At 67.3% G+C, this 56,402-nt stretch carries 54 protein-coding genes and 2 tRNA genes (2 of these 56 running past the window's edge); 29 read left to right on the top strand and 27 right to left on the bottom strand.

Annotation, left to right across the window (positions count from 1 at the left end):
• Together ACFC14_RS14380 and ACFC14_RS14385 are read left to right on the top strand one after the other, a co-directional pair.
• Positions 1-761, top strand: partial view of an alpha-ketoacid dehydrogenase subunit beta gene (locus ACFC14_RS14380; protein ID WP_376105782.1) — the 3' portion only. It extends 250 nt beyond the left edge of the window; the window shows 761 of its 1,011 coding nt (coding positions 251-1,011); the start codon falls outside the window, past its left edge; it ends in the stop codon at positions 759-761.
• Complete coding sequence (locus ACFC14_RS14385; RefSeq protein ID WP_376105785.1) at positions 758-2,116, top strand: dihydrolipoamide acetyltransferase family protein; 1,359 nt, start codon at positions 758-760, stop codon at positions 2,114-2,116. The genes ACFC14_RS14380 and ACFC14_RS14385 overlap by 4 nt, the downstream gene beginning before the upstream one ends.
• Here the strand turns inward: ACFC14_RS14385 and ACFC14_RS14390 are convergent.
• A complete protein-coding gene (locus tag ACFC14_RS14390; protein ID WP_376105788.1) occupies positions 2,109-2,717 on the bottom strand; it encodes a TetR/AcrR family transcriptional regulator in 609 nt (202 codons plus the stop codon). The two genes, ACFC14_RS14385 and ACFC14_RS14390, sit on opposite strands and share 8 nt — an antisense overlap.
• Before the next feature lie 111 nt (positions 2,718-2,828).
• On the opposite strand from ACFC14_RS14390, the gene ACFC14_RS14395 reads away from it, so the two are divergent.
• From ACFC14_RS14395 to ACFC14_RS14415, 5 genes are read left to right on the top strand one after another with little or no spacing between them, the layout of a single operon-like run.
• On the top strand, positions 2,829-4,382 hold the full coding sequence (locus tag ACFC14_RS14395; protein WP_376105791.1) for a carboxyl transferase domain-containing protein: 1,554 nt from the start codon (positions 2,829-2,831) through the stop codon (positions 4,380-4,382).
• Between the two features lie 5 nt (positions 4,383-4,387).
• Positions 4,388-6,307, top strand: a complete 1,920-nt coding sequence (locus tag ACFC14_RS14400) for a biotin carboxylase N-terminal domain-containing protein (protein WP_376105793.1) — start codon at positions 4,388-4,390, stop codon at positions 6,305-6,307.
• A gap of 2 nt (positions 6,308-6,309) precedes the next feature.
• Positions 6,310-7,458, top strand: coding sequence for an acyl-CoA dehydrogenase family protein (locus tag ACFC14_RS14405; protein WP_376105796.1), 1,149 nt, complete (start codon positions 6,310-6,312; stop codon positions 7,456-7,458).
• Between the two features lie 9 nt (positions 7,459-7,467).
• Positions 7,468-7,956 (top strand): MaoC family dehydratase, encoded by a 489-nt coding sequence (locus ACFC14_RS14410; protein ID WP_376105799.1) that lies wholly within the window; start codon positions 7,468-7,470, stop codon positions 7,954-7,956.
• Positions 7,953-8,759, top strand: coding sequence for an HpcH/HpaI aldolase/citrate lyase family protein (locus ACFC14_RS14415; protein ID WP_376105802.1), 807 nt, complete (start codon positions 7,953-7,955; stop codon positions 8,757-8,759). Before ACFC14_RS14410 ends, ACFC14_RS14415 begins: the two co-directional genes overlap by 4 nt.
• Here the strand turns inward: ACFC14_RS14415 and ACFC14_RS14420 are convergent, their stop codons facing one another.
• Both ACFC14_RS14420 and ACFC14_RS14425 read right to left on the bottom strand, forming a co-directional pair.
• On the bottom strand, positions 8,760-9,347 hold the full coding sequence (locus ACFC14_RS14420) for a histidine phosphatase family protein (protein ID WP_376105805.1): 588 nt from the start codon (positions 9,345-9,347) through the stop codon (positions 8,760-8,762).
• Positions 9,344-10,183 (bottom strand): Sir2 family NAD-dependent protein deacetylase, encoded by an 840-nt coding sequence (locus ACFC14_RS14425; protein WP_376105808.1) that lies wholly within the window; start codon positions 10,181-10,183, stop codon positions 9,344-9,346. The genes ACFC14_RS14420 and ACFC14_RS14425 overlap by 4 nt, the downstream gene beginning before the upstream one ends.
• Positions 10,184-10,289: 106 nt before the next feature.
• Between ACFC14_RS14425 and ACFC14_RS14430 the strand changes: the two genes are divergently transcribed.
• Positions 10,290-11,090, top strand: a complete 801-nt coding sequence (locus tag ACFC14_RS14430; protein WP_376105811.1) for a TrmH family RNA methyltransferase — start codon at positions 10,290-10,292, stop codon at positions 11,088-11,090.
• A 7-nt stretch (positions 11,091-11,097) separates the two neighbouring features.
• On the opposite strand, the gene ACFC14_RS14435 is transcribed toward ACFC14_RS14430, so the two are convergent.
• Entirely contained in the window at positions 11,098-11,925 is an 828-nt protein-coding gene (locus tag ACFC14_RS14435) for an SGNH/GDSL hydrolase family protein (protein ID WP_376105814.1), read from the bottom strand.
• Between the two features lie 147 nt (positions 11,926-12,072).
• On the opposite strand from ACFC14_RS14435, the gene ACFC14_RS14440 reads away from it, so the two are divergent.
• Both ACFC14_RS14440 and ACFC14_RS14445 read left to right on the top strand, forming a co-directional pair.
• Positions 12,073-13,815, top strand: coding sequence for a DEAD/DEAH box helicase (locus tag ACFC14_RS14440; protein ID WP_136043897.1), 1,743 nt, complete (start codon positions 12,073-12,075; stop codon positions 13,813-13,815).
• Between the two features lie 144 nt (positions 13,816-13,959).
• Positions 13,960-15,057, top strand: a complete 1,098-nt coding sequence (locus ACFC14_RS14445; RefSeq protein ID WP_376105818.1) for a VIT1/CCC1 family protein — start codon at positions 13,960-13,962, stop codon at positions 15,055-15,057.
• Positions 15,058-15,164: 107 nt separating this feature from the next.
• Here ACFC14_RS14445 and ACFC14_RS14450 read toward each other — a convergent pair.
• Positions 15,165-15,247, bottom strand: a tRNA-Leu gene (locus ACFC14_RS14450).
• 112 nt (positions 15,248-15,359) lie between these two features.
• On the opposite strand from ACFC14_RS14450, the gene ACFC14_RS14455 reads away from it, so the two are divergent.
• Both ACFC14_RS14455 and ACFC14_RS14460 read left to right on the top strand, forming a co-directional pair.
• Positions 15,360-16,655, top strand: a complete 1,296-nt coding sequence (locus ACFC14_RS14455) for a M20/M25/M40 family metallo-hydrolase (RefSeq protein ID WP_376105821.1) — start codon at positions 15,360-15,362, stop codon at positions 16,653-16,655.
• A gap of 42 nt (positions 16,656-16,697) precedes the next feature.
• Positions 16,698-17,522, top strand: coding sequence for an undecaprenyl-diphosphate phosphatase (locus ACFC14_RS14460; protein WP_376105823.1), 825 nt, complete (start codon positions 16,698-16,700; stop codon positions 17,520-17,522).
• A 6-nt stretch (positions 17,523-17,528) separates the two neighbouring features.
• Here ACFC14_RS14460 and ACFC14_RS14465 read toward each other — a convergent pair whose 3' ends face one another.
• The gene (locus ACFC14_RS14465) at positions 17,529-18,377 is read right to left on the bottom strand and encodes a PAC2 family protein (protein WP_376105826.1); all 849 of its coding nucleotides are present in this window, start codon (positions 18,375-18,377) and stop codon (positions 17,529-17,531) included.
• Between the two features lie 81 nt (positions 18,378-18,458).
• On the opposite strand from ACFC14_RS14465, the gene ACFC14_RS14470 reads away from it, so the two are divergent.
• The 9 genes from ACFC14_RS14470 (at position 18,459) to lnt (ending at position 28,209) form a co-directional block, all read left to right on the top strand.
• Positions 18,459-19,148 carry an HAD family hydrolase gene (locus ACFC14_RS14470; protein ID WP_376105829.1) on the top strand — a complete coding sequence of 230 codons (690 nt, stop codon included), beginning with the start codon at positions 18,459-18,461 and terminating at the stop codon, positions 19,146-19,148.
• A complete protein-coding gene (locus ACFC14_RS14475) occupies positions 19,148-20,167 on the top strand; it encodes a tRNA (adenine-N1)-methyltransferase (protein WP_376105831.1) in 1,020 nt (339 codons plus the stop codon). The genes ACFC14_RS14470 and ACFC14_RS14475 overlap by 1 nt, the downstream gene beginning before the upstream one ends.
• A gap of 10 nt (positions 20,168-20,177) precedes the next feature.
• Positions 20,178-21,110: a hypothetical protein gene (locus tag ACFC14_RS14480; RefSeq protein WP_376105834.1), complete on the top strand. Its 933-nt coding sequence runs from the start codon at positions 20,178-20,180 to the stop codon at positions 21,108-21,110.
• A complete protein-coding gene (locus ACFC14_RS14485) occupies positions 21,110-22,102 on the top strand; it encodes a helix-turn-helix transcriptional regulator (protein WP_376105837.1) in 993 nt (330 codons plus the stop codon). The genes ACFC14_RS14480 and ACFC14_RS14485 overlap by 1 nt, the downstream gene beginning before the upstream one ends.
• A complete protein-coding gene (locus ACFC14_RS14490; protein ID WP_376105839.1) occupies positions 22,099-23,094 on the top strand; it encodes a helix-turn-helix transcriptional regulator in 996 nt (331 codons plus the stop codon). Before ACFC14_RS14485 ends, ACFC14_RS14490 begins: the two co-directional genes overlap by 4 nt.
• A 32-nt stretch (positions 23,095-23,126) precedes the next feature.
• Positions 23,127-23,363 carry a Sec-independent protein translocase subunit TatA gene (tatA, locus tag ACFC14_RS14495; protein WP_136043906.1) on the top strand — a complete coding sequence of 79 codons (237 nt, stop codon included), beginning with the start codon at positions 23,127-23,129 and terminating at the stop codon, positions 23,361-23,363.
• A gap of 57 nt (positions 23,364-23,420) precedes the next feature.
• Positions 23,421-24,179, top strand: coding sequence for a twin-arginine translocase subunit TatC (gene tatC / locus ACFC14_RS14500; protein ID WP_376107208.1), 759 nt, complete (start codon positions 23,421-23,423; stop codon positions 24,177-24,179).
• The gene (locus ACFC14_RS14505; protein ID WP_376105841.1) at positions 24,176-26,650 is read left to right on the top strand and encodes a DEAD/DEAH box helicase; all 2,475 of its coding nucleotides are present in this window, start codon (positions 24,176-24,178) and stop codon (positions 26,648-26,650) included. The genes tatC and ACFC14_RS14505 overlap by 4 nt, the downstream gene beginning before the upstream one ends.
• Positions 26,651-26,745: 95 nt before the next feature.
• Entirely contained in the window at positions 26,746-28,209 is a 1,464-nt protein-coding gene (lnt, locus tag ACFC14_RS14510) for an apolipoprotein N-acyltransferase (RefSeq protein WP_376105844.1), read from the top strand.
• Here lnt and ACFC14_RS14515 read toward each other — a convergent pair.
• The 4 genes from ACFC14_RS14515 to ACFC14_RS14530 form a co-directional block, all read right to left on the bottom strand.
• Positions 28,184-28,567 carry an RNA polymerase-binding protein RbpA gene (locus ACFC14_RS14515; RefSeq protein WP_029263398.1) on the bottom strand — a complete coding sequence of 128 codons (384 nt, stop codon included), beginning with the start codon at positions 28,565-28,567 and terminating at the stop codon, positions 28,184-28,186. The genes lnt and ACFC14_RS14515 overlap by 26 nt on opposite strands.
• 124 nt (positions 28,568-28,691) lie before the next feature.
• The gene (locus tag ACFC14_RS14520) at positions 28,692-29,468 is read right to left on the bottom strand and encodes a glycerophosphodiester phosphodiesterase family protein (protein ID WP_376105848.1); all 777 of its coding nucleotides are present in this window, start codon (positions 29,466-29,468) and stop codon (positions 28,692-28,694) included.
• Positions 29,465-30,394, bottom strand: coding sequence for an SPFH domain-containing protein (locus ACFC14_RS14525; RefSeq protein WP_051662450.1), 930 nt, complete (start codon positions 30,392-30,394; stop codon positions 29,465-29,467). The genes ACFC14_RS14520 and ACFC14_RS14525 overlap by 4 nt, the downstream gene beginning before the upstream one ends.
• A gap of 9 nt (positions 30,395-30,403) precedes the next feature.
• The gene (locus tag ACFC14_RS14530; protein ID WP_136043911.1) at positions 30,404-30,877 is read right to left on the bottom strand and encodes an NfeD family protein; all 474 of its coding nucleotides are present in this window, start codon (positions 30,875-30,877) and stop codon (positions 30,404-30,406) included.
• 122 nt (positions 30,878-30,999) lie between these two features.
• On the opposite strand from ACFC14_RS14530, the gene ACFC14_RS14535 reads away from it, so the two are divergent.
• On the top strand, positions 31,000-31,764 hold the full coding sequence (locus ACFC14_RS14535) for an SDR family oxidoreductase (RefSeq protein ID WP_376105851.1): 765 nt from the start codon (positions 31,000-31,002) through the stop codon (positions 31,762-31,764).
• A gap of 66 nt (positions 31,765-31,830) precedes the next feature.
• Here the strand turns inward: ACFC14_RS14535 and ACFC14_RS14540 are convergent, their stop codons facing one another.
• Complete coding sequence (locus ACFC14_RS14540) at positions 31,831-32,427, bottom strand: HdeD family acid-resistance protein (protein WP_376105854.1); 597 nt, start codon at positions 32,425-32,427, stop codon at positions 31,831-31,833.
• A gap of 182 nt (positions 32,428-32,609) precedes the next feature.
• Between ACFC14_RS14540 and ACFC14_RS14545 the strand changes: the two genes are divergently transcribed.
• Genes ACFC14_RS14545 through ACFC14_RS14555 form a run of 3 tightly spaced genes read left to right on the top strand, consistent with a single transcriptional unit; the run spans position 32,610 to position 35,809 of the window.
• A complete protein-coding gene (locus ACFC14_RS14545; protein ID WP_205820455.1) occupies positions 32,610-33,008 on the top strand; it encodes a helix-turn-helix transcriptional regulator in 399 nt (132 codons plus the stop codon).
• Between the two features lie 5 nt (positions 33,009-33,013).
• Positions 33,014-33,424 carry a VOC family protein gene (locus ACFC14_RS14550; RefSeq protein ID WP_136043915.1) on the top strand — a complete coding sequence of 137 codons (411 nt, stop codon included), beginning with the start codon at positions 33,014-33,016 and terminating at the stop codon, positions 33,422-33,424.
• Between the two features lie 27 nt (positions 33,425-33,451).
• The gene (locus tag ACFC14_RS14555; protein ID WP_376105857.1) at positions 33,452-35,809 is read left to right on the top strand and encodes an ATP-binding cassette domain-containing protein; all 2,358 of its coding nucleotides are present in this window, start codon (positions 33,452-33,454) and stop codon (positions 35,807-35,809) included.
• 56 nt (positions 35,810-35,865) lie between these two features.
• On the opposite strand, the gene ACFC14_RS14560 is transcribed toward ACFC14_RS14555, so the two are convergent.
• Complete coding sequence (locus ACFC14_RS14560) at positions 35,866-37,317, bottom strand: Ig-like domain-containing protein (protein WP_376105860.1); 1,452 nt, start codon at positions 37,315-37,317, stop codon at positions 35,866-35,868.
• A 496-nt stretch (positions 37,318-37,813) separates the two neighbouring features.
• Between ACFC14_RS14560 and ACFC14_RS14565 the strand changes: the two genes are divergently transcribed.
• Positions 37,814-38,536 (top strand): tyrosine-protein phosphatase, encoded by a 723-nt coding sequence (locus tag ACFC14_RS14565; RefSeq protein ID WP_376105862.1) that lies wholly within the window; start codon positions 37,814-37,816, stop codon positions 38,534-38,536.
• 40 nt (positions 38,537-38,576) lie between these two features.
• On the opposite strand, the gene ACFC14_RS14570 is transcribed toward ACFC14_RS14565, so the two are convergent.
• Positions 38,577-38,945, bottom strand: a complete 369-nt coding sequence (locus ACFC14_RS14570; RefSeq protein ID WP_376105865.1) for a VOC family protein — start codon at positions 38,943-38,945, stop codon at positions 38,577-38,579.
• 125 nt (positions 38,946-39,070) lie between these two features.
• Between ACFC14_RS14570 and ACFC14_RS14575 the strand changes: the two genes are divergently transcribed.
• Positions 39,071-40,345: a nitrate/nitrite transporter gene (locus ACFC14_RS14575; protein ID WP_240745191.1), complete on the top strand. Its 1,275-nt coding sequence runs from the start codon at positions 39,071-39,073 to the stop codon at positions 40,343-40,345.
• A gap of 27 nt (positions 40,346-40,372) precedes the next feature.
• Here ACFC14_RS14575 and ACFC14_RS14580 read toward each other — a convergent pair whose 3' ends face one another.
• The 7 genes from ACFC14_RS14580 to polA all read right to left on the bottom strand — a co-directional run bounded on the left by ACFC14_RS14580 (position 40,373) and on the right by polA (position 49,684).
• The gene (locus ACFC14_RS14580) at positions 40,373-41,185 is read right to left on the bottom strand and encodes an arginase family protein (protein ID WP_376105868.1); all 813 of its coding nucleotides are present in this window, start codon (positions 41,183-41,185) and stop codon (positions 40,373-40,375) included.
• A 90-nt stretch (positions 41,186-41,275) separates the two neighbouring features.
• A complete protein-coding gene (locus ACFC14_RS14585; RefSeq protein ID WP_376105871.1) occupies positions 41,276-42,022 on the bottom strand; it encodes a formylglycine-generating enzyme family protein in 747 nt (248 codons plus the stop codon).
• 28 nt (positions 42,023-42,050) lie between these two features.
• The gene (locus tag ACFC14_RS14590; RefSeq protein WP_376105874.1) at positions 42,051-42,806 is read right to left on the bottom strand and encodes an SGNH/GDSL hydrolase family protein; all 756 of its coding nucleotides are present in this window, start codon (positions 42,804-42,806) and stop codon (positions 42,051-42,053) included.
• Positions 42,807-42,841: 35 nt separating this feature from the next.
• Positions 42,842-44,194, bottom strand: a complete 1,353-nt coding sequence (locus ACFC14_RS14595) for an MFS transporter (protein WP_376105877.1) — start codon at positions 44,192-44,194, stop codon at positions 42,842-42,844.
• A gap of 49 nt (positions 44,195-44,243) precedes the next feature.
• Entirely contained in the window at positions 44,244-45,278 is a 1,035-nt protein-coding gene (locus ACFC14_RS14600; RefSeq protein ID WP_376105880.1) for an LLM class flavin-dependent oxidoreductase, read from the bottom strand.
• Between the two features lie 54 nt (positions 45,279-45,332).
• The gene (locus tag ACFC14_RS14605) at positions 45,333-47,009 is read right to left on the bottom strand and encodes a DUF885 domain-containing protein (RefSeq protein ID WP_376105883.1); all 1,677 of its coding nucleotides are present in this window, start codon (positions 47,007-47,009) and stop codon (positions 45,333-45,335) included.
• Between the two features lie 41 nt (positions 47,010-47,050).
• Positions 47,051-49,684 (bottom strand): DNA polymerase I, encoded by a 2,634-nt coding sequence (polA, locus tag ACFC14_RS14610; RefSeq protein WP_376105886.1) that lies wholly within the window; start codon positions 49,682-49,684, stop codon positions 47,051-47,053.
• Between the two features lie 45 nt (positions 49,685-49,729).
• Between polA and ACFC14_RS14615 the strand changes: the two genes are divergently transcribed.
• Positions 49,730-50,158 (top strand): hotdog fold thioesterase, encoded by a 429-nt coding sequence (locus ACFC14_RS14615; RefSeq protein ID WP_136043926.1) that lies wholly within the window; start codon positions 49,730-49,732, stop codon positions 50,156-50,158.
• Here ACFC14_RS14615 and ACFC14_RS14620 read toward each other — a convergent pair.
• Complete coding sequence (locus ACFC14_RS14620; RefSeq protein WP_376105890.1) at positions 50,133-50,708, bottom strand: GNAT family N-acetyltransferase; 576 nt, start codon at positions 50,706-50,708, stop codon at positions 50,133-50,135. The genes ACFC14_RS14615 and ACFC14_RS14620 overlap by 26 nt on opposite strands.
• A gap of 2 nt (positions 50,709-50,710) precedes the next feature.
• On the bottom strand, positions 50,711-51,331 hold the full coding sequence (locus ACFC14_RS14625; RefSeq protein WP_017830602.1) for an ANTAR domain-containing response regulator: 621 nt from the start codon (positions 51,329-51,331) through the stop codon (positions 50,711-50,713).
• Positions 51,332-51,430: 99 nt separating this feature from the next.
• On the opposite strand from ACFC14_RS14625, the gene ACFC14_RS14630 reads away from it, so the two are divergent.
• Positions 51,431-51,513 (top strand) — tRNA-Leu (locus tag ACFC14_RS14630).
• Positions 51,514-51,608: 95 nt separating this feature from the next.
• Here ACFC14_RS14630 and ACFC14_RS14635 read toward each other — a convergent pair.
• From ACFC14_RS14635 to gltB, 5 genes are all read right to left on the bottom strand, one after another.
• Positions 51,609-52,325, bottom strand: coding sequence for an esterase/lipase family protein (locus ACFC14_RS14635; protein WP_376105895.1), 717 nt, complete (start codon positions 52,323-52,325; stop codon positions 51,609-51,611).
• Complete coding sequence (locus ACFC14_RS14640; RefSeq protein ID WP_376105898.1) at positions 52,259-53,074, bottom strand: alpha/beta fold hydrolase; 816 nt, start codon at positions 53,072-53,074, stop codon at positions 52,259-52,261. Before ACFC14_RS14640 ends, ACFC14_RS14635 begins: the two co-directional genes overlap by 67 nt.
• A gap of 109 nt (positions 53,075-53,183) precedes the next feature.
• Entirely contained in the window at positions 53,184-54,632 is a 1,449-nt protein-coding gene (pyk, locus tag ACFC14_RS14645; RefSeq protein ID WP_376105901.1) for a pyruvate kinase, read from the bottom strand.
• A gap of 59 nt (positions 54,633-54,691) precedes the next feature.
• Positions 54,692-56,158: a glutamate synthase subunit beta gene (locus ACFC14_RS14650; RefSeq protein WP_376105904.1), complete on the bottom strand. Its 1,467-nt coding sequence runs from the start codon at positions 56,156-56,158 to the stop codon at positions 54,692-54,694.
• Positions 56,151-56,402, bottom strand: the end of a protein-coding gene (gene gltB / locus ACFC14_RS14655) for a glutamate synthase large subunit (protein WP_376107212.1). The gene runs 4,272 nt beyond the window's last position; the window shows 252 of its 4,524 coding nt (coding positions 4,273-4,524); the start codon falls outside the window, past its right edge; the stop codon is at positions 56,151-56,153. Before gltB ends, ACFC14_RS14650 begins: the two co-directional genes overlap by 8 nt.

Consider the following 56,402-nt stretch of genomic DNA (forward strand, 5'->3'; position numbering starts at 1 on the left):
ACGGCTTCGTCTACCCCGCCTTCGACCAGATCGTCGCTCAGGTGGCGAAGCTCCATTACCGGACGCAGGGGCGCGTCAAGATGCCGATCACGATTCGGATTCCCTGGGCAGGCGGCATCGGCGCCGCCGAGCATCACTCGGAATCGCCCGAGGCATACTTCGTGCACACGGCGGGCATCCGCGTGATCGCGGTGTCGAATCCCGAAGACGCCTACCGCAGCCTGCGTCAGGCGATCGCCTCCGATGATCCGGTGGTCTTCTTCGAGCCGAAGCGGCTGTACCACCACAAAGGCGAGGTCGATCTCGAGGCGCCACTCGCGGACGCGCCGCCGATGGGCCTGGCGCGTGTGGTGCGATCCGGGACGGACGCGACGTTGATCACGTACGGAGCGATGGTGTCCACCGCACTGCAGGCAGCGGAAGCCGCCGAAGACGAGGGCGTATCCCTGGAGGTCATCGATCTGCGGTCGCTCTCGCCCGTCGACTACGACTCGGTCGCCGCCTCGGTGCGCAAGACCGGACGGGTCGTCGTCGCCCACGAGGCATCCCGTGAGGCCGGCGTCGCTGCCGAAGTCATCGCGAGCATCACGGAGCGCTGCTTCGAGTATCTCGAGTCCGCACCATTGCGAGTCACCGGCCACGATGTGCCCTACCCGCCGGCGAAGCTCGAGAAGTATCACCTCCCGGATCTCGACCGGCTGCTCGACGCCGTCGATCGGGTGATGGATCGGCCGAACAGTCTGACGGGAGCAGAGGCATGATCGCGGAGTTCCGACTTCCGGACCTCGGAGAAGGGCTGGCCGAGGCTGAGGTCGTGCAATGGCTGGTCGCCCCGGGGGACTCGGTCGCCCTCAATCAGACCCTGGCCGAGGTGGAGACCGCGAAGGCGGTGGTCGAACTGCCGTCGCCGTACGAAGGCACCGTGGCGACTCTGCACGCGGAAGCCGGCGAGACCGTCGCCGTGGGGGCCGCACTGATCGACTTCGAGGTCGTCGGTGAGGAGACGACACCCGAGCCGATCCCGGAGGCAGCTGAGAAAGCCCAACCGAACCTCGTGGGATACGGGGCTGCCCCCACCTCGGCCGGTCGACCTGCTCGACGCGCGCGCCGTGCCGGAGCGACTCCGGCGATGGTCGACACAGCCGTGCTCGAGGCCGCGCCGCACGACGCCAGCCCGTCGGCCGCGGTCGAGCCCGTCGTGGAGCGACCGCGCTCCACGCCTCCCGTCCGTGCGCATGCGAAGCGTCTGGGGATCGACCTGGTCCTGGTGGCGGCAGAGGTCGGTGACCGGCTCATCACGCGCGCCGATGTCGACGCGTACGCCGAGAGGGTCGGCGCGCGTGGCGTGGAATCAGATGACGCGCGCGCAGTGGCCCCGGTGGTCCCACCGCGCTCCGCGACTCCCAGCAACGGGGCGCGCGAGACCCGCATACCGATCCGCGGGGTGCGCAAGCACACGGCCGCGGCGATGGTGCAGAGCGCTTTCACGGCTCCTCACGTGACGGTCTTCCATACAGTGGACGTGACGGCGACCATGGATCTGCTGGCGAGCCTTCGAGATGATCGTTCGCTCAGCGAGCATCGGATCGGACCGCTCGCGGTCGTGGCGAAGGCGGTGTGTCTCGGGCTCGGTCGCACTCCGGGACTCAACTCCCGCTGGGATGAGGCCGCCGGCGAGATCGTCCAACATCACTACGTCGACCTCGGGATCGCGGCTGCGACGGATCGTGGACTCATCGTCCCGATGATCCGCGACGCGGAGCAGTTGACACTGATCGAGCTGGCGGACGCCGTGAGAAATCTCGCCGAGGTCGCGCGCTCGGGGAAGACCTCGCCGGCTGAGCTCGCCGGAGGCACCTTCTCGATCTCGAACATCGGCGTGTTCGGTGTCGATGCCGGCACACCGATCCTGCCGCCGGGACAGTCCGGAATCCTCGCGGTCGGTGCCGTGCGTCGTCAGCCCTGGGAGTTCCGAGGAGAGATCGCCCTCCGTCAGGTGATGACGCTCAGCCTCTCGTTCGACCACCGGCTCGTCGACGGCGCAGAAGGGGCGCGCTTCCTGAAGGATGTCGCGGACATTCTCGAGGAGCCCGGTCGGGCGATGCTGCTCAGGTAGTCGCGCGCAACGCGGCTTCCGCCATCGCGGCCAGCACGGTCGCGGTGGCGGAGTGCCGTCGTGCCGCCGCGCGTGTGCTGTGCGGCGTGGAGTTGATGAGGCCGAAGCAGGCCTGGACGCGAAGGCGCAGCTCTTCCTGATCCGCCCCGCTCTCGCCCGCCGTGTGGAGGGGAGACAGGGTGTCCATCCACAGCTCGATGTAGGCGCGCTGCAGGCGGCGGACGGCGGCCCGATCCGCTTCGGACAGATGGGCGACGTCGCGGTCCTGCACCTGGATCACCTCGGCGTTCCCGAGGGCGAAGTCGACGTGGAAGGCGATCAGCCCGTGCATCCGCTCGTCCGGAGTCGGGGTGTTCTCCACCACCTGCCGCCCGCCGTTGATCAGCTCCTCGCTCACCTTGACCAGCACGGCGCCCAGCAATGCCTGCTTGCCGGCGAAGTGTCGGTAGACGGCCGGTCCGGACACGCCGACGGCGGCACCGATGTCTTCCAGGCTCACGCCGCTGTATCCGCGCGCGGCGAAGAGCCGGGCGGCGGCGTGCAGGATCGCATCGGACCGTTCGGCCTTGGCGCGGTCTCGGGCGGTGACCGGGCTTGTCATCTCAGTTAATCCTCGCTAACCTGAAGCAATCGGTTAGTGAACACTAACCGAATATGCCTGCACCGCGCCAGGGCATCGCCCGCGCGGACGTGAGTCGAGGAGGACATCACGATGCCCGCAACGCAGGAGTCCCTCGCGCACGAGCTGCGCGAGCGCCTCACGACCGCCGCGCGAGGCGGACCCACCGCGTCGCGCGAACGCCATGTGGCCCGCGGAAAGCTGCTGCCGCGAGACCGGGTCGCACGGGTGCTCGACGAGGGCAGCCCGTTCGTCGAGATCGCTCCGCTGGCCGCCGACGGCCTGTACGGGGGAGACGCTCCGGGAGCCGGAGTCATCGCCGGCATCGGACTCGTCCACGGTCGCCACGTCATGGTGATCTGCAACGACGCGACGGTGAAGGGGGGCACGTACTTCCCGCTCACGGTCAAGAAGCACCTGCGCGCACAGGAGATCGCGCTCGAGAACCGGCTGCCGTGCCTCTACCTGGTCGATTCGGGCGGTGCGTTCCTGCCGAAACAGGACGAGGTTTTCCCCGACCGCGACCACTTCGGACGGATCTTCTTCAACCAGGCGCGGATGTCGGCCGAGGGGATCCCGCAGCTGGCGGCCGTCCTCGGCTCCTGCACCGCGGGTGGCGCCTATGTGCCAGCCATGAGCGACGAGACGGTCATCGTGCGCGGCCAGGGAACCATCTTCCTCGGCGGGCCGCCCCTGGTGAAGGCGGCGATCGGCGAGATCGTGACCGCCGAAGAGCTGGGTGGGGGAGAACTGCACGCACGGCGGAGCGGTGTGGTCGACCATCTCGCGGAGGACGATGAGCACGCGCTCGAGATTCTGCGAGACATCGTCGCCACCCTTCCGCCGCCAGTGGCCCCGGCGTGGGAGATCGCGAGGACGCGACCGCCCTCCGAGACGACGTCGCTCTACGATGCGGTTCCGGTCGACGTGAACGCGTCATACGACGTGCACGAGGTCATCTCACGGCTCGTCGACGGCGACACGTTCTTCGAGTTCAAACCGGAGTACGGCACGACCCTGGTCACGGGGTTCGCCCGCCTGCACGGGCATCCGGTCGGCATCGTCGCGAACAACGGCGTCCTGTTCAGCGAGTCCGCGCTCAAGGGCGCGCACTTCATCGAGCTGTGCGATCAGCGCGGCATCCCCCTGCTGTTCCTGCAGAACATCACCGGCTTCATGGTGGGGTCGGACGCCGAAGCGGGCGGCATCGCGAAGGACGGGGCCAAGATGGTCACCGCAGTCGCGACGACGAGAGTGCCCAAACTGACGGTCATCATCGGCGGCTCCTTCGGAGCGGGAAACTACTCCATGTGCGGGCGCGCCTACTCGCCGCGCTTCCTGTGGACCTGGCCCGCGAGTCGCATCTCCGTGATGGGCGGCGCGCAAGCCGCATCAGTGCTCGCCACGGTGAAGGAGGACCAGCTGTCCGCACGCGGCGATTCGTGGAGCGCCGAGGAGCGAGGCGAGTTCGAAGCGCCGATCCGCGAGCAGTACGAGCACCAGGGCGAGCCCTACTACGCCACGGCGCGGCTGTGGGACGACGGCATCGTCGACCCCGCGCAGACCCGCGATCTGCTGGGGCTGGCGCTCGACGTCGTCGCCCGCAGTCCGCTGCCCGAACCACGCTTCGGCGTCTTCCGGATGTGAGTGCCATGTCGTCACCGACCATTTCCTTCCAGACCGTCCTCGTCGCGAATCGCGGTGAGATCGCGCGTCGCGTCATCCGCACGCTGCGCACCCTCGGAATCCGCAGCGTCGCCGTGTACAGCGATGCGGACGTATCCGCTCCCCACGTGCGCGAGGCGGATGTCGCCGTGCGGATCGGACCCGCTCCTGCGGTCGAGTCGTACCTGGACATCGATGCCGTGATCGCCGCCGCCCGAGCCACCGGCGCGCAGGCGATCCATCCTGGATACGGGTTCCTGTCCGAGAGCGTCGGTCTCGCCGAGGCCTGCGCCGAGAGCGGCATCGTGTTCATCGGTCCGTCCGTCGACGCCCTGCAGATCATGGGGGACAAGGCGCGTGCTCGTGAGCATGTGCTGCGCTACGGGGTTCCCGTCGTCCCCGGCTTCGACGCCAAAGGGCTGTCCGATCTCGAGATCGCCGAGGAGGCCGATCGGGTGGGGTACCCGCTCCTCGTCAAGCCGAGCGCTGGCGGTGGCGGAAAGGGCATGGAGGTCGTCGCGGACGCGTCGGCTCTCCGGGCCGCACTCGCGTCGGCGCGTCGGGTCGCGGCATCCGCGTTCGGGGACGATTCCCTGATCCTCGAGCGTCTCATCCGTCGCCCACGGCACATCGAGGTGCAGGTGTTCGGCGATGCGCACGGGACGGTCGTCGCCCTCGGCGAGCGCGAGTGCACCCTGCAGCGTCGTCATCAGAAGGTCATCGAGGAGGCACCGTCCGCGGGGATCCCCGCGCATACCCGCGAGCGACTGCTGTCCGCCGCGGTGCTCGCCGCGGAGAGCGTCGAGTACGTCGGCGCCGGCACCGTGGAGTTCCTCATCGACGCAGATGCGCCCGACGAGGTCTTCTTCATCGAGATGAACACGCGCCTCCAGGTCGAGCATCCCGTCACCGAAGAGGTCACCGGGCTCGATCTGGTCGCGCTTCAGCTCCGTGCGGCCGACGGGCTTCCGCTGGATGTCACGCCGCAGCTGCGGGGGCACGCGGTCGAAGCGCGCGTGTACGCCGAATCACCCGAACGCGGCTTCCTGCCCTCGACGGGCACGATCCTCCTGTTCGATCCGCCGCCCGGTGTGCGCGTGGATTCCGCTGTCGAGACGGGGAGCGAGGTGACCGGGTTCTACGACCCGATGATCGCGAAGGTGATCGCCTTCGCGGATGATCGCGTCACCGCCCTCGCGCGCCTCGACGATGCTCTCGCCCGCACGGTGGTTCTGGGCGTCGAGACGAACATCGCCTTCCTCCGCACGCTCTGCGGCGACCCCCGGGTCGTCGCGGGTGACCTCGACACGGGCCTCATCGAAACGCTGCTGCCGCTCGCCGTCGTACGCCCCTCACCGGCACAGCTCGCCGCTGCGGTCGATGCCGTCGAGGTGCCGAGCGAGCCGAGACGCACGAGCGATCTGTGGCGCGAGCTCCCCGGCTGGCGGCTCGGGGCCGAGAGCGCGGCTCCGGGAGACTTCGTCGCACTCACGGACGACGACGAGATGGCGGAGGCGGAATCGGCTCCCGGCGCAACCTCTCGGCGTCCCCTGCGTGCCGCAGTGGACGCCGACGGGGCGGTGTGGGTCTCCGAGGAGGGCCGCACGGTCCGACTCCGCCCCATCGACCGGCGGCAGCGGATGCGGAGGCGGCTCACCGCTCAAGAGGCGGGGTCGGCGACGACCGAACCCGAGGGACGCGTGCCCATGCCGGGCAGCGTCGTCGCCGTGCTCGTCGCGGACGGGGATCCGGTCGCGGCCGGCGACCCGCTCGTCGCGATCGAGGCGATGAAGATGGAGCACCAGGTGCTGGCACCGCGCGATGGCGTGGTGCATCTGCTGGTTGCAGTGGGAGACCAGGTACGGCGTGACCAACCGGTCGCCCGGGTGACGACGGAGGAGAGCTGACCATGGAAGATCTGACCGAGGAGGAGCGCGAGCTCGCCGCGATGGTGCGCGAGTTCGCGGACACGGTGGTCGCGCCGCAATCGTATGAGGCCGACCGCACGCACACACTGTCGATGGACGTCGTCTCGCAGATGGGCGATCTCGGCCTGTTCGGCCTGCCGTTCCCCGAGGAGTACGGCGGTCAGGGCGGTGACTACATGGCGCTCGGCATCGCGATCGAGGCCCTGGGGCGAGTGGACCAGTCGATCGCGATCACGCTCGAAGCCGGGGTGAGCCTCGGTGCGATGCCGATCTACCGCTTCGGCACCGACGAGCAGCGGCAGGAGCTTCTTCCTGATCTGCTTGCGGGGCGGGCGCTGGCGGGCTTCGGCCTCACCGAACCGGAAGCCGGCAGTGACGCCGGCGCGACCAGGACCACCGCGCGCCTGGAGGGCGATGAGTGGGTCATCGACGGCTCCAAGCAGTTCATCACCAACTCGGGAACCCCGATCACCCGCTTCGTCACGGTTACCGCAGTGACCGGGAACGAGAACGGTCGCAAGGAGATCTCCACGATCATCGTCCCGAACGGCACACCCGGGTTCACGGTCGAAGCTCCTTACGACAAGGTCGGGTGGAATGCGTCGGACACCCACCCGCTGACCTTCGACGGAGCGCGGGTTCCGGCATCGAACCTGCTGGGGGAGCGGGGGAGCGGCTTCCGCAGTTTCCTCAGCATCCTCGACGAGGGCCGTATCGCGATCGCCGCACTCTCCACGGGCGCGGCCGAGGGCTGTCTGGAGGCCGCCGTCGAGTACGCGAAGAGCCGGACGATCTTCGGCGCTGCGCTGAGCACACGCCAGAACGCGCAGTTCACCCTGGCCCGCATGCGGGCTCGGGTGCACACCGCGCGGCTCGCCTGGCATCACGCGGCGCGGCTGCGGGATGCGGGGAAACCGTTCGCGGAGGCGGCGGCGATCGCCAAGCTCGTCGGCGGGGAGGCCGCGATGGACAACGCCAGGGATGCCACCCAGATCTTCGGCGGAAACGGGTTCATGAACGAGTTCCCGGTCGCCCGCCACTACCGCGATTCGAAGATCCTCGAGATCGGCGAGGGCACGACAGAGGTGCAACTGCTGGTCATCGCCCGCGGACTCGGACTCGCCGGGTAGCGTGGCGATATGACCACGCATGACATCCTCCAGAGGGGGCTGTACTACGAGGAGTTCGTCGTCGACGCCCGTTATCTGCACCGACCTGGGCGCACGGCGACAGAAGCCGACAACGTGCTCTTCACCACGCTCACGATGAACACGCAGGCGCTGCACCTCGACGCGGCATTCGCCGATGCGCAGGATCCGTTCCGTGCGCGGCTCATGAACTCGATGTGGACTCTGTCGACGATGGTGGGCGCCTCGGTCGCGCAACTGACGCAGGGCACGCTCGTCGCGCAGCTCGGGTTCGGCGACATCGTCTTCCCGCACCCGCTGTTCGCCGGTGACACCCTCTATACCGAGAGCGTCATCGTCGACAAGCGGTTGTCGTCCTCACGCCCGGGCCAGGGCATCGTGACGATCGCTCATACCGGACGTAATCAGGACGACACCGTCGTGGCGACAGCGGTGCGTTCCGTTCTCGTCCACTGCCTCCCGGACGGAGTCGCGAAGTGACCTTCGATCTCGGGCCGGCGCTTCTGTTCTGCCCTGCGGACCGACCGGAGCGCTTCCACAAGGCTCTGGATCGGGCGGACGCGATCATCCTCGACCTCGAAGACGCCGTCCTTCCGGAGGGGAAGGCTGCGGCGCGCCGGAATGTCATCGATGCGGACATCGATGCCGCACGGGTCGTCGTACGCGTGAACGCACCGGGGACCGATGCGTTCACGGCCGATCTCGACGCACTCGCCGCGACGGACTTCCGCACGGTGATGGTGGCGAAGACGGAGAGCGCGGAGAGCCTCGATGTGTTCGATGAGCGGTACTCGCTGATCGCACTGTGTGAGACCGCACGTGGCATCCATGCCTGCGACCGGATCGCAGCACACCCCAGGGTGACCGCGATGATGTGGGGCGCCGAGGATCTCGTCGCCTCTCTCGGCGGAACCTCGTCTCGGAATGCGGAGGGCGGCTATCGGGATATCGCCCGCTATGCCCGTGCTCGCGTCCTCCTCGAGTCCAGCGCTCAGGGCAAGGCGGCCATCGATGCCGTGCACATCGACATCGACGACGCCGAGGGGCTCCAGCGCGAGGCGATGGACGCCGTCGCATCGGGGTTCCGTGCCACGGCCTGTATCCATCCGAACCAGGTGGCGGCGATCCGGGCCGCCTATCGTCCGGACGACGACACGGTGGCATGGGCACGCGCGGTGCTCGGGGCTGCGGCGACGGAGCGCGGTGTGTTCCGTTTCGAGGGACGGATGATCGACGAACCCGTGCTCCGGCACGCGCGATCGGTCGTCTCGAGAGTCAGCTGATCAGACGACCTGTGACTCTTCGAGGAGTCGCAGGTATCCGGGTGCCGCCACGAAGCGGTGCGCGGACCCGTTGCGCAGGACCTCACCGTCGCGGGGAAGCGTACCGCCCGAGACATGATCGATCACAGCCCGGATCACGCCACCGTGCGCCACCACGAGCACCGATTCCGCCTGTGGGGCCGAGCGGCGTCGCGCTTCACGGGCGATCGCGTGGAGTGCCGTGATGGCACGTTCGCCGACCTGCTCCAGCGACTCCGCACCCGGGACCTCGGCGTGCCAGTCGCCGTATGCGGAGATGTAGTCCTCGACGAGCATGCCCTCGCCGTCACCGAACTCGCGTTCCCGGATGTCGGGGACCACGCCGACGACTTCGAGCCCGAGTCTGCCAGCGATGATCTCCGCCGTCTCCTTGGCGCGCAGCAGCGGGCTGGTGTAGACGGCGTGGTGCGTGCTCGAGGCAAGGCTCTCTGCTGCCCTTCGCGCGTCTTCTCGCCCGGTCTCGTTCAGTGGGATGTCGGTCGACCCCTGGATTCGTCGTGCGAGGTTCCAATCGGTCTGGCCGTGGCGGATGAGGGTGAGGTGGGTCACGAGAGCAGTTCCTGGAGTGCGGGGAGCACGTCGCTGGTGCCTGCGGCGATGGTGGCATCGGCCCAGGGGTCTGCACGCGTCGGCTCGCGGTTGACGATGATCAGAGGGATGTTGCGGCGTCTGGCTCGCTCGACCAGGCGCACGCCGGAGTTCACGACGAGGGAGGAGCCGGCGACGATGAGGGCGGAGCTGGAGCGCAGCAGCGACTCCGCTGCACGGAATCGGTCCAGCGGGACGTACTCGCCGAAGAAGACGACGTCGGGTTTCAGCATGCCGCCGCACACGGTGCACTCGGGCACGATGAACCCTTCGGTGGATTCGGGGAGGACGTCGCCGTCCGGGGCGAGCGCCACGTTCTCCGGGATGGTGATCCAGGGGTTCCGCTCCTCGATCTGCACCGCGATGTCGCGGCGGTCGAAGACCTGCCCGCACCGCAGGCAGAACACGCGACGCATCGTGCCGTGCACTTCGATCACGTGCGAGCTCCCGGCGCGCAGATGAAGCCCGTCGACGTTCTGGGTGATGACGCCCGACACCTTTCCGGCGGCCTCGAGCTGTGCGAGCGCGAGGTGTCCGGCGTTGGGCGCGGCCCGGGCGAACGCGCGCCAGCCGAGGTGGCCGCCGACCCAGTAGCGTCGTCGTGCCGCCTCGTCGCCGAGGTAGGTCTGGATCGTCATCGGGTCGCTGCGGGTTCTGGCGCCTTCGCCGCGGTACGCGGGTATCCCCGAGTCGGTCGAGATGCCGGCACCGGTCAAGAGGGCGATGCGCCTGTCGCGCAGCAGCTCGGCGGCGTGGGCGATGGTGGCCGACAGCTCGGCGGTGTTCGAGACGCTCACAGGACCTCCTCGAGCAGTCTACGGCGTGGGGGCGGGACCGGGTCCCGCGAGCAGACCCCTGCGGCGCGGTCGTCGAGGCGGGTGCGAGCAATGGCAGAGTGGATGCATGCGACTCGTGCCTGTGACCGAAGCCGACGATCCGTGCCTCGACGACTACCGCGGGCTCACCGACACGGCGCTGCGCACAGTCCGGGAGCCGGCGGGCGGGCTGTACATCGCGGAGTCGACGAAGGTCATCGCCCGTGCGGTGGCAGCAGGGCACCGTCCGCGCTCCGTGCTGGTGCAGGAACGCCGTGTGGAGGACATCCGTGGGATCGTCGGCGAGTTCGACGTCCCGGTGTACGTCGTCCCGGATGATGTGGCCGAGGCGGTGACGGGGTTCGCCGTGCACCGCGGCACGATCGCGTCGATGCATCGGCCGGAGCTGCCGACGGTTCGACAAGTGATCGAGGGCGCCACCGTGGTGCTGATCCTCGAGAACATCGGCGATCACACCAACGTCGGTGCCGCGTTCCGTGCGGCGGCGGGCCTCGGCGCGGATGCCGTGCTGGTGTCGCCGGGCGGCGCGGATCCGCTGTATCGGCGCAGTGTGCGCGTGAGCATGGGGACCGTCTTCCAGGTTCCGTGGACGCGCATCAACGACTGGGATGAGGCCGTCGCAGACCTTCATGCCGCGCATTTCGACATCGCAGCGCTGGCTCTGCGTGACGACGCGGTGACCCTCGACGCCTACGTGGCCGACCGCCCCGAGCGGGTGGCACTCGTCATGGGCTCGGAGGGCGATGGGCTCTCCCGCACGGTGATGGACCGCGCCGACACGATCGTCACGATTCCGATGTCAGGCGGTGTCGACTCCCTCAACGTCGCCTCCGCCGCCGCTGTCGCACTGTGGGCGGTGAAGGTCTGATCTGTGCTCAGTCGTGCTCCGGGAAGATGATCGGCGAGGGCTCCGGACGCTTCGCGGCCACGTTGTCGCCCGACGACTGATGGCGCAGCCGACGCAGAACCCAGGGCATCAGGTGCTCGCGCGCCCACCCGAGGTCCTCGCTCCGCGCCTCGCGCCAGGTCCGCAGCGGGTAGGGCTCCGGCTGCATGGCCTCGAGGTCGTTCGGCACGTTCAGAGCACGGAGCACCATGCGCGCGACCTCGTGGTGGCCGAGCGCGTTGTAGTGCAGGCGGTCATCGTCGAAGAACCGCATGTCCTGGACGACCTTCAGGGCCCACTGATCCGCGACGATGCAGTCGTGGCGCTCGGCGATCGCGCGGATGTTCTCGTTGTAGATCGCGACCTTTCCGCGGAAGGCACGGAACACCGGTGTGAAGCCCGTGTCGATACCGGTGAACAGGAGGACGGCCGCTCCCGTGGATGACAGGCGCGCCACGGCATCCTCGAGCTGACTCGCGATGGCGTCGGGGTCGGTGCCCGGGCGGATCACATCGTTTCCTCCCGCGCAGATCGAGACGAGGTCGGGACGCAGTTCGACGGCCGGTTCGATCTGATCGGCGACGATCTGCGCGATGAGCTTCCCGCGGACGGCGAGGTTGGCGTACGCGAAGTCGTCGACCTGGGCGGCGAGCACTTCCGCGACCCGATCGGCCCAGCCGCGGTGGCTGCCGGGGTGCGCCGGATCCGGGTCTCCGATGCCTTCCGTGAAGGAGTCTCCGACGGCGACGAAACGGCGCCACGGGTGGGCGGTCTCGTTGGGGATGTACGGGGTCCGAGTCGAATCCTGGTCGGTCATCCAGCTCTCCTTCGCGAACGTCTGCGAGGCGGCGATGGCCGCAGCGCAGTGATCGAGCCTACCCGCAGGTGAGGTCCCGGGGGAGGGGCACGCGCGAGAAGCGCCGTACGTGCGACAGTGTCCGCAGCACCGATTATCGTGGAGTCGATGCTCTCTCCGTCCTTTCCCCAGCGTGCCCCTTGGGGAACCGCAAGCAAGCTGCGCGCCTGGCAACAGGAGGCGCTGGAACAGTACTTCGAAGCCGATCAGCGGGACTTCCTCGTCGCTGCGACGCCGGGTGCAGGCAAGACCACCTTCGCCCTCACCCTCGCCGTGGAGCTCATGCGCATCGGCGAAGTGAACCGCATCATCGTGGTGGCGCCGACCGAGCACCTGAAGACGCAGTGGGCGGATGCTGCGGCGCGCGTGCACATCCGGCTCGACCCGCGATTCCGCAACAGCGACTGGGCGCCCGCACGTCACTATCACGGTGCTGTCGTCACCTACGCGCAGGTCGCGGCGAAGTCGTCGGTGCATCGGCATCTGACGGAAGACGCCAAGACACTCGTGGTTCTCGACGAGGTCCATCATGGTGGGGACGCGCTGAGCTGGGGCGACGCCATCCGCGACGCCTACGGCCCCGCGAAACGCCGGCTCCTTCTCTCCGGAACGCCGTTCCGCAGCGACACGGCGCCGATCCCGTTCGTCGAGTACCACCCCGACGAATCCGGTGCTCGCGTCTCGCGCACCGACTACAACTACGGCTACGGTCGTGCCCTCGCCGACGGCGTCGTTCGCCCCGTGCTCTTCCACATGTACGCGGGCAAGATGCGCTGGCGCACCACCACCGGCGACGAACTCGAGACGCACCTGGGGCAGGACAACACGAAAGACGTGACGTCGCAGGCCTGGCGCACCGCGCTCGATCCCGAAGGCGAGTGGATGCCGGCGGTGCTGTCGGCCGCCGATCGCCGCCTGACCGAGATCCGCCACCACGTTCCGGATGCGGGCGGCCTCGTGCTCGCCACCGATCAGACCGTTGCGCGCGCATACGCGAAGATCCTGCACAGCATCACGGGGCAGCAGCCGACGATCGTACTCTCCGATGACGCGACCGCCTCGGAGCGCATCGAGAAGTTCAGCGCGAACGATTCCCGCTGGATGGTCGCGGTCCGCATGGTGTCCGAGGGTGTCGACGTGCCGCGTCTCGCCGTCGGCGTCTACGCGACATCGTCGTCGACTCCGCTCTTCTTCGCTCAGGCGATCGGTCGATTCGTGCGGGCCCGTCGTCGGGGCGAGGCCGCCAGCGTGTTCCTGCCACAGGTGCCTGTGCTCATGGGTCTGGCGAACGAGATGGACAAGCAGCGCGACCATGCGCTCGACCGACAGTCGAAGGAAGAGGACGGACTCGACGACTCCCTGCTCGAGAGCGCCAACCGCGAAGAGGAGACCTCGGATGCGCTGACGCAGGAGTTCAGCTATCAGGCACTCTCCTCGGTCGCGCACTTCGACCGCGTCGTCTTCGAGGGCCAGGAGTTCGGGCAACTGGCCGAGCCTGGAACTCCGGAGGAGGAGGAATTCATCGGTTTTCCGGGCCTCCTGGAACCCGAGCATGTGCACGAACTGCTCATGCAGCGCCAGTCGCGACAGTCCCGGCTGCGAGAGGCGCGCGAAGCCTCGACCGGGCCGACCGAGACGACGACGCTTCCTCCGCCCCTGCACCGCACGCTCAAAGAGCAGCGGCAGCTCCTGAATAGTCTGGTCGGCCTGTATGCGCGGCAGAAGGGCGAGCCGCATGGTGCCGTACACGCAGAGCTCCGGCGCATCTGCGGGGGTCCGGCTGTGGCGCAGGCGACCGTGACGCAGCTGCAGTCGCGTATCGAGGTCCTGCGTAAGCGCGTACGCTCCTGAGCGATCGTCCGCGGTCTCGCCCGTCGGCGGTGCTTCGGATCCCCGAAATGCTGTCAATCCGCGTCTGAGCGAGGTCTCGTCGAGCCGCCGCGGCTAGCGTTGAACGGTTGCCCGCGCATCGGGCACCGTACACCTGGAGGATCCATGACAGCGCCCGCTGCTGCCGACCCGACCCCCGCCGATCGCCGGCGCTGGGCTCGCTATCTCGTGGAGGAGCGCGCCGAGGGCGCGGTCTATCAGAAGCTCGCGGCACGCCGCACGGGGGAGGAGCGGGACATCCTCCTGAGGCTCGCCGATGCCGAGCGCCGCCATGAGCAGCACTGGCTCGACCTTCTCGGCACGGAGCCCGCGCGGCTGCCGCGTGCCGGCGTGCGCTCCCAGCTGCTCGGGTGGATGGCGGGCCGCTTCGGGTCCATCTTCGTGCTTGCGCTCGCTCAGAGCGCCGAAGCGCGTTCGCCCTATGATTCCGAGCAGTACGCGACCCCGGCGATGCGTGCCGACGAGAAGGTGCACTACGAGGTCGTCCGCGGACTCGCGGCGCGCGGACGGAGACGCCTCTCCGGGTCCTTCCGTGCCGCGGTGTTCGGTGCCAACGACGGTCTCGTGAGCAACCTCGCGCTGGTCCTCGGCATCGGTGCGACCGGGGTGAGCTCCGGATTCGTCCTCTTCAGCGGGATCGCAGGGCTCTTGGCCGGCGCGCTGTCGATGGGGGCCGGGGAGTTCGTGTCGGTGCGTTCGCAGCGTGAGCTGCTGGCCGCGACGGAGGCGAATGAGGACGCTCATGCCGCAGCCGGTGATCTCGACATAGACGAGAACGAACTCGCGCTCGTGTACCGGGCGCGCGGCATGGACCAGGAGGAATCGCTGTCCCGCGCGCGACGCATCGTCTCAGCAGCGCAGGCGGGGGTCAGTCGTGCGGCGACCGGACCTGTGAACATCCAGGCCGGAGACGATCACGAGATCGTCGGAAGCGACTGGACAGCGGCGATCTCGAGCTTCCTTCTGTTCGCCTCGGGCGCGATCATCCCGGTCCTTCCCTGGATCTTCGGCCTCCAGGGCCCCACGGCGATCATCGTCGCCTTGGTCCTGGTCGGCATAGCACTGCTGAGTACCGGGGCGATGGTCGGCGTGCTCTCGGGCGGCCCGCCTCTGCGTCGAGCCGTCCGCCAACTCGCGATCGGCTTCGGTGCCGCAGCGATCACCTACGTCCTTGGCTTGGTCTTCGGAGTCGGAGCGGTCTGATTCCGGACCGGACACTGCGGGGCCAGCCGGGGATCCGGCCCCGCAAGGCCGCCCCCATGCAACGATGAAGGCCCCGGATCTATTGAACCGGGGCCTTCATCTTCCTGTGCGCGGAGGGGGACTTGAACCCCCACGCCCTTACGGGCACTACGACCTCAACGTAGCGCGTCTACCATTCCGCCACCCGCGCAGGTTTTGGATGATCGTTGCCGACCGAAGAATGACATTACCACGTTCCCTGCGGCCTCTCGAACCGAGCGGTACGCCCGGGCGTGGCTCGCCGTTTCGATAGCCTTGAGCACATGACCGATCCCTCTCTTCCCGAGGTCGTGCGCATCGCGAGCGACCTCATCCGCTTCGACACTTCCAACTTCGGTGGAGGGAACGCGAAGGGCGAGCGCGAGGCCGCGGAGTACGTGGGCGCCTACCTGGAGAAGCTCGGGCTGGAGGTCGAGTACTACGAGCCGATCGAGCGCCGCACCAATGTGATGGCGCGTGTTCCGGGCCGTGATCGGAGCAAACCGGCCCTCGTCGTGCATGGACACCTCGACGTCGTGCCGGCGATGGCGGACGACTGGAGCGTCGACCCGTTCGCCGGTGTCGTCCAGGACGGGATGCTGTGGGGGCGCGGCGCCGTTGACATGAAGAACATGAACGCGATGATCCTCACCTCCGTCGCGGAGATCCTCCGGGCAGGGGAGCAGCCGGAGCGCGACCTGATCCTGGCGTTCTTCGCCGACGAGGAGAACGGCGGTGTCGAGGGTTCGGCGCTCGTGGTGCAGAATCGCCCGGAGTGGTTCGCGGGGGCGACGGCCGCGATCAGCGAGGTCGGGGGCTACTCGATCACGGTGGACGACCGGCGCGCGTACCTGCTGCAGGTCGGCGAGAAGGCGCTGATCTGGATCCGCCTGGTGGCGAAGGGGCGTGCGGGGCACGGCAGCCGCCTGCACGACGACAACGCCGTGACGAAGCTCGCAGAGGCCGTCGCAGCGATCGGACGCACGCGTTGGCCGATCCGTCTCACGCCGACGACCACAGCTTTGTTGGAGGGCCTCAGTGCGCTCAGCGGGCGCAGCACGGACGATCCCGATGCACTCGCGGCCGCCGCGGGGCCCGCAGAGGCGTTCCTGCGGTCGTCGTTCCGAACGACGACGAACCCCACCGCCCTGACCGCCGGCTACAAGCACAACGTGATCCCGGAGCGTGCCGAGGCGCTCATCGACGTGCGGGTCATCCCGGGCACCGAAGACGATGTTCTGGCCGAGCTCCAGCAGATCGTCGGCGATGAGATCGTCATCGAGACGGTCGTCCGCGACATCGGTATGGAGACGCCGTTCGAGGGCGAGCTCGTGGAGGCGATGGTCGCGAGCATCGGCCGCCACGACCCCGGGGTCCCCGTGATCCCGTATCTGCTGGGCGCCGGCACCGACAACAAGGCGCTGGCATTCCTGGGCATCACCGGCTACGGCTTCGCCCCGCTGAAGCTCCCCGCCGAACTGGACTTCACAGGAATGTTCCACGGAGTCGATGAGCGCGTCCCCGTAGAATCGCTTGTCTTCGGCCAGCGCGTGCTGGCCGATCTGCTGCGCACGTATTGAGCGCCGCCCGCTCCGTGCCCTCACAACACCGAAAGCCTCTTCATGCACCTGCTCGAAGCACTGATCCTGGGCATCGTCCAGGGACTCACCGAGTTCCTCCCCATCTCCTCCAGCGCCCACCTGCGCATCCTCGGCACGTTCCTCCCGTCGGGAGAGGACCCCGGGGCGGCGTTCACCGCGATCACGCAGATCGGCACCGAGGCGGCGGTGGTCGTGTTCTTCTGGCGTGACATCGTGCGCATCATCGGCCAGTGGTTCCGCTCGCTCGTCGGCAAAGCCCCCCGCAACGACCCCGATGCGCGGATGGGCTGGATGATCATCATCGGCAGCATCCCGATCGTGGTGCTCGGGCTGCTCTTCCAGGACCAGATCGAGACCGTGCTGCGCTCGATGTGGATCGTCGCGATCATGCTCATCGTCTTCGGCATCCTGCTCGGCGTCGCCGACTACGTGGGGGCGAAGCGCCGCAAGCTCGACGATCTGACCTATCCGCACGGCGTCGCCTTCGGTTTCGCGCAGGCGCTCGCGTTGATTCCCGGGGTCTCCCGATCCGGCGGCACGATCACGATGGGTCTGTTCCTCGGCTATGAGCGCGCCGCTGCTGCGCGCTACGCCTTCCTGCTCGCGATCCCCGCCGTGTTCGGCAGCGGCTTCTACCAGGTCTTCAAGAGCTGGGACGAGCCGTCGTTCTTCTCATTCGGCGACACTCTCGCGGCGACCGGCATCGCGTTCGTGGTGGCTCTCGGCGTCATCGCGTTCTTCATGAACTGGATCTCGAAGCGCAGCTTCCTGCCCTTCGTGATCTATCGGATCCTGCTCGGCACGGTGCTTCTGGTACTGCTCGGTACCGGTGTGATCGCGGCCTGATCCGGCTCAGCGTTTGCGATCTCCCGGGCCGTCGTCGCGGCGGCGGAGATACCGTTCGAACGCCTGCGCGATCGCATCGCCCGAAGCCTCGGGGGAGTCCCACGTGTCGCGCGTGCGCTCGAGCTGACGGATGTACTCCGCCATGTCCTCGTCTTCCGACGCTGCCGCGTCGATGGAAGCCTCCCAGGCGGCGGCTTCTGTGCGCAGCGTCTGGCGGTCCACGTCGGCGCCAGTCAGTTCCTCGAGCCGGTCGAGCAGAGCGAGAGTCACCTTCGGCGAGGGCGTGGCGGACGCGACGTAGTGCGGCACGCTGGCCCACAGACTGGCGGTGGGGATCCCCGCGTTCTCGGCGAAGTGCTCGATCACGGACAGGATGCCGACGGGGCCCTCGTAGAGCGAGCGCTCGAGGTCATGTGCTTCCCGCACCTGCTCATTCTGACTGGACGCGAAGATCGAGATCGGCCGCGTGTGGGGGACGTCTGAGAGCATCGCGCCGAGGGTGACGAGTCCGGTGATGTCATCGCGCAGAGCCACGTCGATGAACTCCGAGGCGAACGCCTGCCAGGTGCGGGCGGGCTCGGCGCCCGTGAGCAGCCAGAACTCGGGTCCCGGGCCCGGGTCGCGCGGGCGCCAGAGGCCCGCTTCCGGCCACGTCAGCTGACGGCGGCCCTCGGCATCCATCCGACTCGACGGGCGCGTGTACTGGTAGTCGAAGAAGAGTTCGGGATCGACGGAATGCACGAGGTCGTACTCCGACGACGCCCGCAACGCCTCGATGGCGCCGCTCGCCGCTTCACCCGCATCGTTCCAGCCGTCGAAGGCGGCGATGACGATGCGCTGACCGAGAACATCCATCGAGGGCTCCCTTCGAGATCGTGGACGATATCCCTCCAGGCTAGTCCGCGGCGGCGGGATGCGGGCGGCACCCCGGCTAGCATGGGTTCAGTGAGCAGAAAGCCCAGCGCGGTCCTGTGGGACATGGATGGAACACTCGTCGACACCGAACCGTATTGGATGGCGGCCGAGACGGCACTGGTCGAATCCTTCGGCGGATCGTGGAGCCACGAGGATGCGCTGCAGCTCGTCGGAAGCGGATTGCTCGACAGCGCCGTGATCCTGCAGGGCGCCGGTGTCGCGATGGAGGCGGAGGCGATCGTCGACCACCTCACCGACGCCGTTCAGGAATCGCTCCGCAGCCAGGGCGTCCCGTTCCGGCCAGGCGCCCGGGAACTCCTCCGAAACCTCCGAGAGGCCGGCATACCGACGGGTCTCGTCACGATGTCGCTGCGGAGAATGGCGCTGAGCGTCGTCGATCTGATCGATTTCGAGGCGTTCGACATCGTCGTGGCGGGCGATGATGTCGACAACCCGAAGCCGCATCCGGAGCCCTATCTGCAGGCGGCGGCACTCCTCGACGTCGACATCGCCGACGTTGTCGTCATCGAGGATTCGCCGACGGGCGTCCGCGCCGGCCTCGCGTCGGGCGCGCTGACTCTCGCCGTTCCGCACATCGTGCCGCTCGACCATCTGGGCGCCCACGAGCTGTGGCCGACCCTCGCCGGCAGGAACGCCGCTGACCTCACCGATCTCTTCGACAGCATCAACGTCGCGACAGGAGCAACCTGATGACCGATAGCCGCGTTCCGAGGCCGAGTGGTCCGTTCCGTCCAGGCGATCGCGTGCAGCTGACCGGCCCGAAGGGGCGCCTGCACACGGTGACGCTTCGCGAAGACGGAGAACTGCATACGCACCAGGGCGTGCTGCGCCATCGTGACCTGATCGGCCTTTCTGACGGCTCCGTCGTGGCCAACAGCTCCGGACACGACTACTTGGCTCTCCGGCCATTGCTGAGGGACTTCGCGATGTCGATGCCGCGGGGCGCGGCGATCGTGTATCCGAAGGACGCGGCGCAGATCGTGATGCAGGCCGACATCTTCCCCGGAGCGACCGTGGTCGAGGCCGGAGTCGGCTCCGGCGCGCTCTCCCTCTCTCTCCTGCGGGCCGTCGGCCCGGCGGGGAACCTGATCTCGTTCGAGCGGCGCGAGGACTTCGCCGACGTGGCTCGCGGCAACGTGGAGACCTTCTTCGGCGAGCACCCCGACACCTGGCGCGTCGTCGTGGGCGACCTCGTTGAGTCGCTCCCGAACGAGGTGCAGGCGGGCGCCGTCGACCGGGTGGTGCTGGACATGCTCGCTCCCTGGGAATGTATCGACGCCGTCGCCGATGCGCTCACCCCCGGCGGTGTGGTCCTCTGTTACGTGGCCACCGCGACTCAGCTCTCCCGTGTGGCGGAGTACATCCGTGGCACCGGACTCTTCACCGATCCCGATGCCTCCGAGACGATGGTCCGCGGCTGGCATGTCGAGGGGCTCGCCGTGCGCCCCGACCACCGCATGGTCGCTCACACCGGGTTCCTGCTGACGGCGCGACGACTCGCGCCCGGCGCCATCGCGCCTTCGGTCAAACGACGTGCTTCCAAGAGCAGCTATGGCGACGCGGATGTCGAGGCATGGACCCCCGGCGCCGTCGGCGATCGGGAGATCAGTGACAAGAACCTGCGCAAGCGGGCGAGAGAAGCCGAGAAGGCCGCCGAAGGGGCGCGCCTTGCTTCGGCCTCGCGCGATTCCGGGCACGCGACGGAATAGACTGGAGCGCGTGCGTAAAACGTCCGCCGTTCTGGCCTCCCTCAGCCTTGCCGTCCTCGCTCTGACCGGCTGCACCGCCGTGGCGCCCGAGAGCGACGTCGCCTGCGATCGCGGGGCCGGGTCGACCGATATCCGCGACGCCGTGACCGTCGAGGGCGACGTCGGGTCGACTCCGGACGTCAGCGTTTTCAGTCCGCTGCACCTCACGAAGACGGCGTTCGCCGACACGACGGTGGGCGATGGTCGGAAGATCCTCGACAACTCGCAGGCACTCGTGGTGGAGCTCTCGATCTTCAGCGGCGAGAGCGGCAAGCAGGTCTACGCGACGTCCTACGACGAGTCCAAAGGGCAGGTCTCCACGGCCGATTACTGGGCGACGCAGTCGCCCGGACTCGAGTCGGTGTTCTCGTGCGCGACCGCGGGGTCGCGGATCGTCGCGGCCCTCACCCCGGAAGACTTCGGCGCCAACAACCTCCAGGGATTCGGCCTCGAGGCCGACGACAACGCGGTGTTCGTCATCGACGTGGTCGATGTCTTCCTCTCCCGCGCCGAGGGTTCCCTCCAGTTCAACGATGCGAAGGGCATGCCGACGGTGGTGCGCGCCCCCGATGGCACGCCCGGCGTCATCATCCCCGACAGCGCTGCACCGACGGAGCAGGTGGTGCAGACCCTCATCAAGGGTGATGGTGAAGAGGTCGAAGCGGGCCAGATCCCCCTCTTGAACGTGATGGCCGTGGGCTGGGACGACAAGAAGGTCATCAACAGCACCTGGGGCCAGGGACCGACGGGCGATCTCTCGACCTCGGCGCCGACCGTTGCGGAGGCTCTCGCCGGCAAGACCGTGGGTTCGCAGATCCTCGTCGTGACTCCCGCCGGTGACGGTGGCCCTGCCGTCGCCTACGTGGTCGACATCCTGGGCGCTGTCACGGCGCCGACGCAGTGATGGCCAGCCGGATCCCCGCGGAGGAGCGCTTGACGAATCTCGTCGTGGCGCTGATGGCCACGGAGATCGGGCTGACCAAGCAGCAGATCCTCGACAACGTCTCGGGATATCGGCAGCGTGCGGATGCGGGCACCCGCTCCGACGCCCTCGAGAAGATGTTCGAGCGCGACAAGGACGAGCTGCGCACCCTCGGCGTGCCGATCGAGACGATCGGGGACGCAGCCGATCCGAATGACCTCCGAGAAGCTCGTTACCGTATTCCGCAGGCGGAATACGACCTGCCCGGTGACATCGATTTCTCAGCCGCGGAGATGGCCGTACTGCAACTGGCGGGGAGCGTCTGGAGTGCGGAGTCCGTCTCGGGCGACGCGCAGTCGGGGGTTCGGAAGATCCGTGCGCTGGGGATCGACGGCGACGAGCCGATCATCGGATTCGCACCGCGGATCACCGCCCGCGACGCAGCTTTCGCGCCTCTCCAGGACGCGATCGAGCGGTGTCGCGTCGTCACCTTCGACTACTTGAAGCCGGGGGAGGACGCACCACGGCGACGTCGGATCCGCCCATTGGCGCTCGTCGACTACGAGGCCCGATGGCATGTGTTCGGCATCGATGCGGACGTCGAGGAGGACCGCACGTTCCTGCTCAGCCGGATCGTGGGCGCCGTCAAGCTGAGCACGACGACCTTCGATTCCGCACTCCGAGACGGAGCCGGGGATCGGGCCCTTTCCGGTCTGGAGCGAGTCGCTGCTGCGAACTCTGCACTGCTGGAGGTGACGCCCGGCACCGAAGCTGCGCTGCGACTCGGGCGACGTGCGACGGCAGCGCCTCAGGGGATCCACGTACCGTTCGTCGACCTGCACATCTTCGCCGATGAGCTCGCCTCCTACGGACCGGAGGTCCGGGTGGTCGAACCGGCCGCGCTGCGCGACGCGGTCATCGACCGGCTCCGGGCTGTCGTCGACGCGCACACAGATCGGGCGGAGGCATCATGAGTGCGAAGTCCAAGCCGCTGCTCGCGGCCGATCGTGTCCGTCTGTACCTCACTCTCGTGCCGTACCTGCTCGAGCACGGTCAGGTGTCTCTTGCCGAGGCCGCTGAGGAGTTCGGTGTGACGCCGCAGGAGATGCGCGGGATGGTCGAGAAGCTGACCGTGATCGGGCTCCCCGGGGAGTCCGGCTACTGGCAGCAGCCGCAGGAGATGTTCGACATCAACTGGGACCTGCTCGACCTCGAAGACGTCATCGAGATCACGAACGATGTAGCCCTGCGTCGAGTCCCGCGCTTCACCGCGCGCGAGGCGGCAGCGTTGCTCGCCGGACTGCAGATGGTCGCAGCAGTGCCGGCAGTCTCCGACTCTGGCCTCGTCGCAGGACTCATCTCCAAGCTGTCCCGCGGCGCAGCCGATGCACCCGCCGAGGTCGTCGTCGCGCCGAGCGCCGTCGACGAGGTCCGTGAAGCCGTCGCGCGAGGCCTGCACGACGGCGTCGCGATCGCCTTCACCTATCAGGCCCCGGATGCCGCGCCGACGACCAGAACGGTCGATCCGATGCAGATTCTCATCACGAACGGCCAGTGGTATCTGCAGGGCTGGTGCCACATGCGGCAGGCGATGCGGACGTTCCACCTCGACCGTGTCAGCGCGCCGACGCTCACCGAGATTCCGATCACCCACGGCGGCGAACACGTTCCTGAGGCGTTCGCCGGTCTCGACGACGAACGCGAAGTCACCGTGCGCGTGCCGGAGTGGCTCGCGCCCCTGTTGAGCGGCTTCGTTCCCACCGGGCAGCCCGATGTGGTCGACGGCGCGGTGACCACCACGCTTCACCTCGCCGATCCGCGTGGCATCAAGCGGCTCGCCGGGCGATTCGGCGGCGCGATGGAAGTGCTGGAGCCGGGTATCGCCCGATCCGCGACCAAGGACTGGGCCGCGTCGGGACTCGCGCTGTATCGCCGACCCGATATATCTCAGAGATCTGTAGACTGAACCGAACGCTCATCGACGACGGGAATCCTGACATGTTCGCTGGAATGCAAGGCTGGCACCTCCTCATCGTGCTCGCCGTGATCCTCCTTCTGTTCGGTGCCGCCAAGCTGCCGGCTCTGGCGAAGAGCATGGGCCAGTCCGCCCGCGTCTTCAAGGGTGAGATGAAGGCGATGAAGGACGACGATGCGTCTCGCGCCGACTCGACCGTCGCCGAGCCGACGTCGGTCAAGGACTCGGGCGCAGACCCTGAGACTCCGCCTCGCGCCTGACCGGCCGTGGCAGCCATCGAACCGACCGTGATGCCGAAGGCGGATCGGGATCGGCGGATGTCGCTCGGCGCGCATCTCGTCGAACTGCGCAAGCGTCTGATGTACGCAGCGCTCGCTCTGGTCGTGGGCATGGTCGTGGCGTTCATCGTCGCCGACCCGGTCATCCACTTCATCACGGAGCCCATCCGCATCATCACCGAGAAGCGCGGTGATGACTTCAGTGCGCTCAACTTCGGCACGGTGACTGCCGCGTTCGACATGCGAATGCGGATCGCCTTCTCGATCGGCCTGTTCATCTCGGCGCCGGTCTGGCTGTGGCAGGTCTGGGCGTTCATCATGCCCGGCCTGACCCGCAAGGAGATCAGGTACACCGTCGGTTTCGTCGTCGCCGCTGTCCCGCTGTTCTTCGCCGGTTGCTATCTGGGCGTCATGATCATGCCGCACGTGATCGAGCTGATGTGGAGCTTCACGCCGGACGGCGCGACCAACTTCTACTACGCGCAGGAGTACTACGACTTCGTCTTCAAGCTGATGATCGTCATCGGCGTCTCGTTCGTCCTGCCGGTGTTCCTCGTCGCACTGAACCTCGCCGGTGTCATGTCGGGGAGGGCGATCCTCAAGGGGTGGCGCATCGCGATCATCATCGCGACGGTCTTCGCGGCGCTCGCGACCCCGGCCGCCGATGTGGTCAGCATGCTGATGCTCGCCGGCATCCTGATCGTCCTGTTCTTCGCCGCCGCCGGCCTCTCCCTGCTGTTCGACCGACGCAAGCGCAAGCGCGACGAGGCGACCGGGCTGTTGCCGGACCCGGTATGAGCTCCCCCTCCGATCGGTACGCGCAGGCGCAGCAGGCAGCGGAGCACCCGGAGTCCTCGGCATTCGCCGCACTGCAGAAGTTTCAGCTCGATCCGTTCCAGGTCGCGGGATGCCACGCACTGGAGAACGGCCGCAGCGTGCTGGTGGCGGCGCCGACGGGGGCAGGGAAGACCATCGTCGGCGAGTTCGCGATCCATCTCGCGATGCGGGCGCCGAACGACAAGGCGTTCTACACCACGCCGATGAAGGCGCTCTCGAACCAGAAGTTCCGCGAGCTGGTCGAGGTGTACGGAGCAGATCAAGTGGGTCTGCTCACGGGCGACACCAACATCAACGGCAATGCGCGCATCGTGGTCATGACCACCGAGGTGCTGCGGAACATGATCTACGCCGACTCCACCGCGCTCAACGATCTGCGCTACGTGATCATGGATGAGGTCCACTACCTCGCGGACCGTTTCCGGGGTGCCGTGTGGGAAGAGGTCATCATCCACCTGCCCCAGAGGGTGCGGCTGGTCTCACTGAGCGCCACGGTCTCCAACGCCGAGGAGTTCGGCGATTGGCTCGACACGGTGCGCGGTGACACCGACGTCATCGTCTCCGAGATCCGGCCTGTACCGCTGGAGCAGCATGTCCTCGTCCGCGATGATCTTCTCCCGCTGTTCGACGATCGCGCGGGTATTGCGACCGCGCAGGTGAACCAGGAGTTGATGCGGATCCGCTCGTCGACCGGGTCGAACTACGACAACAACAGGCAGGCGCAGTCGTATCGCAGCGATCGTCACGCCGGGCGTCAGGCGAAGCGCCCGCCGCGCGGTGGGCGACGACCCGTCCGCGCCTCCAACGCCCGCCGGATCGAGCGGATGGATCGTCCCGAGGTCGTGCATCTCCTCGAACGGGCGAACCTCCTCCCGGCGATCTTCTTCATCTTCAGTCGCGTGGGCTGCGACGCCGCGGTGCAGCAGGTACGGCGCTCCGGGCTTCGGCTGACCTCCCCCGAGGAGCGGGCGGAGATTCGCTCCCTCGTGGAGGATCGGACTCGGACACTCCAGGACGAGGACCTCGACGTGCTCGGCTACTGGGAGTGGCTCGACAACCTCGAGCGCGGCGTCGCATCGCACCACGCGGGTCTGCTGCCGGCGTTCAAGGAGGTCGTCGAAGAGCTGTACCGACGCAAGCTCATCAAGGTCGTCTTCGCGACGGAGACTCTGGCACTCGGCATCAACATGCCCGCCCGAACGGTCGTTCTCGAGAAGATGGAGAAGTTCAACGGCGAGGCCAGGGTCGCGATCACCTCGGGGGAGTACACCCAGCTCACCGGCCGTGCCGGTAGACGGGGCATCGACGTCGAGGGTCACGCGGTCGTGCAGTGGACCGAGGGGATGGACCCGCAGGCCGTCGCCGCGCTGGCGTCGCGACGCACCTATCCACTGAATTCGAGCTTCCGGCCCACCTACAACATGGCCGTGAATCTGATCGACATGTTCGGCAAGGCCAGGGCCCGACAGATTCTCGAGTCGTCCTTCGCTCAGTTCCAGGCCGATCGCTCGGTCGTCGGACTGGCGCGCCAGGTGCGTGAGGCCGAGGAGTCGCTGGCCGGCTATCTGAGCTCGATGACCTGCGAGCACGGGGATTTCGCCGAGTACGCTGCCATTCGCCGGGAACTCAGTGATCTCGAGAAGAAGAATCGACAGGATTCCCAGGCACCGCGGGCGTCGCGCGACAAGCGGATGAAGCGCATCCAGACGCTGCGCACGCAGATGCAGCGCCACCCGTGCCATCGCTGCCCGGATCGGGAAGCACACGCGCGTTGGGCGGAACGCTACTGGAAGCTCAAGCGACAGACAGACCGGATCCGGCGCCAGATCGAGACTCGTACCGGGACGGTGGCGCGCGTTTTCGACCGTGTCGTCGAAGTGCTGGAGACACTCGACTATCTGACGGAGGTGGACGGGGAGACGACACTCACGGAGGCCGGCCGCACGATGCGTCGGATCTACGGAGAACGGGATCTGCTCGTCGCCGAGTCGCTGCGGCAAGGACTCTGGGCGGGTCTCGATGCGCCCTCTCTCGCAGCGATGGCGTGCTGCCTCGTGTACGAGCCGCGACGTGACGAAGCGAACTCGGGGGAGCGCGGCCTCCCGCGCGGCGCATTCCGAGTGGCATATGAGAAGACGACCACGCTCTGGGCCGAACTCGACGACCTCGAGCAGGATCATCGTCTGCCGGGGAGCGAACCGCTCGCGGCCGGACTCGCGGGTGCGATGCATGCGTGGGCTCGCGGCGGCATGCTCGACCGGGTGCTGATCGACGCGGACATGGCCGCGGGAGACTTCGTGCGCTGGGCGAAGCAGACCATCGACCTCCTCGATCAGCTGTCCATCGTGGCTGAGGATGCGGCTGTCGCCCGCACCGCCCGCAGTGCTCTCGACGGCGTGCGCCGCGGCATCGTCGCCTACTCGTCGATGTGATGATGGCGCCGACATCCGCGGAAACCGTTGCGCCCGAGCGCGCCCCCTTGCCTCTGTGGGCTGCGGTCCTCGCCGCCGCGCTCGGGGCTCTTCTGATGAGCTTCTCGTACCCGGGCGCCGCGGTCTGGTTTCTCGCGTTCCCCGCGACCGCCCTCCTGCTCGTCGCCCTGATCGGCCGCCGTTTCGGAGGGGCGCTTCTGGTCGGGTTGGTCTACGGCATCCTCTTCTTCGCGCTTCTGGTCTCGTGGACGTCCCGCTACCTCGGCCCGATTCCCTGGGCCGCGCTCAGCGTCGTCGAAGGCAGCCTCACCGCTGTGGCCCTCGTGCCGATCGCGCTGGCCTACCGATGGCTGCCTCGCGCGTTTCCCGGCCCTGCAGGACGCATCCTGGGGCTTCCCCTGGTCGTCGCGGCGCTGTGGGTCGGGCGGGAGCTGTTCGTCGGCTCCTGGCCGTACGGAGGGTTCCCCTGGGCGCGCATCGGGATGAGCCAGGCCGAGAGCCCTCTGGCGCCGATCTCATCGTGGTTGGGAGTGAGTGGTCTCAGCTTCGTCATGGTGCTGCTGGTGGCGATCCTGATCGAGGTGGTCCGCCTCCGGGCATGGCGTCGTCCGCTCGTCTTGCTGGTGCCCGCCGGACTCGTCGTGGTGCTGCTCTTCACCCCGCTCTTCCCGACCGTGTCTTCGGGGTCGATGACGATCGCCGCGGTTCAGGGCAACGGGCCGACCGGCTATTTCGACGAGCGCGAGCCGTTCTCCGTGATCCAGGCGCAGACGGAGGCCACTGCGCCGCTCTACGGTGAAGACGTCGATCTCCTGGTGTGGCCCGAGGGCTCCCTGGACGCTGACCCCTTCGAGAACGAGGCGATCGCCCGGAGGATGACTCTCGTGTCGAACCGGATCGATGCGCCGCTGCTCGCGAACGCGGCGACGGCGCGGGACGGTCTCTACTTCAACACCTCCATGCTCTGGACGGCCGACGGTACGGCCACGCAGATCCACGACAAGAGACACCCCGTCCCGTTCGGCGAGTACGTGCCGGATCGGCCGTTCTTCAACGCCCTCGCGCCCGATCTGATCGGCCTGATCCAGCGGGAGTACACGCCCGGCTCGAATCCGCCGATCGTCGAGGTCGGGGGAGTGCCGGTCGGACTCGCCATCTGCTTCGACGTCATCTACGACGATGTGATCCGAGAAGGGCTGAACGACGGTGCCGAGGTGCTGGTCTTCCAGACCAACAACGCCGACTTCCGAGGAACCGACGAGAACCTCCAGCAACTCTCCTTCGCCCGGATGCGCGCCATCGAGACAGGGCGCAGCGTCGTCAACGTGTCGACCGTCGGGACCAGTCAGGTCATCCGAGCGAACGGATCTACCGTCACGAGACTGGACGCAGGAGAGGCCGGAGCGCTGCTCGAGGATGTCGAGCTGCATTCCGGCCTCACGGCGGGGGTTGTCCTGGGCCCCTGGATCCAGCAGGTCCTGCTGTGGGGCGGTCTGGGCGCGCTGCTCCTCGGGTGGTGGCGCGCCCGGGGCGCTATGCCCCGATCTTCTCGCGGGTAGGGTCTTCGCCGGCGCCTCGGCGTGCGCGGATGAAGGCGAGGCGCTCTTCGAGCAACTCCTCGAGTTCCGCGCGGGTACGGCGCTCCATGAGCATGTCCCAGTGGGTGCGAGCGGCCTTCTCGTCGCTCGCTTCGAGCGTGACGGCCTGGCCGTCGACGTTCAGGCGTGCTTCGGCGCCACATGCGCGGCACTCCCAGGTCTGGGGCGGTTCGGCGTCAGCCGCGAACATGAGGTTCGTGACGTGGCCGCAGGTGTCACAGGTGTAGGTGGTCTCACGGCGCTCCATGAAAACGACGCCCTCTTCGCTCTGTAGGCTCTGGGCGCCGAGTCGGATGCCGCGCAGGCTGCGATCTGCCATTTTGTGGTCCTCTCGTCGCTGTCAGGTATAACGCTCCAGCCTGTGCGCTTCATCCACGCGGGCGAATTCTCGGCGCGATTCACAGCGGAATCCCAGCGCCGGAGGTTATGGGGCGCGTCGGGTCCTACTCCTCGGCGAGGGCACGAAGTGCGACGTCAGCACGATCCGAGACGATGCCGTCGACTCCCGCAGCCATGAGGCGGCGCATGTCGCCGGCGTCGTTGACCGTCCAGACATGTATCTCGACGCCGAGGCGGTGGGCGGCGCGGACGAGTGCGGGGGTGAGCACAGTGAGGGCTCCGTGGCGCTCGGGAATCTGCAGCGCGTCGATTTCCCGGAGGACACGCGCGGGGGAGAGGTGGAGTGCGGACAGCGCACGCAGTGCCGCGATCGTGCGGCTCCCGCCGGATGTCGCAGGTCGAAGCGAGGCACCGGCCCGAAGAACGGCGGCGACAGCGGCGCGGCGGTTCGCGTCCGAGAAACTCGTGACGAGCACGCGATGGGAGTGTTCGGCGAGGATCGGCCCGAGTGGATCGACGGCGGCCGGCGTCTTCACATCGATGTTGAAGCGGACCTCGGGGAAGGAGTCGAGCGCCTCCGCGACAGTCAGCAGCCCGCCGTGGGCGGAGAAGGTCTCTCGCAGTTCTCGCGTGCGGACCTCACGTACCGCTCGGGCGTCGCCGACGAGCCGCGCGAGCGTCGAGTCGTGGAACAGCACCACATCGCCGTCCGCCGTCACCTGACAGTCGGTCTCGATGTACTCGACGCCCGCGGCATGCGCGGCGGCGAATGCCGCGGCGGAGTTCTCCCAGATGCCCGAGTCCTCGCCCTCCGCGGTGATCAGACCGCGATGAGCGAGGACTCGGGGATGCCGCGCCTTCGTGAAGTACGGGTGCGTCACGCGCCGGGGAGGGTGTTCGTCGGGCCCTGGCCCGGCTTCGGGGTGAACGCGCTGCCGATTCCCTTGAGAGCCTCAGTGAGCTCGCTCGGGATGATCCACAGCTTGTTGGACTGCCCCTCGCTGATCTTCGGCAGCATCTGCAGATACTGGTAGGCCAGGAGTTTGTCGTCGGGCGCACCCTGATGGATCGCGGTGAAGACGTTCTGAATGGCCTCGGCCTCGCCCTGTGCGCGGAGCACGGCAGCCTGCTTGTCTCCCTCTGCGCGGAGGATCTCGGCCTGACGGGCACCCTCTGCCTCGAGGATCGCGGACTGCTTGGTGCCTTCCGCGGTCAGGATCGCGGCGCGGCGATCCCGCTCCGCTCGCATCTGCTTCTCCATGGAGTCCTGGATGGAGATGGGCGGATCGATCGCCTTCAGTTCGACTCGTCCCACGCGGATGCCCCACTTGCCGGTCGCCTCATCGAGCACGACCCGGAGCTGGCCGTTGATGTTGTCACGGCTGGTGAGCGCTTCCTCGAGGTTGAGGCCACCGACGACGTTTCGCAGAGTCGTCGTGGTGAGCTGCTCGACAGCGCCGAGATAGTTGGCGATCTCGTACGTCGCCGCGCGGGCATCCGTCACCTGGAAATACACCACCGTGTCGATCGAGACGACCAGGTTGTCCTCGGTGATCACCGGCTGTGGGGGGAAGGAGACGACCTGCTCGCGCATGTCGATCAACGGCCGGAGACGGTCGATGAACGGGACGAGGATGTTGAGTCCGGGAGTGAGCGTCTTGTGATACCGGCCGAGGCGCTCGACCACTCCGGCGGTCGCCTGCGGGATGATCCGGATGGCGCGCGCGACGGTGACCACCACGAAGATGATCACGGCGATGGCGAGTATCCAGCCGATCGCTGCGGGAATGAACGATGCGTCGTCCACGGGGTTCTCCTAGTCGTTGACGGGTCGGACGATGGCGGTCGCGCCGTTGATCGCGCTGACGGCGATCGGTGCTCCCTGCGGGATGGGGACCGGGGTGGCGGTGCGCGCGGTCCAGGTATCGCCGTTGGCGAGCTTCGCCTGGCCGGAGATCTGCGTGATCTCGACCAGGGCGATACCCCGCAGATCGACGAGAGCATCCACGTTGGACTTGGTGGGATCTTCGCCGCGCTGCAGGCGCTTGAGCAAGGGTGGGCGGAGGAAGAGGATGAACACCGCAGCCGCCGCGGCCGCGATGATCACCTGCACCCAGACCGGCACGCCGAGCAAATCGGTCACCAGCCCGACGACGCTGCCGAAGCTGAGCATGAGGAAGGTGAAGTCCAGCGAGAGCATCTCGATGACGAGGAACACGGCGATCAGGACCAGCCAGCCGATCCAAGCCCATTGGTCGATGAACGTGACGAAAGTCGTGAAGTTGTCCATGCGGCCTCCTTTGTGGTCAACGTATCACGCGGGAGACCGCCGATCCGGGTGCCACTGCGCTCCCTTGATAGTGTGAGTGGGCCGTGCGATCACGGCCTTTTCGCGCATCATGAGGAGTCACCGTGACCGACGTTCTTCCCGCAGGTTCCCTGGACGGCAAGGTGGCACTCGTCACCGGCTCATCACGCGGGATCGGCGCAGACACCGTCCGCTACCTCGCCGAGGCCGGCGCCGATGTCGTCATCAACTTCCGCAACAAGGCCCCGCGCGCCGAGAAGCTCGCCGCTCAGCTGCGCGAGCTCGGTCGTCGGGCGCTCGTGGTGGGGGCTGATCTCACCGATCCCGCATCCGTGGCGGAGATGTTCGAGGCGATCCGCGCCGAGTACGGACGTCTGGACGTCCTCGTGCTCAACGCCTCCGGCGGCATGGAGTCGGGGATGGCGGAGGACTACGCGCTCACTCTCAACCGGGATGCGCAGCTCAACGTGCTGAATGCTGCGACCCCGCTGCTCGGCGACGGGGCGCGCGTCGTGTTCGTCACGAGCCACCAGGCGCACTTCATCCGCACGACGCCCACGATGCCGGAGTACGAGCCGGTCGCGCTGTCGAAGCGAGCGGGCGAGGATGCTCTGCGCGAGCTCATCCCCGGTCTCGCTGAGAAGGGGATCGGCTTCACGGTCGTCTCCGGCGACATGATCGAAGGGACCATCACGGCCACCCTGCTCGAGCGCGCGAACCCCGGCGCGATCGCCGAGCGTCGCGAGTCGGCCGGCAAGCTCTACAACGTCTCCGAATTCGCGGCCGAGGTCGCCAAGGCGGCGGTGGATCCGGTGCCCGCCGACAACACGCGGCTCGTCGGAGATGTGAGCGCGTTCGTCGCCGAGTAGCCGTAGACGAGAATCGGCCCCGTTCTGCTGATGCAGAGCGGGGCCGATTCGGCGAGGGGGGAGTCGTCAGCTGACGGGCTCTCCCTTGACGGCTGAGACGTACTCCTTCTCGTCCTTGCCGAGCGTGATCGCACGCACGATCTGGATGATTCCGAGCACGATCAGCGAGATGCCGAGCAGCAGCCAGAAGGCGAAGCCGGCGATCAGCGGCGAGAACAGCACGATGATTCCCGCGATGATGCTGAGGATCGCGTACAGAACGGTCCAGACACGCGAGCCATCGCTGCCGAGGAGCGTCAGGGCGACGACACCGTCGACGATCCAGCTGACGCCGATGAAGATCACGACGACGAAGGCGAGGGTGGCTGCAGCCGCGCTCAGGTTGAAGAACGCGATGACGCCGGCGACGACGTAGAGCAGGCCGAGGACGATGTGCCCCACACGGGCCCATCCGCCCTTCGCGCCCGAGAAGATTCCGAGCCCGATGTAGACCAGACCGGCGATGACCAGGTAAGAGGCGAAGATCGCCGTCACGATGACGGCGGACTTCACCGGCCAGACCAGCAGGACGATTCCGGCGATGAGAGCGAGGACGCCGGCGACGGCCAACGTGACCCGGATCGACTTGAACAGCGACTTCGCCTGGGTGAGTGGTTCAGACATGGTGGGGACCCCTTTCTGAGAAGATCCTGTGAGGATGCCCCCTCAGGCTAGCGCCCTCGCGGCACACGATGGGGGAGGAGACCTCACCCGCGTTTCTCGAAGTCATCCCAGGACTCGCAGCGTCATGGCAAAATCGAGTCGTGACAGCCCTGGATGATGCGCGACTGCGCGAGCTCGCCGTGATGCGGAAGGTCAGGGACCGCATCGACCGGGAGTACGCGAAGCCTCTCGACGTCGAGGCGCTCGCGCGCGGGGTGCACATGTCGGCCGGCCACCTGAGCCGACAGTTCCGGGACGCCTATGGCGAATCGCCGTACTCCTATCTGATGACCCGCCGGATCGAGCGGGCCATGGCGCTACTGAGGAGGGGAGACCTGACCGTGACCGAGGTCTGCTTCGAGGTCGGCTGCTCATCGCTCGGCACGTTCAGCACGAGGTTCTCGGAGCTGGTGGGTGTCGCACCCAGCGTGTACCGTGAACGCGCCGCGAACGTCGAGGGGATTCCGTCCTTTCAGGCGAAACAGGTCACCCGGCCGATCAGGAATCAAGAAGCACCGCGCACCCATGCGCACCTAACGTGAAGACCATGAACATCAGCATCCACTACGCCTTCCTCCCACACACCGACGCTGACGCAGCCCTCGCCTTCTACCGAGATGCTCTCGGGTTCGAGGTGCGCAACGACGTCGGATACGACGGTCTGCGCTGGCTCACGGTCGGTCCCGAGGGACAGCCCGAGACGTCGATCGTGCTGCATCCGCCGGCAACCGACCCCGGCATCACGGATGCCGAGCGGCAGACGATCCTGGAACTCATCGCCAAGGGCAGCTATGCGGCGCTCACTCTGGCGAGCGACGATGTCGACGCCCTGTTCGAGCGCCTCGTCGAAGGCGGCGCCGACGTCGTGCAGGAGCCGATGGATCAACCGTACGGCGTGCGCGACTGCGCCTTCCGCGATCCCGCGGGCAACCTGCTGCGTATCAACCAGGCAGCCTGAACACCTACCGATTCACGAAGGACGCAGATGACCGTCGATCAGCACCCCGCCGACACCCATGACCTGATCCGCGTGCAGGGCGCGCGTGAGAACAATCTGAAGGACGTGAGCGTCGACATTCCGAAGCGGCGACTGACGGTCTTCACCGGCGTCTCGGGCTCGGGGAAGAGCTCGCTCGTCTTCGACACGATCGCTGCCGAGTCCCGGCGCATGATCGACGAGACGTACAGCGCATTCGTGCAGGGATTCATGCCGTCGGTGCCGCGCCCGGACGTCGACGTCCTGGAGGGGCTGACCACGGCGATCATCGTCGATCAGGAGCGCCTCGGCGCCAACCCGCGGTCGACAGTCGGCACGGTCACCGATGCGAATGCGATGCTGCGCATCCTGTTCAGCAAGCTCGGCCAGCCCTATATCGGCGGTCCGACCGCATTCTCCTTCAACATCCCCACGCAGAAGGCGAGCGGGGTGATGACCGGCCCGGGCGGAGAGAAGAAGATCGTCAAGGATGCGATCTACCTCGGTGGCATGTGTCCGCGATGCGAGGGCAGGGGAGCGGTGTCCGACCTCGACCTGGCGCAGATCGTCGACGAGTCGAAGTCTCTCGACGAGGGCGCGATCATGGTGCCGGGATACACCGCGGACGGCTGGATGGTGAAGGGCTTCTCTCAGTCCGGGTTCTACCCGGCCGACAAGCCGATCGCACAGTTCACGGAGAAGCAGCGTCACCTCTTCCTTTACGGCGAGGTGACGAAGGTGAAGATCTCGGGGATCAACATGACCTACGAGGGTCTGATCCCGAAGATCACGAAGGCGATGCTCTCGAAGGACCTCGACGCGCTGCAACCGCACATCCGCTCCTTCGTGGAGCGTGTGGCGACCTTTGCCGTGTGCCCGGAGTGCGACGGAACGCGACTGACCGAGGGGGCCCGCTCCTCGAAGATCGATGGCATCAGCATCGCCGATGCATGCCGCATGCAGGTCACGGATCTCGCCGATTGGGTTCGTGGGCTCGACCTGCCCGGAGCCGGCCCGCTGCTGCAGGCGCTCAGTGCCAATCTCGACGCGTTCGTGACGCTCGGCCTCGGATACCTGAGTCTCGAGCGGCCGTCGGGCACGTTGTCCGGGGGAGAGGCGCAGCGGATCAAGATGCTGCGACACCTCGGTTCGTCCCTCACCGACATCACCTACGTGTTCGACGAGCCGACCATCGGCCTGCACCCGCACGACATCCAGCGCATGAACGGACTGCTGCTTCAACTGCGGGACAAAGGCAACACCGTCCTGGTCGTCGAGCACAAGCCGGAGACGATCGCGATCGGCGATCACGTGATCGATCTGGGTCCCGGAGCGGGAAGCGCCGGTGGGGAGATCTGCTTCGAGGGCACGGTCGAGGGGCTGAAGACGAGCGGCACCAAGACGGGCAACCATCTCGATGACCGGGCGCGGCTGAAGGATGCGGTGCGCTCGGCGTCTGGCGCGATCGAGGTGCGCGGCGCTACGGCGAACAACCTGCAGAACGTCGACGTCGACATTCCCACCGGCGTACTCACCGTGGTGACCGGTGTCGCCGGGTCGGGCAAGAGCTCACTCATCCACGGCTCGGTGTCGAAGCGCGACGGTGTCGTGGCGATCGACCAGGCGGCGATCAAGGGCTCCCGGCGCAGCAACCCTGCGACGTACACGGGGCTGCTCGAGCCGATCAGGAAGGCGTTCGCGAAGGCCAACGGCGTGAAGCCGGCTCTGTTCAGCGCCAATTCCGAGGGGGCCTGCCCTTCCTGCAAGGGCGCGGGCGTCATCATCACCGAACTCGGCTTCATGGACACGATCGAGACGCCGTGCGAGGACTGCGGCGGCAAGCGCTTCCAGGCGGGCGTCCTGGAGTACAAGCTCGCGGGCAAGGACATCACCGAGGTGCTCGACCTCCCGGTCGCTGAGGCGCGGCTGTTCTTCAGTGAGGGCGAGGCCAAGCTCCCCGCAGCCACGGCGATCCTCGGACGCATGGAAGATGTGGGGCTCGGCTACCTGTCACTCGGGCAGCCGCTGTCCACGTTGTCGGGCGGTGAACGCCAGCGCATCAAGCTCGCGATACAGATGGGGGAGAAGGGCGACGTCTACGTCCTCGACGAGCCCACGACGGGCCTCCACCTCGCGGATGTCGACAAGATCCTCGGACTCCTGGACCGACTGGTCGACTCCGGAAAGACCGTGATCGTCATCGAGCACCACCAGGCGGTCATGGCGCATGCCGACTGGATCATCGATATCGGACCCGGTGCGGGCCACGATGGCGGCAAGGTCGTGTTCGAGGGAACGCCGAGCGATCTGGTATCCCAGAAGTCGACCGTGACGGGGGAGCACCTCGCCGAGTACGTCGGCGCCTGACGTGTAGAGGAGGAGGCCTACGGAAACCGATCGGTTTCCGTAGGCCTCCTCGCCTCTCAGTCCCTCCGGCGAACTCTGCGTACCACCAGAAGCAGAGCCCCCGTCAGCAGCGTGCCTGCAGCGATGAGCAACAGGGCACCGGAGTCCGCACCGGTGACGGCGAGTGACCCATCAGCTGCGGTCGGCACATTCGGCGTCCCGGGAACACTCGGGGTATCGGGGGCGACGGGCGGCTCGCTGGGCGGCACCGCCGTCACCGGATTCTCCAGGCTGATCGCGACGGTGCCGTCGGCGACCGTGAAGGTGGCCGTCCCATCGGCGTTGTCAGTAACTTCTTCGCCGGCGTAGATCGGCGTGCCGTAAGTGACCCCGGCGCCTCTGGCGGCAACCTCGGAGAGCGTCACGACCGTGCCGACGGGCAGGTCGGTCAATCCTCCTGTCGACCCCTCGGTGAGCGTCAGCTGACCGGTCTTCGCGGAGCCGTCGGCTTCGTATGTGTAGTCCACCGTGTACTCGGCGCCCTCCACGAGGCTCGCTCCGGTACCGCTGACGGTCTTGGTCACCTCGAACCCGCCGAGGTCATCGCCGCCACCGTCTCCGCCGGATGCGATGTAATGCACCGGGCGGGCGGTGACCGTGCGATCTGCGACGGTCATGGTGTTGCCGAAGGCCTCACCGTCTTGCACACCCGCAGGAAAATCCATCTCGGTGATGAACTGGTAGAACCGGTCGTCGCTCGTCACCGGTGCGATGAACGTCACGGTGAAGGCGTGCGCGCTCTCGTCCGCGACGATCGAGTACGTTCCCGGACCTGTGCCCTGCGAGACGTCGTGCCAGACCTCGCTGCCCCAATCGGAGTCATAGCTCCAGCGCGCGGACATCGCCGTCGGATCGAACGTGAGTGCCTCGTCGTAGACGTCGACGATCGTCACGGGCTCGCCACCCGCAGCCGCCAGGAACTCCGCGGGAACCGTCAGCGCCCACGTCATGGACTCTCCATCAGCGTTGACGGATCCCCACTTCTGAGGTTCTTGGGGCACGTCGCCGGTGCTGTCGGCCACGCCGCCTGGAGTGGCCACCCCGACGGTCGTTCCGTTGTCGGCGATGAAGACGACTTCATCCTCCTCGACAGCTTCGGTGAAACGTGCCTGGAAGTGCAGCGTGCCGTGCACATCGGTGTGCGTGTCGACGTAATCGCCGAGCGTGCAGAGGAATGAAGAAGACGAAACCGCGCAGGTTCCCACCTCCGCGTCTTCTGTATCGCGCAGCGCGAAGGTCGCCGCATATCCGGACAGCGCATCGGGGAAATCGAGCTCGAACGTATCTCCTGCGGTGACGACGTCGTCAACTGCCCATGTCGCCTCGATGGTGTACGGAGTGTCCGTCACGAGAGGCGGCGCGTTCGCGATCTGGACGCCGGTGATGGCCGGCACGGGTGAGGCCGTCGCTGGCGCCGTGAGGAGGAGGCCGGACGCGGAGCCGGCGAGAACAGCCGTCAGACCGAGCACGAGGCGACGAGCGACACGATGTCCTGAGCCAAAGCCTCCAATGATGTGTTTCATTCCTGTCCTTAGATTCCAGTGTGGCTCGTCGGCTTGTGGCGACGCGTGGTGCGAACCGGGCGCCAGATTTGCATCGACGGACTCATGAGCGATATTGCGTAACATCTTACATACGGACTGGCTGTCCATGTTTGAAGGCTCAAGGCGCACAAGCGAGAGCTGATCGATTACCTGTGGGAGCAGGGCGACACGCCGCAGACATGGCGGTGGGTGGCTCGTACGGTGCAGCGTCCGCTGGCCTGGTCGTCCATTCAGCGGCTCGTCATCGATACCCTGGAGCGATCCGCGTGCTGCGCTAGGCGGATCAGGCGGGAAGTGCGTGAATACTTCGCGCCCGGCGAAATCCACGTAACCGAGAGAGACGAGCTATCACCGATAATGCACATTATGTCAGCTCGGGGTAAATTGGCTCCTCTCCCTGCTGGCCTCGTAGACTCCCGCCATGCGCGACCTCGGATGGGATGGCTACCTCAATGCCCGTGATCTCGGCGGACTCCCCACGTCGCTCTCCACGACCGGATCCACACTGTTCGGGCGGGTCGCACGTGGGCCTCGGCGCGAACTCTTGACGGAAACGGGGTGGCAGGACGCCCGGCGGTGGGGCCTGGGGGCGATCGTCGACCTACGATGCGCGTACGAGGTCGGCGCTCGGGACGGTGATCCGGATGTCGCTCCGGAGACGTGCGCGAGCGTCACCGTAGTGAGTGCTCCCACCGAGGATCATGACGACGCGGAGTTTCGCGCAGTCTGTTTCCCGATTCTGGACTCGCCGCTGTACTGGCGTCACAACTGGCGGATACAGCCCGAGTTGGTGCGCGACGCCCTGACGGCGATCGCCACTGCTCCCAGCGGGGTCCTCGTGCACTGCAGCGCCGGACGCGATCGGACGGGGATGGTCAGTGCCCTGCTGCTGAGCAATGCCGGAGTCAGCCCAGAGGACGTCGCCGCCGACTATGCGGAGTCTGTGAGAGCGATGGTCGGCGCCCAGACTCACTCCCCCACAGCCGACCGCCAGGCCGGCTGGCAAGCCGAGGAGGTGGCGAGCTGGATTGCGCAGACAGGTCCGATCGTGGCGGATATTGCAAGCGACCCTGATGGGGCTTTCGCTGCCATCGGTGCGGACGCTGACCTGCGGAACAGGCTTCGCTCGCTCCTCACTCAGTAGGAGGCGCCGGGAACAGCGCCACGCCGCGCCCGCGCCCGAGCTACTTCACGGACCAGACCCCGAGCTCGTTGCCGGTCGGGTCGGAGAAGTGCAGGCGTCGCCCGCCGGGGAACTCGTAAGGTGCCTGCAGGATCGTGCCACCTGCCGAGACGATGCCACTCATCGTCGCGTCGAGGTCGTCCGAGAACAGGAGCACCAGCGGGCCGCCGACCGGACGCGGCTCGTCGGCGAGCATGAGTCCGCCGACCTCGCTGCCGTCATCACGCGGGGACACGATGCCCGCATAACCGGGTCCGTAGTCGTTGAAGGTCCACCCGAACGCCTCGGCGAAGAATCGCCTCGATGCTTCGAGATCGGTGACGACGAGTTCGACATAGTCGAGGGAATGATGCAGAGGGGAACTGGTCATGGCGTCACGTTAGCCCCCCGGTCCGACATCGCCCGCGGGCAGAGGTGACGCTGCCGCAGGAGTAGCGTTGACATGTGCCGCAGGTCCCCCACTCCCCCGTGTCCACGCCAGGATTTCGCGCATGGGTGATCTGGTCCGTCGGTGTCGCGGCCTACGTGCTGGCGATCACGAACCGCACCTCCCTCGGCGCGGTCGGAGTGGAGGCGGCCGACAGGTTCCAGGCGGACGCATCGACACTCGCCCTGTTCGCCGTCGTGCAACTCGCGGTCTACGGCGGGATGCAGATCCCGATCGGGATCCTGCTCGACCGCTTCGGCTCGCGCCCCATCATGACGATCGGCATGCTGCTCATGGCGGCGGGACAGCTGACCATGGCCCTCTCCCCCAGCATCGGCATCGCGATCTTCGCGCGGGTTCTGCTGGGTGCGGGAGACGCGGCGATCTTCCCTGCCGTGCTGCGTCTGGTCGCGACCTGGTTTCCCGCGCAGCGGGGGCCGATCATGGTGCAGTTCACCGGGATCATCGGGCAGACCGGTCAGCTGATAGCCCTGGTCCCGCTCGCGGCACTGCTTCATGCGACGACCTGGACCATCACCTTCGGCAGCATCGCCGGCCTCGGAGTGCTGTTCACCATCCTCGTGGCGCTCGTCATCCGCAACCACCCCGCAGAGCGCGGCGCCGACGTCACGGTGAACACCGACACGGGCGTCATCCGCGTCGTCACGTCGGCGATAGACACGGGCGTCGGCATCCGAGCCGCCTGGGCTCATCCCGGCACACGTCTCGCCTTCTGGTCCCATTTCACGACGCCGTTCGCGGGCACCGCGTTCGTCCTGCTCTGGGGAATGCCCTTCCTCACCGCTGCTGAAGGGCTCGACACCGCTCATGCGGCGGGTATCATCTCGGTATATGTCGTTGCCGGCATGCTTCTGGGGCCGATCATCGGCGACCTCTCTCGAAGGTTGCCGAACCACCGCTCCCTGGCACTCGTGCTCCCCGCTGTGGGCGTGCAGATGGCGGCGTGGATAGCCGTGATCGCCCTTCCTGACACCGCCCCGCTCTGGCTGCTCTACGTGCTGGCGATCGCACTCGCGACCGGCGGCCCGGCATCGATGATCGCGTTCGACCATGCCCGTACACATAACCCCAGCCACCGGTTGAGCACGGCGACCGGTGTCACCAACGCGGGTGGTTTCATCGCCGCGCTCATCGCGATCTTCCTGATCGGACTCGTCCTCGACATGCAAGGCGCCGGTACTCCCGAGACATACACCCTCGAAGCGTTCCGCATCGCCTTCCTCATGCCGATCCCACTGTGGATCATCGGAACCGCGTTCATTCTCATCGAGCGCAAGCGCACACGCATCCGCATGGGCCTCGATCCGGAGCGCCGTCGCTGACTGTTCCGCGATCGTGGAGATGGAGGTTCAGCGAAGAAGGTGCTGAAGCGTCTCGACGATCAGCTCGACACTCACGCGCTCGGGCACCTCGGCGTCGCCTGCTTCGAACTCCGCCAGCTCGACACCGCGGACGGAGTCCTGCGGAAGAGCGGCGAAGATCGACGCGATCTGATGCGGCAGCAGTCCACCCCCGACCCGGTAGGCAGCCGGGATGTACCCCGGCTCGAGCACGTCCCAGTCGACGTGGATCCACACAGGGCGACCGGCGACGAGCTCCCGCACCCGCTCCGGCGTGCTGTCCGATGGAGCCAGCACCGTCACGCCGGCGTCGGCGAGCAGCTCACCCTCGGCCGGATCGATATCGCGTCCGCCGACCACGACGACCTGCTTCGGATCGAATCCTGAGCCGTGCCCGCTGTCCCAGAGTCCGCAGGCGGCCGCGAGGACCATTCCTCCCAGGTAGCCGGACTCCGTCGTCTCGGGGGTGTTGAAGTCGCCGTGCGCGTCGATCCACAACAGCACCGCGTCGGGGTGACGCTCGGCGACAGTCGGAAGGGTGCCGATACTCGCCCCGCAGGTATTGGTGATGAGCAACGGTGTCGTCCCGGCGCCCAGGGCGCTGCGCAACGCATCGCGCAGACCGGTCAAGGTCTCCTCCGCTTCCGGGAGCGCGACGGACCAGTCATCGACCGTGCTCGCCGTAGGTGTTCCGACCACCTGTGGCTCGAGATCGAGCAACGATGCCACCGCCTCGCCGACTCGACGGGCGCCGACGAGGGCCCCATCGGTGCGGTCGGCGACGCGACCCTGGGAGACGATGAGCGAGTACGTGGATGCCATGGATCCAGCTTTCCATCCGGGTGACGGCGGACAAAACCAGCGACCGACCACACGCGGTCAGTGACCGGCGGACGCGTGTCGTAGGTGTGGCTACCGCCTCCGCGGCGTCCAGCCCGAAGCCAGCGGACCGTCCTGCACCGCACGTTCGCGGTCTCCCTGAGCCGACCAGCCCTGCGCCTGCTCGGGGGTGTCGAACGCCCCTCGCGCGAGCCGGAGACCCACGTCATCGTGATGCATGCGCGGCGCTCCTCCGCGACGAACCGATGCGCGAACGCTCCACGCGTCGTCGGCGAATCCCCCGCCGCGGAACACGCGATAGTCGTCGTAGCGGGCGGGGTCCAGGAGGTCCCAGCACCACTCCCAGACGTTGCCGAGCGTGTCGAAGAGACCGTTGAGGTTCGGGAGCTTGCCGCCGATGTCCTGTGGAGAAGACACACCGTCCGCGCTCGTCCACGCGGCGTCGGCGAGAGGCGCGTAGTGGGGGCCGGTCGATCCGGCGCGGCACGCGAACTCCCATTCCGCCTCGGTCGGCAGCCGGTAGCCGTCGGCCGTGGTGTCCCACGTCACCTCCTCGCCGTCGAACAGGTACACCCGGTCGAGGCCCTCCCACTCGGACGCGGCATTGCAGAAATGCACAGCCCGCAGCCAGGAAAGATCCGATGCGGGGCGCCGCGGATGCTGGACGGGGACACCGAGCACGTCGGCAAGCTGTTCCTGCGTGACCGGGTAGACACCGATCTCGAACGGCTCGAGCTCGACCACACGGTGCTCATTGCGGCGTGCATCGTTCAGGGTCACGACACCCGCAGGGATGCGCGCGAGTTCGAGGTCGCTCACGCGCTGGTCCGCAGCATCCGCGCGAGCCTCACGAGGGAACCCGTTCGACCCACGTGGGGTACTTCGCGGTGCGGCCGTCGCCGGACGAGGTGCGCGTCACGCGACGCCGCACCCACGGGCCGACGAACTCACGGTAGTACGCCAGCCCGGAGGGGCCGGCTCCCAGGCGGTCGTTCGGCGCCCACCACGTCTCCGGAGGCTCGAAACCCAGCGCATGGAGCACGCGGGCGGCCACGCGATGATGCCCCGCGGCGTTCATGTGCAGGCGATCGTCGGCCCAGTACACGCCTCGGGAGAGCTCCCGATCCGGCCAGTTGAGGGCTCGGATGACATCGGGGCGTTCTTCGATCCGCCGCATCACGGCCTCGGAGAGCAGATCTCCTCGACGCTGTACGAGCGATCCCATCGGAAGCTGCCCACTGGGATTCGCACCGGAGAGGAGAATCATGGTCACGCCCGCTTCGTCGCAGCGGCGCAGCACCCGGCTGAACGCATCCGCGATGTGCTCGACGTCGGTACGAGGGCGCAGCATGTCATTGCCGCCGCCGTTGAACGACAGGTGAGTGGGGCGCAGGGCGAGCGCGGGCTCGAGCTGCTGCTCGACGATCGGCCAGGCCAGCTTGCCGCGGATGGCGAGATTCGCGTATTGGATGGGGTGTCCGGCGGCGTCGGCCCAGCCCTGCGCCGCGAGATCGGCCCACCCGCGCTCCTGCCCGTTCGGGAGCACGTCGCCGACGCCCTCTGTGAACGAGTCGCCGATAGCCACGAAACGCACATCTGCCATCGTCCCAGCCTATTGCGGCCCGACGACACCGGGATTCAACGATCGTCGAGAGCCTGGCCTCCGCGATCGACGAGCCCCCAGGCAGCGGCGGCCGCACCGAGGAAGCAGACGCCGAACACCGCGAACAGCAGGGGTGCTCCCCCGGCGAGAAGGAGTACGGGGACGGACAGCGGGGCCACGATCGAGGCGATCCGACCGATCCCGGCCGCCCAGCCCGCCCCGGTCCCCCGCAGAGACGTGGGGTAGATCTCCGGCGTCACGGCGTAGAGCGCTCCCCAGGCGCCGAGGTTGAAGAAGGACAATGACATTCCCGCTCCGATGATCGCTCCTTCGGTGGAAGCCGTGCCGAAGATCACGGCCGACACGGCGGAGCCCACGAGGAACACCGAGAGGGTCAGACGTCTCCCCCAGACCTCGATCAGCCAGGCGGCGACGGCATATCCGGGGAGCTGCGCGAGCGTGATGATGAGGGTGAAACCGAAGGATTTGACGAGGTCGAAGCCGGCATCCACGAGGATGCTGGGGATCCAGATGAAGGCACCGTAATAGGCGAAGTTCACCCCGAGCCAGACCAGCCACAGGCACAGCGTCCGCAGTCGGAACTCCGGGTTCCACAGCGTCGCGAGTCGTGCGCGTGCCGTGATGGCGATCGCTCGCGAGGGCGGTTCCTTCCGGATGGCAGGGGCCGAGAGGACTCCGGCATCCGCTTCGAACGCCGACACGATGCGGTGGGCTTCTGCGATGCGGCCCCGAGAGGCGAGCCAGCGGGGTGATTCGGGCATCCGCCACCGGACGAACAGGGCGTACACCGCGGGGATGGCGCCCAGTGCGAAGGCCCATCGCCATCCGGCATCGGAGGTGGGGATGACGAGGAACCCGATCACCGCCGCGGCCGTCCACCCGAGTGCCCAGAAGGCCTCCAGCACGACGATCAACCGACCGCGGATGCGGGCCGGAGCGAATTCGCTCACATATGTCGACGCGACGGGGAGTTCTGCGCCGAGGCCCAGACCGACCAGGAACCGCAGGACGAGAAGGGCAGCGAGTCCTCCGACGAGCGCACTCGCTCCCGTAGCGACGCCGTACACGAGCAGCGTGAGCGCGAAAACCTGTCGTCGTCCGAAGCGATCGGCGAGGAGCCCGCCGAGGGTGGCGCCGATGGCCATGCCGACGAAACCGATCGACGCGATCCAGCCGGCATCGCTCTTGCTGAGATCCCACTGCTGTGTGAGCGCCGCGAGGATGAACGAGATGAGACCGACGTCCATCGCATCCAACGCCCAGCCGAGTCCGGACCCGGTCAACAGGCGGAGGTGTCGGCGCGTGAACGGGAGCCCGTCCAGGCGCTCAGCGAGCGAGTCGCGGCTCGGCAGGGCGGTGTTGGCCATGCACCTCATCGTAGAGCCGCACCGAGACCGCCCTGCCCCGGATGACGTCTCAGTCGCGATCGGCGAGGATCCTGCGCACCCGCGGGATCACCTCGGTGCCGTACAGCTCGATGCTGCGCATCATCGACTCGTGCGAAAGGGTGCCTGTGGCGTACTTCAGGTCGAAGCGGCCGAGGCCGAGAGTGGTGATCGTGTCGGCGATCTTCGCCGCGACGCGGTCCGGGGAGCCTGCATAGATCGCACCCTCCGGTCCGACGTCGTTCTGGAATCGGGCGCGGCTGTACGCGGGCCATCCGCGCTCGCGCCCGATGGTGTTGTTCATGGCTTCGAAGCCCGAGTAGGCGGCATCCCACGCCTCGGCGTCGGTCTCGGCGATATGCCCCGGAGAGTGCACGGAGATCGGGTGAGACGTCGTGCCGAAAGATGCGACCGAACGGTGATAGAGATCGACGAACGGCTTGAAACGGTACGCCGGGCCTCCGATGATCGCGAGCATCAGGCCGAGACCGTGGCGGGCGACCCGCACGACCGACTCCGGGCTACCGCCGACGCCGACCCAGGTGCGCAGTCCGTTCTCGGTCTTCGGGAACACGTTCGCGTTCTCCAGCGAGGCGCGCATGGTGCCGGACCAGGTGACCGGTTCCTCCTTGAGCAGCTCGACGAAAAGCTCGAGCTTCTGCTCGAACAGGGCGTCGTAGTCGCGCAGATCGTAGCCGAACAGCGGGAAGGACTCGATGAAGGAGCCGCGTCCGAGCACGACCTCGGCCCGCCCGTTCGAGAGCGCATCGAGCGTGGAGAACCGCTCGAACACGCGCACCGGGTCGTCCGAGGACAGCACAGTGACCGCTGTGCCGAGTCGGATGTGTTCGGTGCGCGCAGCGATGGCGGCGAGCACCATCTCAGGTGCGGAGACGGCGAACTCCGTGCGGTGGTGCTCCCCCACCCCGAAGAAGTTCACCCCGACCGTGTCGGCGAGCTCCGCCTGCGCCACGATGTTGCGGATCGTCTGCGCCCCGGTGAGGAGCTCTCCGTCCGCATCCCTCGTGATGTCGCCGAAGGTGTCCAGCCCGAATTCGATGCTCATGTCATCCCTTCCTATTCACGTGAATGAACACGCGAGGGCTGGACAGCATTCCCGTCAGCGGGGCAGCAGCGTCGTGCGCAGCGTGTCGAGGCCGACGCCACCGATGTCGAGCGCTCTCTTGTGGAACTCCTTGAAGGAGAAAGAGTCGCCCTCGGCGGCCCGCACACCGTCACGGACCTGCTCCCAGATGCGCTGACCCACCTTGTACGACGGTGCCTGACCCGGCCAGCCGAGGTAGCGGTTCACCTCGAACTGCACGAACTGATCGGACATGTTCACGTTGCGGCGCATGAATTCGAGGGCGTAGTCCGCATCCCAGACGCCGTCACCGTCGAGCCGCGGCTTGCCGAGGTGCACGCCGATGTCGAGCACGACGCGGGCTGCCCGCATGCGCTGCCCATCGAGCATTCCGAGGCGGTCGGCCGGATCGTCGAGGTAGCCGAGCTGCTCCATCAGACGCTCTGCATAGAGCGCCCATCCCTCGGCATGGCCCGAGGTGCCCGCGAGCAGACGGCGCCAGGAGTTGAGCTCGGCGCGGTTGTAAACGGCCTGCGCGATCTGAAGGTGGTGACCGGGGACGCCCTCATGGAAGACGGTGGTGAGTTCGCGCCAGGTGTCGAACTCCGTGACGCCCTCGGGAACGGACCACCACATACGACCGGGACGTGAGAAGTCGTCTGTCGGGCCGGTGTAGTAGATGCCGCCCTCTTGCGTGGGGGCGATCATGCACTCCAGGGTGCGGATCGCCTCCGGGATGTCGAAGTGCGAGGCGCCGAGCTCGGCGACGGCACGATCGCTGGTCTCCTGCATCCACTTCTGGAGCGCATCCGTGCCGACGAGCTTGCGGGCGGGATCGGCTTCGAGATGAGCCACCGCCTCTTCGACCGAGACTCCGGGGAGGATCTCGTTCGCGATCGCGGTCTGCTCTGCGACCATGCGCGCGAGTTCTTCTCGGCCCCATTCGTACGTCTCATCGAGATCGATCGTCGCACCGAGGAATCGGCGGGAGTTGAGCGCGTACAGTTCGCGACCCACGGCGTCGACATCGCCGGCCGCCGGGGCGAGCTCCTCAGCGAGGAACCGACGCAGCTCGTCGTAGGCGACTCGTGCGGCGGCGGAGTTGTCGGCGAGCGTGCGAGCCAGGGACGCGGGAAGCTGACCCTCGTCGGGGTCGGCTTCGGCCACGAACGCGGCGAAGAACCCGTCGTCGGCGGTGTAGCGGTCGATCTGGGTGGCGACCTCGACCACCTGGCGGCGCGCGGGCATGACGCCCTCGGCGATGCCCGTGCGAAGCGTCTCGACGTAGCCACGGAGCGCTCCGGGGACGGCGGCGAGGCGAGTCGCAACGACGTCCCAGTCATCGACCGTCGATGTCGGCATCAGGTCGAACGCCGAACGTACATCCTGCGCGGCCGAAGCGATGACGTTGAGATCGCGCAGATGCCATTTCGCATCGTGAAGCTCGAGATCGAGGCGGAGTTCCGCGCTGAGATCGGTCTTGGTGACCTCGTCGATCGCGTCGACAGGAGTGAGGGCAGACAGCTTGTCGAGGGTCGAGCGGGTCGCCGCGGCGATCTCCTCATGGCCGGCCGGGCTCAGATCGCCGAAACGATCGTTCACCTCGTCGCGGCCGATATAGGTGCCGAGAGTGGGCGCCAGAACCGCGATCTTGTCGACCCATTCATCGGCGACTGCGTCGATGGCGGAGGGGGTGCGGGGAGCTGAAGTCATAACTGCCAGCCTAATCCCCGGGCCCCCTCCACCGCCGGAGGTCAGTGCGCGGCTTCGTTCCAGTCGCGACCACGACCGACCTGCACGTCGAGCGGCACGGACAACTCGGCCGCATCGCCCATGCGCGCGCGGACGATGCGCTCGGTGGCATCCCACTCCCCCGGAGCGACTTCGACCACGAGCTCATCGTGAATCTGCAGCAGCACCCGCGAGGAGAGGTGTTCGGACCGCAGGTCGTCGTGGATGTGCAGCAGGGCGATCTTCATGATGTCTGCCGCGCTGCCCTGGATCGGCGCGTTGAGTGCCGCACGCTCCGCGTTCTCACGGAGCACACGGTTGGGGCTCGCGAGGTCGGGGAACGGACGACGGCGGCCGAAGATCGTCTCGGTGTAGCCGACTTCCTTGGCCTTCATGACCGAGGCGCGCAGGTAGTCGCGCACCGCGCCGAAACGAGCGAAGTACTCGACCATGAGCTGCTTGGCCTCGGACTGCTCGATGCGCAGCTGCTTGGAGAGCCCGAACGCCGAGAGCCCGTAGACCAGGCCGTACGACATCGCCTTGACCTTGGTCCGCATCGCGGGCGTCACCTCGCTCGGCTCGACGCCGAAGACCCGCGCACCCACGAAGCGGTGCAGATCTTCACCGCTGTTGAACGCCTCGATCAGGCCTTCGTCACCCGACAGGTGCGCCATGATGCGCATCTCGATCTGCGAGTAGTCGGCGGTGAGAAGAGCCTCATACCCTTCGCCGACCTCGAACGCGCTGCGGATGCGGCGCGACTCCTCCGTGCGAACCGGGATGTTCTGCAGGTTGGGGTCGGTGCTGGAGAGGCGCCCGGTCTGGCTGCCGGTCTGTACGTAGGTCGTGTGCACACGGTGGTCGTCGCCGATCGCCGTGTCGAGCGATTCGATGATCTGACGCAGCTTGGTCGCTTCACGATGCTGCAGGAGCAGGCTCAGGAAAGGATGCGGGTGGCTCTCCTGAAGGTCGGCGAGCACCGCCGCATCCGTCGAGTAACCCGTCTTCGTCTTGCGGGTCTTCGGGAGCTGGAGGTCTTCGAAAAGGACCTCCTGCAGCTGCTTGGGCGAGCCGAGATTGAACTCACGCCCGACGACGGAGAACGCCTCCTGCGCAAGCCCCTCGGCGCGCGTGGCGAGCTCGCCGGAGAAGGTCGAGAGCACCTCGTGGGAGACCGCCACACCGGCGACCTCCATGTCGGCGAGGGTGAGCAGCGTCGGCAGCTCGATGTCGACGAGGACCTTGCCGACCGACTCCGGGATGTCTTCCCGCAGCGCATCTGCGACGCGCAGGGCGAACCACGCCTCCTGCGACGGCGTCGCGCCCTCCGTCTCGGGCACGAGCTGCGACGGGTCGGCCTCAGGCAGCTTCTCGCCCAGGTAGCGCTCCACCAGGTCGGCGAGGGTCTTGTCGGGGAAGCTCGGGCGCAGTAGCCAGCCGGCCAGGCTCGTGTCGTACGCGAGACCACGAAGCCGGATGCCCTGACGGATCATTGCCTTCACCTGCGGCTTCGCATCGTGCAGGACCTTCGGCGCGTCGGATTCGATCCATTCGCGCAGGTCTTCGGCGGCGGCATCCGTCCAGTCGGCCTCGCGGAGCTCGGTCAGCGTGGCGACGCCGATGCGCACCGGGACGCCGCCCTGGGTGGCGACGCGGAGGGAGACATCGCCGTCCTGCGCTGCGGCCCAGGTCGCGAGCTCAACGGGGGTGACCTCGGCCGGGACGGGAAGGACGACGACGGAGGCCGGGTCGTCGGCGACGTCGCCGGCTCCGACGGCCTCGAAGACCCGCGGCAGAAGCGTGCGAAACTCCAGACGCGCGAAGATGTCACGCACGGCCTGCGCATCGATCGGCGCGACCGCGAGTTCGGCGGGTCCGACCGGAAGTTCCACATCGGTGAGCAGACGGTTGAGCTTGCGGTTGCGCCGCACGTCGTCGATGTGATCGCGGAGATTGCCACCGACCACACCCTTGATCTCATCAGCGCGTGCGATCAGCTCGTCGAGTGAGCCGAACTGCGTGAGCCACTTGACCGCGGTCTTCTCGCCGACCTTCGGCACGCCCGGCAGGTTGTCGCTGGTCTCGCCGACGAGGGCCGCGATATCGGGGTACTGCTCCGGTCGCACGCCGTAGCGCTCCTGGACGGTCGTCGGGTCGTAGCGCTTGAGTTGGGACACGCCCTGAACCGACGGGTACAGCAGCGTCACGTCGTCGTTGACGAGCTGGATGGTGTCACGGTCGCCGGAGACGACGAGCACCTCGTAGCCCTGCTCCGCGCCCTGGGACGCGAGCGTCGCCAGAATGTCGTCGGCCTCGATCCCCTCTTTCGTCAGGACCGGGATCGACATGGCGGCGAGGCAGTCCTGCAGCAGCGGGATCTGCCCCTTGAACTCCTGTGGCGACTCCGAGCGCGTGGCCTTGTACTCCGGGTATTCGTCGGTACGGAACGAGTGACGCGAGGTGTCGAAGGCGATCGCCAGATGCGTCGGCTGCTCGGCCTTGATGAGGTTCACCAGCATCGACAAGAAGCCGTAGATGCCGTTCGTGTGCTGGTTGTCCTTCGTCGTGAAGTTCTCGACCGGAAGGGCGAAGAAGGCACGGTAGGCGAGCGAATGGCCGTCGACGACCATGAGGGTAGGCTTTGCGGAGTCCGTCACCCTGTCAGCCTAACGAGGACGACAGACACCCGCTGAGGAGGATGCATGAGCGACGTCGCGACGAGCGAGGGTCTCGACTGGGCCACGGCCCGCGGGATGGGGGCTCTGGCCGAGAAGATGGGCATGGAGTTCGTCGAGTTCAGCGTCGATCGCTGCGTCGCGACGATGCCCGTCGAGGGCAACACTCAGCCCGTCGGTCTCATGCACGGCGGCGCGTACGTGGTGCTCGGAGAATCGCTCGGCTCGATGGCGGCGAACCTCCACGCCGGCGCCGGTCGGTTGGCGGTCGGCGTCGACATCAACGCCACCCACACGCGTTCGGCGACGTCCGGCGTCGTCACGGGCGTGTGCACACCGGTGCACCTGGGGCGGAGCATCACGGTTCACGAGATCGTCGTGACCGACGATCAGGGGCGCCGCTGCTCGACGATCCGCATCACGAACATGATCAAGGACGTTCCCGCCGCGCGCTGAGCGGTTCCTCCAGAAGCCGCTGGAACAGCAGGTGATCCTGCCACTCCCCCGCGATGCGGAGATACTTCGGCGCCAGCCCGATGCGTTCGAAGCCGTTTCCGAGCAGCACGCGCTGGGATCCGACGTTGTGCAGCAGCGTCGCGGCCTGCATCCGGTGCAGACGCAGCTCGACACGCGAATACTCCAGGACTTGTGCGACAGCGCGGCTCGCCAACCCTCTGCGCTGCCTTGCGGCATCGACCCAATAGCCGAGATCTGCGCTCCAGAACGCGCCGCGGACGATGTTGTTGATGTTCATCCGACCACGGATCTCACCGTCGTCCGACTCGATCACGAAACGGATGCTGCGACCTGACTCGGCGTCGGACAGACTCTCCTGAGCGTGACGCTCCTGCGAGGCGACGGTGAAGAACGACTCGTCGCGGAGCGGCTCCCACGGCGCGAGGTGATCCCGGTTCGACAGATACGCTCTCGAAAGCGCTGCACCGTCGCCGACGCGGACGGGTCGCAGGATGTGCTCGCCATCCAGCCGGAGGACTCCGGCGCTCACCGTTACTTCTTGGGGGCGAGCTGTTCGATGATCGCCTTGGCGACGTCCTGCATCGTCAGGCGGCGGTCCATGGACGCCTTCTGAATCCAGCGGAACGCCTCGGGCTCGCTCAGGCCCATCTTCTCGTTGAGCAGGCCCTTGGCCCGGTCGACGAGCTTGCGGGTCTCGAAACGCTCGACCATGTCGGCGACCTCGGCCTCGAGCGTGATGATCTGCTCGTGACGGGCGAGGGCGATCTCGATCGCGGGGAGGAGGTCGTTCGGCGTGAACGGCTTCACGACGTAGGCGAGTGCGCCCGCTTCGCTCGCCCGCTCGACGAGTTCCTTCTGGCTGAACGCCGTGAGGAGGACGACCGGCGCGATGTTGCCCTTGTGCAGCTTCTCGGCGGCGCTGATGCCGTCGAGCTGAGGCATCTTCACGTCCATGATGACGAGGTCGGGACGCAGCTCGGTCGCGAGTGCGACCGCGGTCTCTCCGTCACCGGCCTCACCGACGACATCGAAGCCGTTGTCGCGGAGGATCTCGACGATGTCGAGGCGGATCAGCGACTCATCCTCGGCGACGACGACGCGTCGCGGGGCGGATGACGTGGGCTGCTCGGCCTGCTCTTCTTGCTCTGTCACAGAACCATCCTAGTGGAGAGCTCTGTGAGCAGGCCGTAGGTGCTCGGTGCGGAGGATCGAACCCCTCCCCTGCGCTAAAGTCGTAGACGCGACACACGAGCCGGCGTGGCGGAATGGCAGACGCGGAGCACTCAAAATGCTTTGTCCGAAAGGGCGTGTGGGTTCGAGTCCCACCGCCGGCACACGAATTGCGATCCAGCGCTGCATCACGGGCTGGGGCTGGGGCGTGCTGCTCGTTCCCGCCGCAGCGGTTGCCTCGCGCTAAGACGTCCCCGGCCTATTCGGCGAGGACGGCCAGCTCGGCCAGGACGCGAGGGTGGGCGAGGATCCGGAAGTGCCCGCCCGTTTCAAGTCGGACGTTCTTCGCGCCCGCCAGCTCACTCCCCTCCGGGATGTGGGGATCGAACGCCGCATAGATCGACACGATCCGCTCATTGACCGTGAGCTGCCGGGCCATGTCCACGATCGACGGGTCTTCCGGGGAGAAGGCCCGCAGGGTGCGCGACAGCATCAGGCGGGCGTAGCGCGAGCCACCGAACGGCGTCGCGATGGCGAGCATCGACCGCACCCGCTCCCCCGCCGGACCGGTCATGACGAGCTTCCCCGCGAGCCCGCCCTTGCTGTGCGCGACGAGGATCACGTCGGAGAGCTCACGTCGCTCCAGGAACTCCGCCACGGCGGCGGCGATGTCGGCGACCGGTCGCTCGTTCCGATGAAGCGTGTCGACGATGTGCACGGCGTGCCCCTTCGCCCGCATCTGCTCCACGAGGGGCTGCATGAACTTCCACGTCTCGTACACTCCGGGGAGAACGACGATGTGCGCCCCGCTCCCTGAGGTGAAGCTCGCCGGATCGGTGCGATCGAACGTCGCGCGCACCTGCCAGTAACCTGCGTATGCGTAATCGGCGATCCACCAGGCGGCCTTCCTCAGCACGCCGATGATGTGCTCCCCCCGGTTGTTCGGCGCGCCGCGGATCGCGCGCTCGGCGGCCACGGCCCCACGGTGTTCGCCATGATGGCAGCAGCGACAGCGCGAGGAGCGGAGTGTTGCACGACGTGGTTACGCCCCGGGACCTCCACGAGCCGTGCAGCCCGCGCGGCATCGCGCAATCGACGACACCAAGCCCGACCTGCCACCGGGTCATCCCCGCCCCTGATCACCAGCACGGGCGGCTGCAGCTCGGCATAACGCTGCTCGGTCGGGTGCGCGATCATGTGCCGCGCCTGCTTCAGGTACCACGGGACTCCGCAGCGCAGATAGTCGGCGAACACGATCAGGTTGATGAGAGGTGTCTCGCCGAGCGTGTCGACGGCAAGTGCCCTGGCCTGAGCCATGAGGCTGCGATGGCGCTGGTCCACCACAGGGCCGATCGCGACGACCGCCTGCACGCGCTCCGGACGATGCAGGACGGCCTCAGCCGCCCACTGCGCGCCCATCGAATGCCCGACCACGATGATGCGCTCCTCCCCCAGTGAGGCGATCACCTCCGAGAGCGCTCGTCCCATCCGCCGTACATCGGGATCGTCGGAGGGCTTGGGCAGCCCCGCGAAGCCCGGCAGGTCCACGGACACCACGTGCGTGAGGTCGGCGAGAACGGCGTGCAACCGCGACAGGTAGCGATGCGACATCCCGATCCCGTGCACGAGCACGACGGAAGGAGAATCCGCACCCGGCGGCCGTCGGCTCTCCCAGAGCCCGAAGGTCATCCGGTCGGCGACGACGCGACGACAGGAAGGGCTCATGTTGTGAAGCTACCGCAACGTGGTGGAAATGGAGCACGGGGTTGACTGCCCCACCGCCGCACGACAAAGGGGGCGAGACCGAAGTCCCGCCCCCTCTGGATGCTGTGCGTCAGACGCCGGCCTTGTAGATCGGTGCTGCACCGCGGATCGCATCGCCGACCTTGTGCACGCGAAGGTCGTTCGTCGATCCGATGATTCCAGGAGGGGAACCGGAGATCACGACGACCTTGTCCCCTTCCTCGGCCAGCTTGTTGCCGAGCAGATACTCGTCGACCTGGTGATACATCAGGTCGGTGTGCTGCACCATGTCGACCAGGGTCGAGCGGATGCCCCACGTGAGCGCCATGCGACGGCGGATGTCGGGCTCCGGCGTGAAGGCGATCATCGGGATGCGCGAGCGCAGGCGCGACAGGCGACGTGCGGAGTCACCGGACTGTGTGAACACGCACAGGAACTTCGCGTCGACGAATTCGGCGACCTCGAGCGCTGCGAGGGTGATCGCACCACCCTGCGTGCGGGGCTTGCTCGTCAGCGGCGCGATGCGCTCCAGGCCGTGCTCCTCGGTGGAGGCGATGATCCGCGCCATGGTCTCGACGACCACGACCGGGTAGTCTCCGACGCTGGTCTCGCCGGAGAGCATGACCGCGTCCGCACCGTCGAGGACGGCGTTCGCGACGTCCGAGGTCTCGGCACGTGTGGGGACGGGGCTGCTGATCATCGACTCGAGCATCTGCGTCGCGACGATGACCGGCTTGGCGTTGCGGCGTGCGAGCTCGACTGCGCGCTTCTGGACGATCGGCACGGCCTCGAGCGGAAGCTCGACACCGAGGTCGCCACGGGCGACCATGATCGCGTCGAAAGCATCGACGATCTCCTCGAGCGCATCGACGGCCTGCGGCTTCTCGACCTTGGCGATGACGGGGACGCGAACGCCCTCCTCCGCCATGATCTCGTGCACGCGGGTGACGTCGGAGGCATTGCGGACGAACGACAGGGCGATGAGGTCGGCGCCGATGCGCAGGCCCCAACGGAGGTCATCCTCGTCCTTCTCGCTGAGTGCGGGAACGTTCACGGCGACACCCGGAAGGTTGATGCCCTTGTTGTTGGACACGGCACCGGCGACGATGACCTTCGTCGTCACGGTCACGCCATCGGTCTCGACGACCTCGACGCGCACCTTGCCGTCGTCGATCAGAAGGAAGTCGCCCGGCTTGACGTCTTGGGGAAGCCCCTTGAACGTGGTGCCGCTGATCTCCTTGTTGCCGATGATGTCTTCGGTGGTGATCTTGAAGATGTCGCCCTTGGCGAGCTCGTACGGGCCGCCCTCGAACTTTCCGAGGCGGATCTTCGGTCCCTGCAGGTCGACGAGGATGGCGACCGCACGGCCGGCGTCCTCTGCGGCACGACGCACGTTGGCGTAGTTGTTCTCGTGCACGGAGTAGTCACCGTGGCTGAGGTTCAATCGAGCGACATCCACCCCCGCGTCGATCAGTGCACGCACCGTCTCGTATGTCGAGGTGGCGGGGCCCAGGGTGGCGACGATTTTCGCGCGTCTCAAAGAATTCTCCAGGGTAGAAGTTGGGGGAAGGTGAATCAGGCGACGGTGCCGGCCTCAGCCTACGCGGGCTGGAGACCGATCGCGACATCACTCGGGCGCACCGGCTCGGGAAGAACCGTGGTGCCCATCAGGAACCGATCGACGTTCGCAGCGGCCGCGCGCCCCTCGGCGATGGCCCAGACGATGAGCGACTGGCCGCGCCCCGCGTCGCCGGCGACGAATACGCCGGGAACAGTCGACTCGTAGCTGGAGTCGCGACGGAAAGCACCACGGTCGGTGACCTGCGGAAGCGTCTCCTCCGTGTATCCGTCCTGCTCCGGCCCGGTGAAGCCCATGGCGATCAGGATCAGGTCGGCCGGGATCTCGCGCTCCGTGCCGCTCTTGGGCACGCGACGGCCGTCGATGTACTCGGTCTCGGCCACGCGCAGTGCGCGGACCTCACCCACTTCGTTGGCGAGAAACTCGACGGTCGACGCGAGGAAGACCCGCTCGCCGCCTTCCTCATGCGCCGAGGAGACCTCGAAGAGCGTCGGCATCATCGGCCACGGCTGGTGGTCGGGACGCGCGTCTCCCGGCTGCTTGCCGATCGCGAGGTTGGTGACGCTGAGCGCGCCCTGACGGTGCGCGGTGCCGATGCAGTCGGCTCCGGTGTCGCCGCCGCCGATCACGATGACGTGCTTGCCCTCGGCGCTGATCTGGTCGGTGACCTTGTCACCGGCGACCGCGTGGTTCGACTCGACCAGGTACTCCATGGCGAAGTGGACCCCATCGAGGTCGCGTCCGGGGATCGCGAGGTCACGTGGCACGGTCGAGCCGGTCGCGATGACGACTGCGTCGTAGCGGGCCCGCAGGTCGGCCCACGAGATGTCCTTGCCGATCTCGACGCCCGCGCGGAAGCGCGTGCCCTCCTCCTGCATCTGACGCAGGCGCGACTCGAGCTGCGACTTCTCCATCTTGAAGTCCGGGATGCCGTAGCGCAGCAGTCCGCCGATGCGGTCGTCGCGCTCGAAGACCGCGACGGTGTGACCGGCGCGGGTCAGCTGCTGAGCGGCGGCGAGACCCGCGGGCCCCGAGCCGACGACCGCGACCGTCTTGCCGGTCAGGCGCTCCGGCGGCTCCGCCTCGACCCAGCCCTTCGCGAAGGCCTCGTCGATGATCGAGACCTCGATCTGCTTGATGGTCACGGCGGGCTGGTTGATTCCGAGCACGCACGAGCTCTCGCACGGTGCGGGGCACAGGCGCCCCGTGAACTCCGGGAAGTTGTTCGTGGCGTGCAGCCGCTCGATCGCCTCGCGACCCTCGCCACGCCACGTCAGGTCGTTCCACTCGGGGATCAGGTTGCCCAGCGGGCAGCCCTGGTGGCAGAACGGCACGCCGCAATCCATGCAGCGACCGGCCTGGCGACGCAGCACCTGCTTGTCGCCGGGCTCATAGACCTCTTTCCAGTCCATGATGCGCACGGGCACGGGACGACGGGCGGGAAGCTCCCGCTCGGTCACCTTCAAAAAGCCTTTGGGGTCAGCCACCGGTCACCTCCAGGATGCGGTTCCACACGATGTCGCCGTCGGGGTCGATCCCCTCGGCCAGCGCCTCCTCGCGCATGCTCCGCACGGCGGCGAAGTCACGAGGCAGCACCTTGACGAACTCTGCAGCGGTCTGCTCGAAATTCTCGAGCAGCTCGGATGCTCGCGGCGAGGCCGTGCGTTCGACGTGCGCGACCAGCAGGCTGCGCAGCACCTCGAGGTCGGCACGGTCGAGCGGTTCGAGCAG

Origin of the sequence: Microbacterium sp. NPDC055988 (assembly GCF_042269505.1) — a bacterium.
In the GTDB taxonomy this organism is placed as follows: Bacteria; Actinomycetota; Actinomycetes; order Actinomycetales; family Microbacteriaceae; genus Microbacterium.

Coding starts and splice junctions, on each gene's coding strand:
- ACFC14_RS14385 (WP_376105785.1), top strand. CDS start 758: ATGATCGCGGAGTTCCGACTTCCGGACCTCGGAGAAGGGCTGGCCGAG.
- ACFC14_RS14390 (WP_376105788.1), bottom strand. CDS start 2,717: ATGACAAGCCCGGTCACCGCCCGAGACCGCGCCAAGGCCGAACGGTCC.
- ACFC14_RS14395 (WP_376105791.1), top strand. CDS start 2,829: ATGCCCGCAACGCAGGAGTCCCTCGCGCACGAGCTGCGCGAGCGCCTC.
- ACFC14_RS14400 (WP_376105793.1), top strand. CDS start 4,388: ATGTCGTCACCGACCATTTCCTTCCAGACCGTCCTCGTCGCGAATCGC.
- ACFC14_RS14405 (WP_376105796.1), top strand. CDS start 6,310: ATGGAAGATCTGACCGAGGAGGAGCGCGAGCTCGCCGCGATGGTGCGC.
- ACFC14_RS14410 (WP_376105799.1), top strand. CDS start 7,468: ATGACCACGCATGACATCCTCCAGAGGGGGCTGTACTACGAGGAGTTC.
- ACFC14_RS14430 (WP_376105811.1), top strand. CDS start 10,290: ATGCGACTCGTGCCTGTGACCGAAGCCGACGATCCGTGCCTCGACGAC.
- ACFC14_RS14435 (WP_376105814.1), bottom strand. CDS start 11,925: ATGACCGACCAGGATTCGACTCGGACCCCGTACATCCCCAACGAGACC.
- ACFC14_RS14440 (WP_136043897.1), top strand. CDS start 12,073: ATGCTCTCTCCGTCCTTTCCCCAGCGTGCCCCTTGGGGAACCGCAAGC.
- ACFC14_RS14445 (WP_376105818.1), top strand. CDS start 13,960: ATGACAGCGCCCGCTGCTGCCGACCCGACCCCCGCCGATCGCCGGCGC.
- ACFC14_RS14455 (WP_376105821.1), top strand. CDS start 15,360: ATGACCGATCCCTCTCTTCCCGAGGTCGTGCGCATCGCGAGCGACCTC.
- ACFC14_RS14460 (WP_376105823.1), top strand. CDS start 16,698: ATGCACCTGCTCGAAGCACTGATCCTGGGCATCGTCCAGGGACTCACC.
- ACFC14_RS14465 (WP_376105826.1), bottom strand. CDS start 18,377: ATGGATGTTCTCGGTCAGCGCATCGTCATCGCCGCCTTCGACGGCTGG.
- ACFC14_RS14470 (WP_376105829.1), top strand. CDS start 18,459: ATGGGTTCAGTGAGCAGAAAGCCCAGCGCGGTCCTGTGGGACATGGAT.
- ACFC14_RS14475 (WP_376105831.1), top strand. CDS start 19,148: ATGACCGATAGCCGCGTTCCGAGGCCGAGTGGTCCGTTCCGTCCAGGC.
- ACFC14_RS14485 (WP_376105837.1), top strand. CDS start 21,110: ATGGCCAGCCGGATCCCCGCGGAGGAGCGCTTGACGAATCTCGTCGTG.
- ACFC14_RS14490 (WP_376105839.1), top strand. CDS start 22,099: ATGAGTGCGAAGTCCAAGCCGCTGCTCGCGGCCGATCGTGTCCGTCTG.
- tatA (WP_136043906.1), top strand. CDS start 23,127: ATGTTCGCTGGAATGCAAGGCTGGCACCTCCTCATCGTGCTCGCCGTG.
- tatC (WP_376107208.1), top strand. CDS start 23,421: ATGTCGCTCGGCGCGCATCTCGTCGAACTGCGCAAGCGTCTGATGTAC.
- ACFC14_RS14505 (WP_376105841.1), top strand. CDS start 24,176: ATGAGCTCCCCCTCCGATCGGTACGCGCAGGCGCAGCAGGCAGCGGAG.
- lnt (WP_376105844.1), top strand. CDS start 26,746: ATGAGCTTCTCGTACCCGGGCGCCGCGGTCTGGTTTCTCGCGTTCCCC.
- ACFC14_RS14515 (WP_029263398.1), bottom strand. CDS start 28,567: ATGGCAGATCGCAGCCTGCGCGGCATCCGACTCGGCGCCCAGAGCCTA.
- ACFC14_RS14530 (WP_136043911.1), bottom strand. CDS start 30,877: ATGGACAACTTCACGACTTTCGTCACGTTCATCGACCAATGGGCTTGG.
- ACFC14_RS14540 (WP_376105854.1), bottom strand. CDS start 32,427: ATGTCTGAACCACTCACCCAGGCGAAGTCGCTGTTCAAGTCGATCCGG.
- ACFC14_RS14545 (WP_205820455.1), top strand. CDS start 32,610: ATGCGGAAGGTCAGGGACCGCATCGACCGGGAGTACGCGAAGCCTCTC.
- ACFC14_RS14550 (WP_136043915.1), top strand. CDS start 33,014: ATGAACATCAGCATCCACTACGCCTTCCTCCCACACACCGACGCTGAC.
- ACFC14_RS14555 (WP_376105857.1), top strand. CDS start 33,452: ATGACCGTCGATCAGCACCCCGCCGACACCCATGACCTGATCCGCGTG.
- ACFC14_RS14565 (WP_376105862.1), top strand. CDS start 37,814: ATGCGCGACCTCGGATGGGATGGCTACCTCAATGCCCGTGATCTCGGC.
- ACFC14_RS14570 (WP_376105865.1), bottom strand. CDS start 38,945: ATGACCAGTTCCCCTCTGCATCATTCCCTCGACTATGTCGAACTCGTC.
- ACFC14_RS14580 (WP_376105868.1), bottom strand. CDS start 41,185: ATGGCATCCACGTACTCGCTCATCGTCTCCCAGGGTCGCGTCGCCGAC.
- ACFC14_RS14590 (WP_376105874.1), bottom strand. CDS start 42,806: ATGGCAGATGTGCGTTTCGTGGCTATCGGCGACTCGTTCACAGAGGGC.
- ACFC14_RS14595 (WP_376105877.1), bottom strand. CDS start 44,194: ATGGCCAACACCGCCCTGCCGAGCCGCGACTCGCTCGCTGAGCGCCTG.
- ACFC14_RS14600 (WP_376105880.1), bottom strand. CDS start 45,278: ATGAGCATCGAATTCGGGCTGGACACCTTCGGCGACATCACGAGGGAT.
- ACFC14_RS14605 (WP_376105883.1), bottom strand. CDS start 47,009: ATGACTTCAGCTCCCCGCACCCCCTCCGCCATCGACGCAGTCGCCGAT.
- ACFC14_RS14615 (WP_136043926.1), top strand. CDS start 49,730: ATGAGCGACGTCGCGACGAGCGAGGGTCTCGACTGGGCCACGGCCCGC.
- ACFC14_RS14640 (WP_376105898.1), bottom strand. CDS start 53,074: ATGAGCCCTTCCTGTCGTCGCGTCGTCGCCGACCGGATGACCTTCGGG.